This is a genomic window from Paenibacillus sp. FSL R5-0701, assembly GCF_037973995.1.
GTDB lineage: Bacteria > Bacillota > Bacilli > Paenibacillales > Paenibacillaceae > Paenibacillus.
Genome location: NZ_CP150230.1, coordinates 6,687,662 through 6,745,332 on the forward strand (window position 1 = coordinate 6,687,662; position 57,671 = coordinate 6,745,332).

A 57,671-nucleotide genomic window follows, 5' to 3' on the forward strand; every position below is an offset into this window, starting at 1 on the left:
TCGTACTAGTAACTTTAATAAGGTGATGGCTTAATGAAGTTACCTTGATCTTTCCTGGCATCGCGTATTGTTCAAGAATTGTCTCAGATCCAAATATCCCCCCAGAGTCATATACAATAATTCTCCCCTTATTTGTGATACACAAAATTTGGGTTCCTACAATGGAAGAACCATTGAAATTAAATCCACCAGACCGGGTATAAACCGCTTTCTCGCCAAACACGAACGTGCTCAATATTGAATATGGTGTTTCCATGACATCCCCACTTTCCAATTATAAACGTAGAGTTTGATTTCTTGCCTAATTTTCTAATGCTGCGGAAGATTTATGCTGGATGGACTTATGTACTAATAGTTCATTCACACATACTGATTGGTTCTTTTATTTGTTAGGATAAAGGTCGATTCAGTCGTGTTTTCGAAGATACAAAGTATTAAATTAATATGAACAGTTAGAAGAGTCGCAGCGACTGTCATCACATGTTTAGGCCATCATAAAATTGCATCCCGGAATTATGCATTTTTGGTGGATTTTAAGCATTTAAAAAGTGATTGCAATTCAATTGAAATCACTTTTTTAAATAATTTAGTTAACTTTTTGATTTCATATCTATATTAGAAACAAAACCTTTTGCAAAGGCGTCGTCACCCCTTCTTCGCTCCAGCGTCCAAGTACACTAGATGAAAAGCTTATGCCTTCCATGGATTCATTGAGGATACACGAGAGAGCAAGACAGCGAATGCTTCTTTAGTAACAGGTGCATTGGGTTTGGAATTCCGTCACATGGCCCTTTAAAATAAACTTTAGACACTGCAGATTGAACAGCATTATTTGCCCAGTGGGTCGATGATACATCTTTAAAGGCTGCATCTGCACTAGCGGTATGTATTCCTAAAGCTAAACACATTAACAAAAAGGCTATAATTATCTTGTTAATGGTTTCAAGAAATCTCCTTCTTCTATGTATCGGTATACACAGAGTAATTTTCAAGCCAAATAAAGCATAGAGCATTGCTAAGATCGACGATTTTTTCAAGCATACTTTTAAAGAGTATATAATTCTTATGATATTTTTGTTGGGTATATTATTGTTTGTGATTATGACGAAACATTAACTTCATTTGTAAATAATGTTATTTTTGTGTAATTTATCAGTTCATTTGCTCTGATATAATTTCTGCTAGGTAGTAGATGAAAGGGGAAAGTTTTGTTGGAAAAAGAGCTAGTATAGTGCTGTTGTTGAGTGTCATTTTGCTTTCAGGCTGTGGATCAGATAAGCCTGAAACGGTTACACAAGGTACGGGTGCGTCACCCAGTTAACAAGCAACAACAATGTCAGTACAAGATACAGATGAGAAATTGCTTGGGTCTTCCGAAGATGAAAAGGTGAAATTTTATTCGATGACCGATGGGATTCCACTAGATATTAACGGTAATGAAAAGGACTTTGCTTTGGATCTCCCTAGTGATACCGGAAATGACCCGCAGATATTCTATACTGATCTTACAGGTGACGGTAAAGAAGAAGCTGTAGTTATTATCCAAACTGGAAAAGGGACAGGTTTAGATAGTTTTGATATTCATGTCGTTAATGCCGAGGACTTATCCGAAATTAAAGTCCAAAAGTATGAGGATATTGTCAATGATCAGATTGAATCGCATGTTGCTAAAAAGATGATAGGACATTAGCAATTACAATGAATGTGCAAGGAAAAAAATCTAAATTTAATTATAGTACTGATCCATCGCCAGATTACAAGCAAGATGAGCTCGCCTTCGGTGATGTAGTGATTTATTCTTTGGAGAATCAAAAAATAAAATTGGGCCTTTCGGGATCTGTTGGCGAATCTCCGACATATGTTTGTGATTTCAATATCACATATAAATTCGATAGTTTAAGGAATGAATTGGTTGCTGATCAAATTAAAGTTAAACCTATTGGAAAATAGAAAATGGCTGACCAATTTTAAACTGTACCCTATGAAAAGGACATTTCTAAAAAAGACCTACATGGCTTGAAGAAGGTGATCTCTATATTCTACAGGGATCATCCTTTTTGAGTTCCACTGGTATCTGTAGTGATTATAGTAGGTCATGTATACTTTAATTTCTCGTTTAACCTCATCTAAGTCGTGGAAGTTCCTCAGCGAAACTTCTGGTCATAACTCTGTCAAGTAGACAGTACAAAAAAGACAAAATTTAAGCTGCGGTCGTTTCCCGGTGTTCTACCGGAGAACGGTCGTTTAGTTTTTTCTGAAATCGGTTTTGGTTGTAAAACAATATGTATTCGCTCACTTGTTGTTCAACCTCTGCTTTATTTGCCGCTTTATTCAAGTATATTTTCTCCGTCTTTAAGCGAGAGAAAAAGACTCGATACAGGCATTGTCTAGGCAATTTCCACGCCTAGAGTAACTGCCTAGCATGCCGAGCTGTTTCAGTTTACGGTTAAAAGGCTTCGAGGTATATTGAAATCCTTGATCCGAGTGCAGGATTACGCCACTCAGATCCGCGTGCTGACGGAGTCTATCCAGCGTTTCATGAACCAAAGCCAGTCATTTCGTACAGATAGATGCCAAGCTACGATCTCATTATTGTATAAATCCTGAATGACAAACAGGTACACAAAGTGTTCTCCAGCACGAATATAGGTGATGTCTGTGACCAGTTTAGTACATGGCGTATCCGTCTGGAACTGGCGCTGAAGTCGATTCGGATTCACCACAGAAGCTTGTTTTCCAAAGAATCGACGCTTCTTTCGAATGACAGAAGAGATTCCTACTTGTTTCATTAATCGATATACCTTTTTGTGGTTGACTCTAAGGCCTTCTTTTCGTAATGCTACCGTCATTCGAAGATAACCATAATAGGGATGTGCGCGATGGATCGCAAGCATATGCGACTCCAATTCATGTTGTTTGTGTCTACGTTCTTTTGCCGCTGGTATGCTTTTTCTCCACTTGTAATAGCCCGAGCGAGACACCGCAGCTAACTTTAAGAGCCAAGAAAGGCCGTGGCGTACTCGTAAATCCTCTATGATCTGAAATCGAGCAGCTTTACTCGTCACTCCTTGTGTAGATTTGGATACTGCTTTTTTAAGTATTCAATCTCCGCCCGCAAGTATGACACTCTTCTTCGGTACTGGAAAACTTTGTCCTAAGGCGTCCCCGTTTGGATGTAACAGGTTTAAACTCATTCCCTGTTTCGTTTTTGCTGCCCATACTTGTACCTGAGATTTATTTTGAATGCCCAAACATTTCGCGACTTCACGTATACTCATGTGTTCCCCGTTGACCAGCCGGGCCGCCTCCAATTTCAATTCTAAGGAGTACCGCCGGAAAGTTTGTCCTTTTTTAGCCATGAAAAAATCCCCTTCGTTTGACAAGATTAAGTCCATCTTAACAGATGTCTTTTTTCTCTTGTCTACTAAAAGGGGATAATACCATACGTTTGACTTTCTTCTGAATATCCCGGTGAGTAATTTCTCTCGCAACAACATTCTAACCGAGGGTATTCCGCATGGCTCCCTTCATTTTCTGGAAACTCTTTTTACACAATTATATGGACACAACTATTGATATATAGTATAAATTTCGAATGGTTAATAAGAGAATTAAACATCAATAGTTAACGATTTACTTAAGGAACCGTAGTATCTCAACGGATAAAAGTAACGGACAGCTGAAATAAACGTGCTGTCCGTTACTTGAGTACATCTCACTACGCTAATCCAGTTGGGTTCTTATCTCAAATTGATGAATGTTAGGCTGATCTGCGGATCATTCCCTGATTCAGGCGTATTTATATTACCTTCAACCTTTTAATGAGAGAGATGTTTTGAAGGCTGAAGCTGTACAGGCAGACCGGAATCTGCTGATGCCAGCGCCGCCGTCGTAATCTCCTGTGTACGGCAGGCATCCGCATAATCGGACAGAATTCGTGAACGGTCTCCCGTACGCAGGGCGTGAATGAACGCTTCATTCTCACGCTCGTATGGGTTATGTCCTGCCGGAATCTCCAGACCTGCCATCGCATGTTTTGCCGCACTTGGCAGAAGCAAACGTTCCGGCGTCCAATCCCACACACCTGCATCCGTGTAGAACTGGAGCCCAGCACCGCCCTCTCCATCTGGCAACAGACATGTATTGGCGATACTTGCAATTGCTCCACTTTCCAGCTTGAGCGTCACATTTGCCACATCGGCAACGGTGACATGCTCATGCTTCTCATGCATGCTTCGCTGAGCTGCTACAGCATATACCTCCGTAACTTCTCCTGCACAATACCGAAGCAAATCTACAATATGTGTAGTCTGCTCTACGAATTGTCCTCCTGAACCTTCCTGACGCCGCCACCAGGAAACTCCGGGCATTCCGCCCATCCAGCGGCCAAGTGCCATGCCAACCGTCTGTTCTTTCATCGCTTGCTGCAGGACCTGCGCAGCCTCCTGATAACGGAAATGGTAACCTACAGAGGTTAACAAACCGCTCTTCTGTACCTGATCCAATACCTGACGCGGAACATCCATTCCAGTGCTCAAAGGTTTCTCCACCAGGAATGGAATACCGCGGCGGATTAATTCGGACTCAATCAATCCGTGAGACATCGGAGGCACACAGATATACACCGCATCCAGCTTCTCACCATCCAGCATATGTTCAAGTTCCCCGTAACCAACAGCATCATATACGGAGGCCATAGCCTCTGCCTTTTCGAGCGATGTTCCACAGACACTCGCAACACGAACACCTTCCATCCGTGCGAGAATATCCGCGTGTACCTTACTGAACCAGCCTGTTCCAATGATTCCGATCTGTAATGTCATGGATGTAATCCCCTCTCTATGTTACACGCTTACATGTTCCATTCGACTCTCGGCCTTGAAATCCTGCCTCAGATTTTGCCGGATGCTTCCAGCAACAGCTGATCCAGATCCTGTGTATGTTTAATCGCTTGCTCTTCAGACCAGTCCAGACGACCAGCCATATACGAGATAACTGCTGCTTTATAGCGACGAACTTCATCAATACGGAAGAATAAATCACCTGTTCTTCGTACCAAAAAGTCAGATGGGGTTACAGCCATCTCTTCATCAATCGCGTAATGTAGCATAAGCAATAGCTCCTGTGGCATGCCATGAAGTTCTGACTTGGTTCGTGGATCGGGCATTCGCTCATATAATGCTTCCACGTTGGAACCATACGTACGGACCAGCCGCTCCGCAGCAGGTCGAGCAAGCCCCAGGGCAACACCATCCTTGATCTTGCGCTCCGCATACGATACAAATCCAGCCGATCCCCCTACATCACCGCCGGAGATGGGCATCTTCTTCGTTACACAAGGGCCTATGGAATGCCCACTCTCCTGCTCCATCTGGCGTGCGACCAGATCAACAACCATCTCGGCCATTTTACGGTATCCGGTTAATTTGCCCCCGGCAATCGTAATCAGGTTGGAATCGGATACCCAGACTTCGTCCTTACGTGAAATTTCGGAAGGATTCTTGCCTTCCTCATGAATTAGTGGTCGTACACCCGCCCATCCAGATTCCACGTCCTCGGTACCAATGTGTACATCTGGAAACATGCCATTAACTGCATCAATCACATAATCGCGGTCCGAGTCGGAGATTAGCGGGTGTGCAGGATCGTCCTGATATACGGTGTCGGTTGTGCCTACATAGGTTTTGCCATCACGTGGGACAGCAAACACCATTCGACCATCTGGTGTATCAAAATAGACGGCCTGTCTTAATGGGAATCGTTCACCATCAAAGACCAAATGAATGCCTTTGGTCATCTGCAGTGTTTTCCCCTGGCGCGAACCGTCCAATTCCCGCAGACCGTCCACCCATGGACCGGAAGCGTTGATCACCTTACTTGCTTTTAGCGTATACATCTGCCCATCGATCTGATCCGTAGCTTCAATACCTGTAATCTTGCCATTCTCCTTCAGGAAACCTTTCGCCTTGACGTAGTTCACTGCCTGTGCCCCACGTTTGACAGCTTCTTTCATAACTTCAATGGTGAGCCTGGCATCATCAGTCCGGTACTCCACATAGAGTCCACCACCCAACAACCCCTGTTTGCGCAGCAAAGGTTCACTATCCGACACCGCTCCAGCATTCAACATTTGGCGCCGTTCACTGCGCTTCACCCCGGCGAGCCGGTCATACACCATCAATCCAATGGATGTGCTGAAGCGGCCGAACGTACCTGCCGTATAGATCGGTAACAACATCGGTTCCGGTGTTGTCACATGTGGCCCATTCTCATAAACGACAGCCCGCTCCCGTCCTACCTCAGCAACCATCTTCACTTCATATTGCTTCAAATAACGCAATCCGCCATGGACAAGTTTGGTCGAACGACTGGATGTACCTGCTGCAAAATCCTGCATTTCGACAAGCGCCGTCTTCAATCCACGGGAAGCCGCGTCCAATGCAATCCCTGCGCCTGTAATCCCGCCGCCAATAATTAATACGTCAAAATGTGCATTCGCCATGCTTTGCAAATATTCGGTCCGGTGTGCTGACGAGAACGTTTCTGTCATTCTTGAACCTCCCACTGATTTCCTTAATCTTTCCGTAAAAAAACAAAAAAAGGACCACGTCATTCGCTCAGCAATTGCTGAGCGGCACGTGGTCCCTCCCGATCTCCAGACATCATTTTTTAACTTGTGCCTTTATCCTATCACAGATTTTTGACGGCGTGAAGTCCTGAAATGACACATTATTCAAAAAAAATTCAAAAAGTTGTTCTGCCAAAGGATGGAATTTCAAATGAATCCACTAACCTTGTTTTTTTCCTTATAGTGGGTATATATTTTGCTCTCTCCAGGAAGAATAACCCTGTAAATCATGCATCATTTTCCACCAGTAAATATCATTTATAACATATGTTTAGTTAAAAAGTACAAATACCCACACCAAGAGATATTCATTTCATTCCTTTTATTTAAAAGCCATTGCTGCATTCACTGCACGCTTCCAGCCTGTATACAGTTCTGTCCGTTGTTCCTCAGCCATAACAGGATGGAAGACACGCTCCGTATTCTCATGATCGGCCAATTCATCCGCGTTCGTCCAATACCCAACCGCCAAACCTGCCAGATAAGCCGCACCCAATGCAGTCGTTTCGTTCACCGTTGGGCGTTCGACAGGAATGCCCAGAATATCACTCTGGAACTGCATCAGGAAATCATTAGCCGCCGCCCCGCCATCGACACGCAGAGCATGCACAGGAATACCCGAGTCGGATTCCATAGCCTCCAGTACATCTTTGGTCTGATACGCCAATGCTTCCAGTGTAGCGCGGATAAAGTGTTCCTTCGTCGTGCCGCGGGTCAGGCCAAACACTGCACCCTTGACCTCACTATCCCAATACGGACTGCCCAGTCCCACAAATGCAGGTACCATATACACGCCATCTGTCGAAGGCACGCGTGAGGCGTAGTCCTCACTATCTTTTGAAGAGCGTAGCATTCTTAATCCGTCACGCAGCCATTGAACCGCTGAGCCTGCAACAAAAATGCTGCCTTCAAGCGCATATTCCACCTTGCCATTCATCCCCCAGGCAATGGTCGTAATCAGTCCGTGATCCGATTGTACCGGGTTCTCTCCCGTATTCATGAGCATGAAGCAACCGGTACCATATGTATTTTTCATACTGCCCTTGGTATAACAGCCCTGACCAAACATCGCTGCCTGTTGATCTCCTGCTGCCCCCGCAATCGGAATCCGATGACCGAAGAAATGATAGTCTGTTGTGTGAGCATACACCTCGGATGAACCTCGCACTTCTGGCAGCATGGCCTTAGGAATGTCGAGGACATCCAACAATTCGTCATCCCATTGCAGATCATAGATGTTATAGATCAGGGTACGTGAGGCATTGGATATATCCGTGACATGTGTGCCCCCGCTTAGTTTCCAGATCAGCCAGCTATCAATCGTGCCAAACAACAGTTCACCCTTCTCTGCCCGCTCTCGGGCACCAGGGACATGATCCAGAATCCATTTCACCTTTGTCCCCGAGAAGTAGGGATCGATCAATAATCCTGTTTTGCGGCGAAAAAGATCCCCGAGACCCTGCGTCTTCAATTCTTCACAGATATCTGCGGTCTGTCTGGATTGCCATACCACTGCATTATAGATGGGTCTGCCTGTTTCTTTGTCCCATACCACAACGGTCTCACGTTGATTCGTAATTCCAATTCCGGCAATCTGGACAGGCTTAATTCCGCTCTCTGCCAGACATGAAGCCATCACGGCAAGAATGGAACTCCAGATTTCGTTGGCATTCTGCTCTACCCAACCCGGCTTGGGGAAATATTGGGGGAATTCCTGCTGAGCAATGTGCACAATCTCCCCGCCGTGGTTAAATAGAATGGCCCGGGAGCTCGTCGTTCCTTGGTCCAGAGCCAAAATATATTTTTCCATACAGACAACCTCCAGTTGTGGGTTCTTTTTTATGTAAGCGATTTCTCAAAGTGTCGGATCAGATCTGCGTTGGATGTGGTCACTGCCGTAGCCCCGACGCCAAGCGCAAGTTCAACCTCTTCCGGTGAACGGATCAATCCCCCTGCAATAATGGGTATCCCTGTACGCACAGATACTTCCGCAATAATATGCGGAATGACGCCAGGTAGTACTTCAATATAATCCGGTTGGGTTTTAGCCAGCAGCAGATAACTTTTCTCCAGTGCATGGGTATCGAGCAGAAAAATACGTTGTATGGCTGTAATGCCTTTCTGCTTCGCCTTTTGAATTACACTTGCCCTTGTAGAGATCAGTCCTGCCGGGCGAATATGCTGACACAGATACTCTGCCGCATACTCATCGTTCTTCAATCCCTGTACCAGATCTGCATGCAAAAGTATCTTTTTGTCATATCGCCGCGCCTCGTCCATTACACTCTGAAGCTGTGCAATATGGGTTTCCAGCATCACCCCATAGGTATAAGGGCCTTCAATCATCGCTTCAAACTGCTTCATGCTCTTTGCAGCCGGCAATATACGTTGTCCCTCAAATGGCACCTTGGTTCCTCCCGCATTCATCAGATGCCTATATTGTATAATCCGCACTGTGGGAACGGCAAGCCATTCCATGAATCAGGAAACCCTGATCGCTATCCTATCCTCCATACAAAAAAGCCGCTGCTGTACTTCTCCATAACGAAGAGTACTACAACGACTAATCAACTACGTCTATTAATAATGATTAAGCCTGCGCATGCGGAAGCAGCGTCTCTGCCCCAGCCCAACCATCATTTTCTGACAAGTGACCGGAACGATTCACTTTTGTTTGCAGATACTTCTCGTTGAAAGCAGAACGATCCCCCCATAGTGGCACACGTCCACCCACATTTAATCCCGCTTCCTGCAAGGCAGCCAGCTTCCGTGGATTGTTGGTGATCAATGTAACCGGAGCAGAGCGAAGCGCACGTAATACGGCAATCGCATCGTCATAATTGCGGGCATCGTCCGTGAATCCGAGCTGCAAGTTTGCATCTACCGTATCCAGTCCTTCTTCTTGCAAAATGTACGCCATCGCTTTGCTGAACAGACCAATGCCACGTCCTTCATGGTTGGCAAGGTAGAACAGGGCACCTGCTCCGTGAGCGGCAATCATCTTCATAGATTGCTCCAATTGGAAGCCGCAATCACAGCGTTTGCTGCCAAAGATGTCGCCTGTATGACAGATGCTATGCATCCGGATCAGCGCTTCTTGTGCGTTGGCAAAGTCACCATACACCAGAACACTGGATTGTTGACGCTCTGCCAGTTCAGCTTCAGCAAGAGATTCAATTAACTCGCCGCTCTCCATCGCTTTTTCCGATTTCATCCAGCTGTACCACTGGAATGTCTTGGTCTCTCCATCGAGGTTTACGGGGAGCTTAATCGGCCCCACGAGGTATATAAACTCTTTTCCACTCGGAAAAGTCTGAATTTTGGGGGCAAGTAGTTGAATAATATGTGCATTGATCATTGTCGTTCCTCCTGTTTAGGCCAACTTGTATGTTGATTGATTCGCATCCAGCGTGAAATTGGATCACTTGGATGTTATATAGTACGTATCTATATTATTCTCATCATCATTAGTTACTTTATGTAAGTTAGTTTAGAATAAAAATTATAAAGTGTCAAGTAACTTTTATTTTTAAAGTAACTACTAAAATTATGTTACGCAACGGACACAAATATGTGTTTCATTTCGGGAATATTGGGTATGAGTTTATAAACTGCTCATACACTAATGTTGTAGTCCAAAGCACTTCATGCCTCGAACTTAACAATGAGGGGGTTATGCACATGATCCGCCGGAAAAGAACATGCTGGACAGCCATACTGATGGTCTGCGTCCTGCTCATAAGCGGATGCTCCATCTGGCCCGGACAGGACGATTCAGCGAACAACAAAAAGGTAGCGCTTACACTATGGTACTGGAATCGTTCCATCGATGATAAGTTGATTGCCAGGGCTAAGGAAAAGTTCCCCAATATTGAACTGACAGCTCAGAAAATCGGCGGTGATTTCAAAGCAAAGCTCAAAACAACACTCGCTGCACGCTCAGGTGAACCAGACATTGTGGCATTGAACGACTGGATCATGGAGCTATTCCCCAGTGAGGACCGTTTCTATAATCTGTATGATCTCGGTGCAGGAGATATTGAAGACCAATATCTGCCGTGGAAATGGAAGCAAGGCGTTACACCAAGTGGACAGATGATCGGGTTTCCGATGGATACCGGACCGACTGCCCTCTTCTACCGGGAAGATCTGTTTAAGGAAGCCGGATTGCCATCTGAACCCGAAGACGTTACACGCCAGATTAACAGCTGGGATGCATATGCCGCTGCTGGAGAACAGCTCAAGGAGAAATTCGGAGGCAAGGTATATCTGACCGATAACATTGGAAGCGTTTACAACCAAGTGCTGTCCCAAGGAGCTGAACGTTATTTCCGTCCGGATGGTTCATTCATCGGCATGGATTCTGCTCTGGTACGAACAAGCTGGGATACCTCCATAGCTTTCAAAGAGAAGGGACTACTTGCCAATGCAGACGGCTGGACTCCGGGCTGGAACGCCGCAATGAATAATGGCGAAATCGCCTCGTTCGTAGGTGCTGTCTGGATGAAACAAGTTCTTCAGGAAGCCGCTCCCGATACATCCGGGAAGTGGCGGGTCGCTCGGGCACCAGGGGGAGATGGCAATAACGGGGGATCCTTCCTGTCCATCCTGAAGTCGAGTGAACATCCTCAGGAAGCCTTTGAACTGGTTCGCTGGCTGCAAAGTCCCGAGAATCAGCTCGAGCAATATCAGACATTGAACCTGTTCCCTTCTGCCCCAGGTGTATTTGATGACCCTGCCATGAAAGAAGAAGAACCTTTCTTCGGCGGACAGGCGACGGGGCCGGTATTTGCCGAATCGGCACAGCAAGTGCCGGATGCCTTTTTTGGAGAAAGATACCCCTCCGTACACAACATTATTACTCGAAGGCTAAATGATGTCGCGAAGCAAAATGCCGATCCTCAGCAGGTCTGGACGGATACGGTGCACCGCGTCGAGCGGGAATTACAGCGTTAACCTGAAGAACGTGTGGTTTCGTTATCCGCAAAGGAGGAATTCATATGGCTGTAACTGAACCTCGTCTTACTCCCGATCCCGGAAATGCAAGACCTGATCTGGATCGGCAGAAGTCACTGTGGTCCAGGATGTGGGAGCATCGTGCACTTTATGTTGCGATATCGCCGTTTTATATTCTGTTTGCGGTATTTGGCCTGTTCCCGATCGGGTTCTCACTCTATCTGGCTTTTCATAAATGGGATGGCATCGGTGTCATGACGTACAACGGACTCAACAATTTCAAATACATGCTGACCGATGCCGAGTTCTGGCAAGCCGTGGGCAATACGTTCATGATCTGGATCTATTCGACGATTCCGATGCTCTTCTTCGCATTGATTATTGCCTTTCTATTGCATGCACCATTTGTGAAGTTCCGTACCCTGTTTCGGGTTGGTTATTTCCTGCCAAATGTCACATCCATCGTGGCTGTAGCCATTATCTTCGGTGCCTTATTTGCCAACAATTATGGCTTTCTCAATTATCTGTTGCAGTCGGTCGGGCTACCGGTTGTGGAGTGGCTAAATGCACCATGGGGCATCAAAGTCGCAATCTCCTCCATGGTAGTCTGGCGCTGGACCGGATATAACGCCGTCATCTATCTGGCGGGATTACAGAGTATCCCGCAGACATTATACGAAGCTGCCAAAATTGACGGCGCATCAGCGATACAGTCCTTTTTCCGAATTACGATTCCGATGTTGCGTCCTGTGATCCTGTTTACGGTCATTACATCAACGATTGGCGGTATGCAGCTGTTCACCGAGCCACAAGTATTGGTAGGTAACGATGGTGGCGCGGGTGCAGCAGGTATGACGATTGTACTGTACCTCTACCGTGAATCCTTCATTAACAATTACTTCGGATATGGGGCTGCTGTTGGCTGGGGTATGTTCCTCATTATCGCCCTGTTCTCGATTGTGAACTGGAAGCTTGTTCAAGGCAAATCATCCTGATGTGATAAGGGGGAGCGCACATGGCGACCAAACACCTCAAATCGCTGGTGTTGTATACCGGTCTTATCGGGGGCATGCTCATATCCATGTTCCCGTTCTATTGGCTGATTGTAATGTCCACCCGGACAACGTCCGATATCTATAAGTTCCCGCCCCAGCTCTGGTTCGGGGGTGAACTGTGGAATAACATCACGCGGGTGTTGCAGCAGATTGATTTCTGGGGAGCTTTTCTGAATACGTTGTTTGTGTCAGGCCTCGTAACGATCCTGGTGCTGTTTTTTGACTCACTGGCGGGGTTTGCGTTTGCGAAGTTTGAATTTCCCGGCAAAAAGTGGCTCTTCATCCTGCTACTCGCCACCATGATGGTACCTTCGCAGCTGTCGCTGGTGCCTTCCTTCGTGCTGATGGCTACGTTCGGCTGGGTCGGTTCCTTCAAGGCCCTGATTATTCCGGGCATGGTGAACGCCTTCGGCATCTTCTGGATTCGCCAATATGCTACGGAGTCCATTCCGAACGATCTGCTGGATGCAGGCCGCATCGACGGCTGTAATTTCTTCCGACTCTATTGGAACGTGGCACTGCCAATCTTGCGACCTGCCTTTGCTTTCCTCGGCGCATTCACCTTTATCGGGGTATGGAATGACTACCTGTGGCCTTTGATCGTCCTGACAGATGAACGCAAGTATACGTTGCAGATTGCGTTGTCTCAATTGAACGGACTGTATAATACAGACTATGCCATGGTTATCGCAGGTACATTGCTTGCCGTCATTCCACTTATCGTCATGTTCCTGTTCATCAGCCGCCAGTTTATCTCGGATATCGCGGCAGGAGCAGTGAAGGACTAAGATTGTGGCATTTTGATCCATCCCTCAAGTCTGATATTCTTATCTATAGTTGAAATAACAGATGCCACATAAGTTGGATGAATAGCGCCACGTGCACGAAGGGGACAAAAAGGCCTGAAGAAATGGAATGTTCGCAGTTATAACCAAATTTCTCCCTTTGAAGAGGGAATCAAGAAATTTGGGGATAACGGCGATCGGAAGGCTTTCTGTACCCGAAGTGTTAACGTGTAACAGCATTCATTCACTTATATATTTAAGAAAGAGGGATGACAAAATGGCTTCTTCACCCTATATGATCGGCGTAGATATCGGCACGACCTCCACCAAGGCCGTCTTGTTCGAACAGAACGGAACCATTGTGGCTCAAGGCAGTGCCGATTATCCGCTACACACCCCCACACCTGCGATTGCGGAGCAGGATGCGGAAGATATTTTCAAAGCAGTCATCGAATCCGTTAAACAGGCCACGTCCAAAGCGGGAGTGAAGCCAGAGGACATCCTGTTTGTATCCTTCAGTTCGGCCATGCACAGCATTCTGCCTGTCAATCAACACGGCAAACCGCTAATGCGGGCCATGACTTGGGCAGATAATCGCAGTGCCGAGTGGACCGAAGCACTCAAATCGGAGATGAATGGTCACGAAATCTATCTGAGAACAGGTACGCCGATTCACCCGATGTCCCCTCTCACCAAGATTATGTGGCTCACCCGGGATCAACCGGAACTGTTCAGACAGACGTACAAATTCATATCCATGAAAGAATATGTTTTCTATAAACTATTCTCTGAATACGTCATTGACCACTCGATGGCCTCCGCCACCGGGCTCATGAATCTGGAGAAACTCGACTGGGATGCAGAAGCGCTACATGTGGCGGGCATTACGCCGGAACACCTATCCCGATTGGTCCCAACCACACATGTGTTGAAACATGGACTGCACCCGGAATACGCCAAGGAGATGGGCATTGCGGTCACCACACCATTTGTCATCGGTGCAAGTGATGGTGTGCTCTCCAATCTGGGCGTGAACGCCATTGATCCGGGCGTCGTGGCCGTGACCATTGGTACCAGTGGAGCGATTCGTACAGTCGTAGATAAACCGGTGACCGATCCCAAAGGACGCTTCTTCTGTTATGCGCTCACGGAGGATGCCTGGGTCATTGGCGGACCGGTTAACAATGGCGGTGTTATTTTCCGCTGGATTCGGGACGAGTTTGCGGCTTCCGAGGTGGAGACCGCGAAACGACTTGGCATCGATCCGTATGAAGTGCTCACTCGTGTTGCTGAGAACGTACCTCCGGGTTCGGAAGGTCTCTTGTTCCATCCGTACATGACAGGTGAGCGGGCTCCGCTCTGGAATCCGAACGCACGCGGCTCGTTCTTCGGCCTGACGCTGCACCATAAGAAGGAACATATGATTCGCGCTGCGCTCGAAGGTGTGTTGTTTAACCTGTACACGGTCATGTTGGCGATTGAAGAAAAGATCGGTCGGCCGAAAAAAATCCAGGCCACAGGCGGCTTCGCCCGCTCTGAGTTGTGGCGTCAGATGATGGCGGATATTTTCGATCAGGATGTCATCATCCCCGAAAGTATCGAAAGCTCCTGCCTCGGCGCAGCTGTACTGGGCTTGTACGCTCTTGGCCGCATCGATTCCCTGAGCGCCGTCTCCGGCATGATCGGATCAACACATCGTCACCAGCCTGACCCGGAGAGTGTCCGCGTCTACCGAGAACTGCTACCGATCTTCATCCGCATCTCCCGTAAGTTTGAAGAGGAGTATGCGGATATCGCCGCTTTTCAGAATAAGACGATGCAAAGGTAAGGATGACGTGCATGTACGTTTATGAGGACCCTCCCGCCATGTTTTAGACATGCGGGAGGGTCTTTTTCATTTACATATCTTCATGTACGGTTTTTATGTACCAATTTTCTTGCAGAAACTGTGTTATTGGATAGATGAAGCCTTCGTCCTCAGTGTCTATCAAATTAGTTAAATATGCCACACAAAAAAAGCCCCACAGTTCGAAAGACTGTGGGGCTTCTGCACTATTACTGATTATACTTGCTGAACGCATTCTGGTCGGCCTGTACATTCTCCAGATACACAATCTGCCCTGCATCATTTACACGTGCGATATCAATGCCTGCTTTGGCATATACCGTTCCGTCTGCCGCTTGTCCGCATACCGCCCAGTTCGTTTGGTAGCTGCCGTCAGGCTGTTGCACCCACGCGTCCCACATATGTTTTACATCCTTATTGTACTCGTAGAAAGCTTTCATAAAACCGTCGAATCCCGTTCGGCTGGTGCCGTTAAGCACAATCTCTGCGTCCGGTGTAAACAGAGACAATAAGTCCTGCATGGCGCGCTCGTCTGTACGTGAAGCATCAAATAAACGGAAATAGTTGTTCAACAGTGTAGTGGTACTCATAGTACTCATTTATATTCCTCCTAGAATAAAAAGCCATTTTCCAACCTTTCAGTTCGAATATTTTCGAACTATTGAAAAGAAATGTATCACACTTCTTATACTGCCTGCAAGAAATATATAAGTTGAGACCGACTTTTACACTAACACGGAGAGTGCAGAACCAATCTGAAGAAGCGAAGCGTTCGCCTTTATCAACGGATTTTTCCCTTGGACCAAGGGAATAAAGAAAATCTGGGGATAAGAGCGATCGAAAGATGGTACTGCAATCGGAGTAAACAAGTATAATAATTACAAGTTCAACTTCTATAGTTCGAAATATTTCAAACATTGAAAGGTACAGCCGAATATGCTAACGTCATAGATATGAGAACTCCAACGATACCTATGGCTTCGGAATTCAAGCTGACCACGGTCTGCAATGCATTGGGTGATCCAATACGCATGAAAATTGCACACTGTCTGGCCAGCTCTGGCGAGAAAAACTGTTCCGCCTTCGAAGTAGACCATATTTCCAAATCCACGTTGTCCCATCACATCAAAATTTTGCGTGAAGCTGGCGTGATCCAGCCGCGTATTGTAGGTAAACAGCACTTTTATTCCCTACGAAAGGAAGAACTAAATACACGTTTTCCAGGACTAGTCGAGATGATTCTGAATACATCCGCGAAATACGCACATTAAGCAGGTCTGAGATAGAACAATCACAATGATCATGATCGCAATTCCCATATAAGGAGGCTAACCATATGGACAAAAAAGCGGCAAGGATACTGCTGAGCACATTCTGGGGAGGAGGCTGGAAAACAACTTCCGCACCCTTCTCTGGAGATGAATTTGAATATGCCAAGAGCAAAGGCGTTATGTTCGACCCACTCACGATCACGCATGATGAGATTGTCCAGCGTCTGTACGCCATGCATCAGGATGACTCCTTCAAGGAACGCGTGATTTCGGCCTTTCTACATAGTCTGTCCACCAAAAAAGTCTACCTGCGCAGCGCATTATCCAGCTGGGCTTTAACATCGAACATGCCTTTACACACCTACGCGGAACGCCCTGCCCTTCACGCTAATACCAGTGCCTGTGGAGATTGCAATTTCCTGCGTTTGCAGTCAGACAAGGAATATTCCAACGTCGACCTAAACGTCCTGAACTTTGAACGGATCAAGTGGGGCGGCGTACGGCATGGCTGGCTTATCTACTGCCTGATGGATCTGGAATTACTGCTTCAGGACAACGATGCAAGTTATGAAGTAACTCCTGAAGACCAAGCCATCCTGGTCAACCTGCTTAAAGCAGCTCAGACGGAAGACCCTAAAGACAGTGCTCGCTCACTGGAGAAAAAGTGGAAGGATCTCTTCCCTTCCAGCAAACAGGAGCGAGATGCCCTGCTGGAAATCTGGGCGGCAGCAGGCATACTGGTTCCTGGAGATAAACCAAGAAAACGCAAAGGTGGTTCCAGCGATTTTGTCTTTGCAGCAACCTGGCAAGGTGATGATGGATATCATACAGAAGCCGTAAAACATTATTTCGGCTCCTATCTTCCTCACATGCAATAAAACCTGAACTTTTGCTCACCTTTGCGTACGTCTGGTTACAATAATGACATCGACAGATTTCCTGTTTAACTCGTATAATAAGGGGAAATTGGTAGATGGGAGTGAAACAAGCGAGTTTATGGTATACATACTGGCTTTTATAGTGTCTTTTGCTGTCGTGGTTCTGCTTATTCCGCCGCTTGGTCGACTGGCTCACCGACTCGATTTTGTGGACAAGCCTCGGGAAGATGTGGAGCGTAAGCTGCACAGGCAACCTATCCCGCTCACGGCGAGTTACGCGATATTTACTGGATTTTTCCTGACATACATTGCTCTGACGAAAGAAATCACATGGGAAACAGCGGCTCTGGTCGCTGGTGGTATGCTTTTGCTAACGATTGGTACCGTCGACGACTGGTACAAAACAAAAGGCAAAGATTTTCCTGCCCTGCCCAAAATGCTCGTACAAGTCTCTGCGGCAGTACTCGTATTTGCTTCTGGCATTGCGTTCACCGGATTTGTGAATCCCTTCAACGCGGAATATGTCATGCTTCCGATCTGGCTGCAATTCATTCTAACGATCCTGTGGATCTTCGGGGTGACAACAGTCATCAACTTCTCGGACGGCATGGATGGACTGGCTGGCGGATTATCGGCCATCTCGGCGATTACCCTGTTCATCGTGGCCCTTGCCAAAGGCCAAAGTGATTCTGCACTCATGTCGATCATTCTGGTCGGTGTGACGATCGGTTATCTGAAGTACAACAAAGCTCCTGCCAAAGTGTTCATGGGCGATGCAGGTGCTACGTTCCTCGGCTTCATTCTGGCGGTTATTGCTCTGGATGGTGCATTCAAACAAGCAACCATGTTGTCCATTTTCATTCCGATTCTGGCGCTGGGTGTACCGATCTTTGATAACATCTTTGTCGTTATTAAACGCTTCATTCAAGGTAAAGCGATCTATCAGGCCGATGCAAGTCAAGCTCATTATCGACTGCTGCGTGCCGGATTGAATCATAAACAGGTTGTTGCTGTGCTCTATCTCGTCAGCACTTGTCTGTGTCTGTCCTCCATTATTTTAATGTTGGTGGAAATGTAATTATCCGCAACCAAAAGCGGTCATATCGAAATGTAAAAAGAGACGAGTCCAAGATTTCTTGGCTCGTCTCTTTGTTATGCTTATATGGTTCGGCGCTAACAGGCTCCCACTTATCTCGAAGCTACGGGTGGCAACGGTTGTGTCTGTTGCTGCCGACCTGTCCATCCGGGTCGATCAAGTTCGATAAGACGGCGGTATCGCTCTTCTCCAGACAGCAATTGTTCGTGAGAACCCTGCATGGCAATTTTTCCATTTTCCATAAAAATAAGTTCGTCCATCTGTTCCGCACCAATCAGGTGATGGGTGACCCAGATCATCGTTTTGCCTTGCAAGCTGTCCAGAATGGTCCGCATCAGTTCGCGTTCCGTCACCGGATCAAGCCCTACGGTTGGTTCATCCAATATAATAACAGGTGTCTCTCGGAGCAGTACCCGGGCCAGAGCAATCCGTTGCCTTTCCCCACCGGAGAAACGCAGCCCCGTCTCCAGCATCGGTGTATCATATCCCTGCGGCAAGGATTCGATCAGACCGGATAACCCTACTTGGGCGGCCACCTGACGAATCTCCTCATCCGTTGCATGTGGACGACCAATCCGCAAATTATTGGCTACCGTGGTGTCGAACAGGTGTGGGCTCTGATTCAGCACTGCGATGACATCAGTGACACTCTCACCCAAGGTCTGCACAGGCATATTATTGATCAGAACTTTCCCCGCAGACGGAAGTAATGCCCCCTGAATCAGCTTCAACAAGGTCGATTTGCCACCGCCGCTTCGTCCAAGAATAGCTAATCGTTTGCCTTGTGGCAGATGAAGGGATACGTCCTGTACGGCGTAGGAATCATCCGCTGCATAACGGTAACTTACGCGATTAATCTCGATGTCTGCTCTGAGTTTGGGTGGAATGCGAAGACGAATTCGTCTGTCCGGGATAACATTTGCAGCTGGCAAGGACTCCGATGGCTGTCCAGCCAATCCGTTGCCGTTTTTTACTACAGAGATCGATTCGCCCGTTCCGTCAGCATCACCGGCTCCATTTTGCAACGGAAGATAATCTTTCCCTTCGAGCTGCTTCAAGCGATCCAGCGATTCTCGGTACTGTGGAAGATGCTCCACCGCATCCCCTACAGGCAGAAGTGTTTCCGTGAGCGGGAATAACACCAGCACAAAAGCAGCAATCATCACGGCAGGCAATTGTCCGACAGAAGCGGCATTTCCGGCCCATAACGTAACCGATACCACCAGCAGGCCAATGACGCACTGAGCCATCAGATCACGCCAGCGTGTCCAACGCCGCAACTTGCGACGAACTGCGTCGACCTGTTCTTCTGCCTCTTCCTGCTGCTGAACAAATTCTGCGGCTCGTCCACTTGCAAGCCAATCTCCCAGTCCAAGTACACCGTCAGTCAGACGGGTATACAACGTGCTGTTTTCCTTTTTCAGCCGTACACGCCATTTCCACGTCACTTTCAGGGAGATCGCAGGTAACACGGCAACGAGAAATAACATATACAAGCCCATCCACACCGCAAATCCCAGATCAACACTGCCAAAGGCAATCACAGCCCCACCGTACATCACAAGTGCGGTAACGGCGGGAAAAACGGTGCGCAGATAAATATCCTGCAACCGCTCCACATCATCGGCGAGTGCTCCAAGTACATCCCCGGTCTGCATACGAGAACGCAGGAACAGGGCCTGTGGCTCCAGAATGCGATATAACTTCACCCGTTGATCGGCCAACACCCGCAGTACGGCATCATGTCCTGCCAATCGCTCGATATATCGAAACACGGCGCGGAATATCCCAAATGCACGTACACCAACAATAGGTACATACACCATCAAAATATTTTCAGGACGCAGCGCAGACTTGGAGATCAGAAATCCGGAGGTAAACAGCAACAGTACCGCACACAGCGCAGCACAAGTGCCTAGCGCAATGACTGCAATGAATCTCCAGCGGTACTGTGCCACATACGGAGCAATCCAGCTATTTTTTTCTTTTCCGTTACGGACGGTCTCCATATGCTCATATCCGGACTTCATTTTATATCGCCTCCATCTGGGCCTGAATCATCTGATAATATACACCTTGTCGTGCCAGTAATTCCTGATGTGTTCCCGTCTCTGCCACCGTGCTGCCATCCATGACAATAATCCGATCCATATGTGGCATCCAGTGCAGACGATGGGTAGCCAAAAATACAAGTTTGCCTTCAAACAGCGGCAGCATCGTCTGTTTCAGTTCATACTCTGTCTCTACATCCAGATGAGCTGTCGGTTCATCAAGCAACAGGATATTTCGTTGACTAAGCAGAGCTCTTGCCAGCGCCACCCGTTGCTCCTGCCCACCACTGAGCTGTCTGCCGCCAGCCCCAATAGGCTCATGCAGCCCACCGGATAATGAAGACAGTAGTTTGGTTAATCCAGCTGCGCTGACTGCCTTCGCCACTTCTGCATCCGAAGCCTCAGGCATGTAGAAACGAACGTTATCCGCCAGACTTCCGCTGAAAATATACGGATGCTGCGGGATAGCTGCCGTCTGTCTTCTCCAGGATTCAAGCATATTCTGTGTCACAGGCTGTCCATTGGCTAATACTTGGCCTGAAGTAGGAAGCTGAAATCCAGCCAATACATCAATCAACGTGGATTTGCCTGCTCCGCTGGCGCCAATAATACCGATTTTGCCAAGACCCGTGATCTGAAATGTGACATCCTTTAGCGAATAAGGACCTTCATCATCATGCCGTACCTGTACATCCGTTAGAGCCAATCTACTATTCTCATTCCAAGAGAACACTGAGGAAGAGGAAGAAACAAGCTCAAGAGTAGTAGAAACAGAAGCAGAGTCAGGAGCAAGATGCCCCGCAGCCGTTTTATCATTCAACACGACACGTATGGTCGAAGTAGCGGCTTTCCTTTTACCCAAAGACAATGGTGTAGATCCAGCTTCGTCCTCTGACGTAACCGGATGTGCAACAACATTTGCATAGGCTTCTTTCTGTTTCTGTTCGGCGGCTTTCCCCCGTTTAATCACCTGATTAATGGCCGCTCCGGCTTCCTTACCGTCCAATGTGGCATGATAATCAGCGCCGAGCATACGTACAGGCAGGAAATATTCAGGTGCCAAGATCAGTACCGTCAGCGCAGGGCCAAGTAGCATATGCCCTTCTGTCAGACGTAATCCCAGACCAACTGCTACGGAAGCAACGGACAACATCGTAAAGAAATCGAGTGCAAACGAAGAAAGAAAAGCCATGCGCAGCGTAGACATCGTTGCTCTCCGATACCGCTGACTGACCCGCAAAATGGACCCTTCGTGTGTTTTGCTCTGTCCCAATGTTTTTAGCGTCTCCAACCCACGCAAGGTATCAACAAAATGGTTGGCAAGTGCTTTGTAGGATCTGAATTGTCCGTCTATCTTACGCTGAGCTGCGAGGCCAATCAGAATCATGAACACGATCAGGATTGGGAGTGTCAGCATCAGAATAACCCCGGACATCAGATCCAACTTGAATACATATAACAGAATGACGATAGGTGTGAATCCTATGCCCAGCATACGAGGAATGAATAGTTCAAGATACGTCTTGTATTGAGCTGTTCCCTCACGTGCCAGCGTAACCAGATGGCCTGTGCCCTCCGTCTTCGCATATAGCGGTCCAAGTCTGAACCACTGCTCCACCATCTGTTTGCGCAGATCAGTCCCTGTCTTCTCCGCATATCGTGAAGTCACGAGTTGTAACCAAAAGGATAGGGCGTAGCGGGCGGCAAAAGCAGCCAGGAACAGCAGCAGTACAGGGTACTGCTCCGTTACGGATGAACCTTCAAACAATGCCGTGATGGCCTGTGCCAGCCATTTGGCTTGCATAATGATCGTCATCGCCTGTAGCATCACCAGCGCTGAGGCCAGCGCAAGTACCGGCCGGATGCCCGGCAGCTTCATCAGCCCCCGTCCCATATCAGTACTCCAGGTGGTGCTGCTCGTTCAGGCGTTTGCGGAAGATATAATAACTCCAGATCTGATAGCCAAGAACAAACGGCAGCAATGTGCAAGCTACAATGGTCATTACTTTCAATGAATACGCACCCGATGCGGCATTGTATACAGTCAGGTCATACGCCGCTCCAAAGGAACTCACCATCACTCTTGGGAACAATCCGATAAATACCGAGGCAAAGGCAATGGCAATCACTGCCCCTGTCATACCAAAAGCCCAGCCTTCACGCTTCTGACGAACAAAGTAGGCCGCAAGTGCAAGCGAAACTGCGCCAAGTACAACCATGATCCAAAGAGCCCAGCCGCGTACGGCGAACACATCGGTCATGAAATACGTCATTAACGCGTAAACAGCGAGTAGCGCAGCCAGCGGCAGCATCAATTTTTGCGCTGTCTTCAAGGCACGCTCTCTGAGATCACCCACTGTCCGGAGTGATGCAAACAGCAATCCATGCACCAGACACAGCAGGGTTACGCTCAAGCCGCCAATTACGGTGTACGGATTAACGATATCGAGGAATCCTGCACGCAACTGCATCTCCCCATCAATGGGCAGACCTTTCATCAATGTGGCAAAGACCACGCCGAACAGGAAAGGCAAGAGCGCGCTGGAGACAACAATGATGATGTCCCATGTTTTGCGCCAGCGCTGCTGTTTCATTTTACTGCGGAATTCGAAAGCAACTCCGCGGCCAATCAAGGCGAGTAACACCACCACAAGTGGCAGGTAAAAACCACTGAACAACGTGGCATACCAGTGCGGGAAGGCAGCAAACATCGCGCCCCCTGCCGTAATCAGCCATACTTCATTACCATCCCAGAACGGACCGATCGAGTTGATCAGGGTCCGGCGTTCACGGTCTGTTTTGGCAATAATGCCTGTAGACATCCCCACCCCAAAATCAAAACCTTCCAAAAAGAAGAAACCGACAAACAATACGGCAATCAGCAAAAACCATAACTCACTTAGTGACAACGGAATAACCTCCATCCACGCCGAACGGATCGGCCGATTCATCGTGATCTTCTGGCTTCTCGACCGCAAACGGTCCTGCTTTGATCTCACGTACGAACAGGTATACCATCACGATTCCGAGAACCGTATACGCAGCGGTAAAAGCGATGGTCGAGAACAGGATCATTCCTGCGGATACGTTCGGCGAGACCCCGGCTTCGGTAGTCATATAACCAAATACCGTCCATGGCTGTCTTCCAACCTCGGTCATGATCCAACCTGACGTATTGGCGATAAACGGCAAAGATATGGCAAATACCATCAGACGCATAAACCACTTTCCAGCGACCTCCAGCTTCTTGCGCATGGCCAGGAACGTACCGTATAGCGCCAGTGCAATCATCAGACCACCCGCAACGATCATGATGCGGAAACTCCAGAACGTTGTCCGTACTGGCGGAATGTAGTCCCCCGGTCCATACGTCTGTTCATACTCAGCTTGAAGCTCCTTCATGCCTTTGACACTGCCGGAGAACTTGCTATAAGACAGATAACTGAGCAAGCCGGGGATTTTGATCTCACCCGTGTTCTCCTGTTTATCCGGATCAATAAAAGCGACCACCGTCCATGGGGCCGGATCTTCTGTCGTTGTCCATGTGCCCTCACTGGCTGCCATCTTCATCGGCTGTGTCTCCACCAGATATTGCGCCTGGAAATGTCCGGAGAAAGCTACACCAAACGAGGAAATAAGCGCGATAATGATCGCGATATTAAACGATTTGCGGAAGATCTCCACATCCTGCTTTTTCATCAATTTGTAAGCACTGATCCCGGTTACCACGAAGGCCCCTGTCATCAATGCCCCAAAGATTGTATGCGGGAACTCGACGAGAAGCTGACCATTCGTGATAAGTGCAAAGAAATCATTCATCTCGGCTCGGCCGTTGTTGATCTCAAACCCGACAGGATGCTGCATAAATGAATTGGCTGCCAGAATCCACAGCGCGGACAGGAATGTGCCGACAAAAACCAGCCAGATGCAGGCCAGATGCACTTTTTTGGATAAACGATCCCATCCGAATATCCACAACCCAATAAATGTAGACTCCATAAAAAACGCGAGTAACGCTTCAATAGCCAGTGGCGCACCGAAGACGTCCCCCACGAACCGAGAGTACTCGGACCAGTTCATGCCAAACTGGAACTCTTGCAAAATACCTGTGACTACCCCTACGGCAAAGTTAATCAGGAACAGCTTGCCCCAGAACTTGGCCATCGTTTTGTAGATCTCTTTACCCTTAACAACGTACAACGTCTCCATGATCGCAACCAACAGTACAAGACCGATGGATAGCGGCACAAAAAAGAAATGGAAAATCGTTGTAAGTGCATATTGGATACGCGATAACATAATCGGATCCATACCGTTACCCCTTCTTTCTGTTCACTTCGCAGTATGCGTATTTGGCATTGAAGCTGCACCTTCGCTGTCTGTCCGCCAAATACGTTGATGAACGTATTGTGCCAGATTACCTATTTTATACATGTGAGAATTATCACAATCTTCGTCTCTAGCGCAAAAAAAAGTGATCCTGGTCACATAAAAGATAAAATTCAGCCTATTATCACAGCTTGCCAACTGCATCTATTCATGGAAGATACTCATGTTTGGGACGGAATGCCCATATGTTAGTCTCAGGCATATCATGCGAAGTACCGTGAGGGCTTTACATATGAAGTGAAAGCATGAAGTACATGCAGAGTGAATGACGCACCATATTACAGTCAAGGTGAGGTGAACTATTCATGGAAAAACCTGCGCCATTACCAGGTGAAGACTCCGAAGTCAGCCTGGATAAGGCCAGTACAACACAGTCCCCTGTCCGATATGTTCTCTTCCCTTGCAAAGGAGGCTGGTCATCCTTTCCCTACCCCGATATTGCTGCATTGCTGTCGATCGAAGGAGAGGTCTACTATGTCAGCAGCCTGACGCAATCAGAAGATGTACCTCCGGTCATTACCGTCATCTCCCTCCCTGAAGCCGAGCAGCTATTGCTCGAACCTCGCACCGTAGCCGTAGTCGCCCATCCCTACTGGCTAATGGCTACGGCTTCGCTGGAGCCTGAGCTATGTATTGCCCTGCTCCCTGAGCCTGCTGGAAACGAAGCAGAATCTCCGCTATGGGAGAGCAGTATTTCCAAACTGGTCGGCATCGCCGATCTGGTAGGCACATCCTCCGAAACACGGTATTTGAAGCTGTTATTCCAAGGCGTACGTGCCATCTGGCTGGGCGGCGAAGACTCTGCACCTGCGGGGACGATGCAAAAGGATGATCTCGAAGTCCCTCTCCGGGACTACGAACTGCTCTTCTTGCTTGCGCTGCGGCAGATCCTGTCAGGCACTCCGGATAGCGTCACCTTGCTTCAATGCAGTGTACGTGCCGACTTCTACCGCCAGCTTCGTGCCAAAGCAGGTGCACATGAGACGATATCCTTTTTGCTGGCAGCCTATGAGTACTTGCTTGAAGATTCTCGGGCTATCAATTCACTTCAAGAGGCATTCTCCCATGCGGTCTTGAATGGTCGCAGTGACTGTGTAGTCTCCCACTATCGATTCCTGTCTGCCGTTCATGCCCGGTCCGGCAAGTTGGAGGACGCCCTGCGGGTGTATGGAATCAGTGCAGCCGACGAACAGGAACGCCATCATTATGAACAGTTATGTCGCTGGCTTGAGGCGGGAGAAGATCAACTTGTACGAGCGGAACTACTGCGCATGAACGATGATTACGGAAATGCCCTGCGTATCCTGGACGAACTTGGCGGAGAAACAGCGAGACATTGGAAATTCCGCATCTACCAGGAGACTGGACGTGTGGAAGAGGCACTGGCTCTGGTGCATGCAGTCGATATTCAGGATGATGCCAGTCGCCGGGATTATCAGCAATTATCCGGCAGCGCGCTGGCTCTGCGAGGGGAAAGACACGGGGCAGTCCGACATTTCCTTGAGACAGCATTGGAGGATGAAGATGCGCTGGCCCGGATTGTGGAGCTGGAGCTGTTGGATCATGCTGTACAGCAATTGCTTGGGGAGGTGCCGTGATGCTGGACCCGAAGAAGCGTAGACAACAGTTGAATGGGCCAATGGTACACAGGGATATCCGAACCGAAACCACTTTCACGCCAACGGAAACAGTGGATCGAACACATATAAACGTATTGGAAAATGGCGATCACACGCCGGATCATGCACAACCATCACATGGCTCCCGAAGCCAAGTGCATCACTGGGGCGACACACAAGGTCAATTCGAACAGGACACTACTTCCATAGAGGAGGAAACAAGCGTATTCAAAGAACCCTTCTCCATTCGCCGGGTTCGCAAAAGCAAAGGCAACAAGCTCACCGCCATGCTCCAGGTTCGCAATGAACGTGGCCGATACCTTGAAGAAGTATTGCATGATCTGAGTGAGTTCGTGGATGAGATCGTGATTGTGGACGATGCCAGCACAGATGGAACCCCGGACATATGCAAAGCCTATCCAAAGGTGGTCCGTCTGGAGGTATTGGAGAAACCGCTATTCGCCGAGGAATGGCGCCTTCGCAACACCTTATGGCAAGCGGCGGCGGGAACATGTCCCGACTGGTTGCTCTCGGTTGATGCGGATGAGCTGTACAGCTCAGAGGCCAAGAAAGCCATACGCACTCTGATTAATCAGGAGTATGCAGACTGGTTTGCATTCCGTTTCTACGATATGTGGGGCGGCCGGACCCACTACCGGGAAGATGATCTCTGGTCTCTGCACAAACGGCATACCGCTTCACTTGTACGGTATATGCCTGGATATCCTTATTTTTATCCACAACAGAATCATCATGTCCCCCGTCTTCCCTTGTCCTGCACTGTATTGCCTGGAGTCAGCACGGAATTGAAGGTTCAGCACCTCGGCTGGGCAGGCAGTCTGGAGGACCGGGTTCGTAAATATTTGCGTTACAAGCGCATTGATCCTAGCGGTGAGTGGGGCAATCTTGCACATTACGAGTCTATTCTCGATCCGGAACCTCGGCTGATTCCCTGGAAGGAGGGACCGTGAGATGGGCGTGGTGAGTATTCTGACACATAGTTTCACCGACGGGTACAACCGGGAATTCGGTCGTGTATTTGGTGGTGGACTGGAACGCTACATTCTGGATCTGTGCAGTGTCATCCGGGGACTCGGGCATATTCCCGAAGTTCATCAGCTCTCTTATTTTGAAGCATTCCAGACTCGGACGGAGCAGATTGACGTATTTGGTTATTCGTACGACATGGATAATGTACCGGAAGCCTTTGACCGGATGGCAGCAGCAGCGCGCGGCCCAGTGATCTATGCCAGCTGTCTGTGGCAACCCATCACCTACAAACCTGGCAGCCTTGGCATCTGTCACGGCATTAACTGGGATCGTCCCGGACTGCCACTGGAGACCAAACAACAAGTCGCGGAACATATTCAACTGGCTCTGGATGGACTCGTGCGCATTGTATCCGTGGATTCTCATTTCCAGACCTTTTGCCGGGCTGCGTGCACCTATACCGATCCAAGGCAGGTTGTCCTGATTCCCAACGCAGTGGATACGTCCTATTTCACACCAGCCCCGCCAACACGGACCTTCGAGCAGAAACAGGAAGACGAATGGCTTGTCGCATGGAAGAATGATCTGGCGAGTCATGAAGAGAATGTTGGTGCAGTTATATCAGGGGTGCAAGCTGTAGAAGGTAAGGGTGGAATGAGTCGTGATGGAGCGAACAATGGTAAGGCTAACAGAGACGGAGGTGGGGATACAGATAGCGAGCAAGAACGAAAGGAGAAAGGAATGGTAGATCTCCATTTGCAGTTATCGAAACGGGAAGAAGTCGAGGCAGATGGCGAAACGTATAGGTTTGCTCATAACCACCGGAATTCAACGGACTGGGCTACGGAGATTCTGGTAGAAACAGATGCTGAGTATCAGGTTAATGGTCCGATTCAGGGACAGGTTGAAAGGAAAACTGTGGATGCCCGTGTGACCTCTCCCCGCCCGATTCGCATTATCTATCCGCGCCGCATCAGCATGGAACGGGGTATTATCCCAATGATGCTGGCGGCAGATAAACTTCTTGGAGCCTTTCCGGATCTGGAGATTGAATTTGCCGGGGAACTGGTCGAAGGCAGTACGGTCGGGAGAGTCTTTCGTTACTGGCATCGTACTCATCCACATGCGGAGCGAATTAACCAGCGCACGTATGATTTCCGTGATATTCGAGAGGCCTACCATCAGGCAGATATCGCCGTAATTCCAACCGTGTTCTCGGAAGGCACCTCCTATGCCTGTCTGGAAGCGATGAGCTGTGGACTTCCGGTAATTGCCTCCAATGTTGGCGGATTGAATGATCTGATTCAGGATGGTTTTAATGGGCTGCTGGTACCTCCTGGTGAGCAGGAACTAACCGCTGCACTGGTTCGTCTTGTACAGGATCGGGCCGAGCGAGAACGACTGGGAATCTATGCGCGCGAGACTGCACTGTCCTATGATCTTGCCAGGTGGCGGAGCCGTTGGAGCACGGTGTTGGAATCTTTTTTGGCAGAGACAGGATTGAAGGAGGGAATTCGGGGATGATGGATATGCCCAAGGCAACGGAATTCATGGAATCAAGATACATTCGGCAAAGTGATCCTAAAACGGACACATTGGTCTTCCCGCTGCATCCGGCATGGTGGAGCCGTCCCTACGAATATGAATGGGCCCGGCGGTTTGCACGTCCGGACGATGTGGTCCTTGATGCAGCCTGCGGTATCTCCCATCCGTTCAAATTCTGGCTTGCCGAACACTGCCGCGAGGTTCACGCCTGTGACTGGGATGAACGTATTTTGTCTGAAGAGGCGATAAGACTGGATATCGTTTCTGATTTTGGTGAGCAAGCGGCCCAGGATCTACCGGAATCAACTCTCGTCCGATTGCACCGTGCAAAGGCTAATCTGGCCCAACTTCCGTACGAGTCGGGTAAGTTTGATCGGGTGTTCTGTATCTCTGTACTGGAACATCTGGATACGGGCACGATGCTGCGGGCGTTTCGAGAATTCGCCCGGGTGCTGAAACCAAACGGACAGTTAATCGCTACCTTCGATGTGCCCGAAATGCAGCCGGATCTGCTGGAAACGATTATGGCTGTCACCGGACTAACCATTGAAGATAAGCTGAACGTGGAAGAACCGGATGATGCCATCTGGTCTGACATGTACGGCACGCCGATCCGCTGTTTTCGAGCGGTGATATGCAAAGGCTGAGACGAGTTGGCTTACGTTGAGTTAAGTGCGGATTGGAAAATTGAGGGCTTGAGAGCTCGACCCATTAGCAACGGAACAATACACGGTTCGGGCAATGCTCCGATTACCTGTAGCTCCGTTGCTTTTGCAATTCAATCGGATGGGCTAGTGCGGGGATATATGGGGATGGAGGTTGGGGACTAGAGACTAGAAATAAGAGATTAGTAATTAGTGATTAGTGATTAGTGATTAAAGATTAAAGATTAAAGATTAAAGATTAAAGATTAAAGATTAAAGATTAAAGAAAATTATAGGTGTACCAGTAACATGTTGCACTGGTTGGTGTATTCATCAGCAGAGGCTGCGCCGTGTGCTGTGAGGCACAGCAGGGTTTGCAGGCCCGGCGGGATTGTCGTCGCCGGGCGACCTGTGGCGGCAGGTTGCCGCGCAGTGAGTTGGGCCGATTCGGCCCATTCACGCGCCAGGTTCTGCCGCCCGGCGAGCAGCGCGAGCGTGCCCGCGAGGAGCGCGTGAGCGGTGCGCTCCGAGGCGGGCACCTCGTCCGCGCGGGGCTGCTGCGCGCCGTCAGGCGTGCCGCATAGCGCAAGCAGCCCTTCGCGGACGCTCGCGGGTGCGCGCAGCAGCCCGCAGCGTGCCGCAGGCGGAAGCGCTGCAAGCAAAGCCAGCGCGCCGCGGGGCGGCAGGGCTTGCAGCAGGCGCAGCCATGCGGCCCAGGCGCCTACGCCGGCGAGCGCTTGCGCAGCGGCGAGCACGTCGCCTGGCGCAGGCGTGGCCGGGCCGCCGGGCGTTGCGCCGCGGGGCGGGCTGCCGCTGCTGCTGCGGTTGCCAGCCGTGGCCCCACGCTGCAGCAGCGCCTCGGCGGCATGGGCCGCGGCGTTCAGCGCTGCCTGCTGGCGAGCCGCCGCTCGGGCGTTGCGCCCGCCGGGCTGCTTGTGGCCCAGCGCCCACAGCGCCAGGGCCGCCTCTGGCCCGTGCTGCGCATGCGCCGCCCAGGGCTGCAAAGCCGCCCGAGCCGCGGCGTCCTCGCCCAGCTGGGCCAGCGCAAGCCCTGCGGCCAGCGGCTGTGCCCGCAGCGGGCCAGCAAGCGCCGCCGCATGGCGCAGCAGCCACTCCGGCCGATGCGCGGCAAGCGCGGCCGGGATCAACGCTTGCCATGCCGCAGGCGGCAAGCTTACCCGAGCGGCAACGCTGGCAATGGCATGCGGCCGCCCTGTGGCAGCGGCCAGCAACAACAGCCGCTGCCATGCAGGCATGCGGCCGGGTTGCATGCCCAGCGCCTCTATGTACGCGGCTTCTGCCTCTGCCCAGCGGCCTGCCCGCTCATATGCCATGCCTTCCAGCGTCAGGCTGCGATAGGTTCCAGCACCAGAGACTGATGTATACCTGCTGGCTGTAGAAGCAGCTGATTTAGCCTGTTTTAACCAGTTCAAGGCCACATCCTCTCTCCCTTGATCCAATTCAAGTACAGCACCAAGCTCCAACAAATCCGGAAAATCCTCATACACGGGCGCCCATGCTTCCACTACAGCAAGTGCCCGTTCTGGACTGCCAATCTCTCGCCAGGCGTAAGCCGTTTTCAGCACCAGATCCGAGTGATATCCACACTCCGGCATAAGCTGTGCCAATAATGGCTGCAACAAACGGAGTGCTTCATCATACTTCGCTTGCTGAAACCACTCGGCAGCCAGAGCATATAACAACTCCGGTTGATCTCCCTCCTGATTCAACGCGAAACGAATCAATTGCATGTTCCGTGCGCCTTTATTTTTGGCGGCAATCACCTGCTCCAGATATCCATAATGAATGACCTCGAGTCCAGAATGAAGCACACCTTGCGGAGCCAGTGCCATGATGGAAGAAGCAATCTCTTCATGAATTCTGCCCTGAAAGGCAATTCGGGGATCATTTCGGAACAAACGACATACCGCATCCGTCACACGCTCTTCACCGGACACCCCCAGCAGACTTGTGACCTGTATCCAGTATCCCCATACGTCGTCCCTGCTTGTCGCTAACAACTGCACGAGTTCTGCCTTCATCTGCGGAGTCTGTGCCCATACTTCATCTGCATCAAGCACCAGAATCCACGGTTTCGTAGCAGCGGTCAGCGACAGATTACGGGCTTCACTGAAATCTCCGTTCCATTCCGTACGAATTACAACGGCACCATGGAGACACGCAATTTCAGTTGTATCATCTACCGAGCCTGTGTCTACAACGATGATCTCATCCACAACATCCCTGACTGCATTCAAGCACCGCTGGAGTGAACCGGCTTCATCCTTCACGATCATACACAAACTAATCCCTATGCCCATATTCGTCACCACCCCTCTCCAACGGAGTTCAGTCCCATCCATTAGCCCGCTGAATTAAGTTGCACCCCCGGACCTGCCTGATCCCCTCTCAGCTCTCAAACCCGTCCGCTCCCGGTAACTCCAGCCGAATATGCTGAACGACAGGCCAACAACGGTGCCGCTGTCCATCTGCATGCTGAGCGAACACCTCCAGATGATGATCCGCAGCACTAATTAATCCTTTCACCAGCCAACTGGTTCCTGCGAGGGAATCCGAAACCCCAGGAAACGACTCAATGTCACTCACCTTCCCGTTTTCCTTTTTCCCTTCCATCTCTTTCTCCTTCTCTCCCATTCGAACGCTCTGTTCCACCGATAATCCTGCTCCAGCCAATTGCTGTCGACACATCTGAATCAGGCTATGCAGCTCTTTCCATCTCCCTGACTGTACACATCCTTCCATCATCAGTCCAAGCGCCTGCCAGCCATCATACTCTCTTCCTGCAACCGTTCCGTCTATGCTGGAGTCCATGTCCTTCTTCTTTATCGCTCTCAGACCAACCGTTCTCCCTGTCTGCACAGCAGATTCCTCATTCGTTCCTTCACCCACCTGCGAACTACGCTTTAACCACAAGGTCAATGGATCATCTCCGTTGACTTTCTTCCCCTCGATCCACTCCAAACGTTCGAGCCATCGGGCAGACGAGATCGCGAGCAGCCCTTTTTTCCGCTGCACAGGTTCCAGTTTCAGACGCGCCTTATTCCATCTTCCCTGTTGGATTTGGAGCATCGCCTCCGCTACAGATAAACGCTCTCTCATCTCACCGGTGGGTTGTGAGGATATACCTGATAACAATTGCAAAGCCGCATCATAACAACGAGATTGCTCCAGAATGCCCAATACTTTGTGTGTAGCCTCTTCCGAACTGAGTGCAAAGCGCTCCCTCACCAACTCTGGAATCTGATGTTCCTGCCCGGAGACTCGCATAATTCGGAATATCCGATAGAGCGGCGGTAACAGACTCGATTTGGTACGCACCGCCTCGACGTAAGCATCTACCGCACCCTCCAGATCTGCCCTTCCTTCCAGCAATCGCCCTAACGTATACCACGTCTGATAGGTGCCGATGCCTTCTTCCGTATGATATATGGGTGGAGGTGTTCCCATGCGAACAGCTTCACGGAGCGAATACTCTGCCTGATCTGCATCACCCAATGCTTCTGCACACACCCCGCGATGGTGCATCAAATCCGTGTACTCTGGAAAGAGTTCAAGCGCAGCGTCGATTCGATCCAATGCCTCCTGCCAGCGATTCAGATGCTGGAGACAACGAACTTCATATTTGAACAGCAAATGCGCGTAACTGGTCACCGCAGGATCAATCCCCATCCGAGCCATACCAAACGTCTCCAAGGCCCGCTTCGCTTTCCCCACACGCAGATACTCGACACCCAGATTATAGTGATGGAACGGCTGATCTGGTTCTTCCTCCACTGCCTGTTGCAGCAGGCGGACATTGCGGTTCACCTTATCTTTGCGCTCCACAATTGCTGTCTGATACCCATAATGATGGATGACCATGTCCGTCACATGAAAAGCAGCCTCTGAATTCCTACGGCAAATCGCCGCCGCAATCTGCTCATGAATTCGACCTTCGAACCGATGCTCCGGGGCATTACGGAAGAGACGCAAAACCGGATTCACGGTGCCCCCCTGCTGACCCGTACCTGTATAGTTATGAATGTTTAAAAACAATCCGTCGCATCCGCTGACCGTCGTCCAGCTCCTGATCTGCTCCCGCGCAGCCCTATCGAGCGCCTCGTCCGCATCAAGAAAGAGAATCCAGTCGCCGGAAGCGCGCTCCAGGCCAGCATTCCGTGCTGCGGCAAAATCTTCGCACCACTCAAATCGCACAACCACCGCTCCATATTGCTGCGCAATCTCCGCGCTGCGGTCCGATGAACCGGTGTCCACTACAATAATTTCGTCCACCGCTCCCTGGACACTGGCAAGACAATGAGGCAGCAACTCTTCCTCATCCTTCACGATCATGCATAGGGAAATTCGTTCCGCTTGCAAGCTGATTCCTCCTTTCCTTTGCATGGAAAAGCGTACGCCACGGGATGCCTCCGGTCGTTTGCAGTCTTTGTTCCAATGCGGTATATTGTGCAGCGAGTTCCCCTGAAGACAGAGAACGAACCAATTCCTGCTTAATCGCCTCCATTGCCAATTGCATGTAACATACCGCTGCTCCAACTCGAGCCTGCCACATAGCAGGTTCCTGTTCCAGAGCCTGCTCAAACAGAGAGAGCGCTTGATCATTGTGGCCTTTGGTATACAGCGTTTCACCCAGCCAGAATAACCCTTCGGCATCCAGCTCACTCTCGGTCATGCACTGAATCAGGATGTTCGCGGCTACCATGGTGTACCCGTGACAATATAGCAGGCTTGCCAACTCCCGCCGTACCGTTACGGATGTTCCCCGATGCTCACTCATCATGATTGCCCGCAGCTCATGCAGTTGCTCAGCAAGCGTAAGCTGCCCTGTCTTTATGGCCTGCTGCACAATTTTCTCTGCCACCAGCTGTGCCTGCCGACCCCATTGTAGAAGCTTCTGTTCTCCTGACTCAGGTTCCATGTAGCGTGGCTCTTTGGGCAACTGATGCAGCAAACGGTCAATGACCTTCCATACATCCTTTTCCTCTGGATACGCAGTTGCGAAGAATGTCTCGGTTAATCGTAATCCATTGGCCCAACAAGCCAGTGCCCAATTCATTCTGTGTTCTGCCTGTATGCTAACCCCATTCATACCCTCAGCTTCCCAGTGTTCTTCCACCAGTTGCAAGGCATCCGAAACCCTGTTCGCACATAACAACCAATGTATTCGATCTGCTACATGGATACGAGCACTACGCGTAATGGAATCCAGCATATTCAATGACTGCCCATATGCCCCGCAGCCTGCGAGAACATGAATCACATGCACCAGATGATCCTCATTCGTCACGGCGTATGGATGGGACAATTCACCACGAACCAAGTCACCATGCCCTGACTCTCCGATCTCTCTGCATCTGGCGAGCAATGTTTCTGCTATGTTCTCATCCGTTTCTCCGGACTGTTGCAGCACATCTGCCAACCCCATCCATGCCGGAGCATACACAGACATACTATCCAGAGCCAGCCCGTACAGATGTGCGGACTCATTCAGGAAGCCCCGTTTCTGTGCAAGTCTGGCCATGGCGGTATACGCTCTGTAACGGTCAGAACCCGCTTCCGTTACATATGACGCGTCTAACGTGCTACCGCTATTCCTCTGTCCATCACTATCCAGCGCCACCCGGCAATCGGTCGCTCGCGCATAGGATTGGTATGCACGTTCCTCCAAACCTTGCTGCTCCAACGTCTCCCCATACAACAGGTGCAGATCAGCATAAGATGGGTAACGATGCCTTTCCACAGCCAGAAGTGAATGCGCCTCTTCATATCGTTCCAATCCCACAAGGACTTTCCCATAATCTCTAACCAATGTAGGACGATATGGCGCGTGCAACTCTGTCAGGCGTAATGATTCACTGAACGCTTCAATTGCCTGTTCATTCTGACCAAGCTGGCAATAGGTCACGCCCAGATTATACAGTTGAAAGGGCTGTTTCGGATCATCCTGTAATTCACGCTTAATCAGCTTCAAATTACGTCTTGGCTTATGCTCCTGAGCAATCGCGGAAGCCAGATACCCATCATGAATGAGACATAGTGGAGCAAGCGGTTCATTCTCAACCAACAAATGTTCTTCATCTATACAGTTCTCGCTCTTATCCATATCGCCAGCCTCATACCGGACAGGCTCGCATGGGCCATTACGAACCAATTGCTCATGAATACGCCCCTTGTATCGATATCCCTGATGAGCACGGAACAGTCTCACTGGCTGAGAGATAACGCTCTCTTCTACCCCTTCTCCGTATCGGTTCTCTATAGTTATACGCAATCTTGTAATGCTTTTATGGACTTTAGGCAAATAATTCAGTAGTTCTTCCAACCCCTGCGTAACATACTCATCGGCATCTAGACACAGGACCCATTCGGTGCTCGCCAGAGGTAAACTGATATTCCGCGCATGTGCAAAGTCATCCTCCCAACGGGCGTGCAGCACCGTTGCTCCGTATGATCTGGCGATCTCGGCTGTACGGTCGGACGAGCCTGTATCGGTGATATAGCATTCCGTGCCGATATGCTTCAAGCTGTCGAGACAGCGGGGCAGGTGATGTTCTCCATTTTGCACAATCATATGGATTCCAAGTAAACGGTTCTGCAAATGTAACCACCTCCAATACAAAAAAAGCACATGAAGTCCACCAAAGGAACTCCATGTACCTATATGACAAACGAATGGGTTATGTGCCTTGTCCATTGAAGAACACATCAATCGTACTTGGTGCACCAACTAGGCTGGAGCGGTAGGATAGACGTGTATATTTGAGAAAACGCTGCGGAACCAATACATCCACTGACCCGGACAAAATGCCCGTCACCGTCGTCACATCCGTGTACCAGTTCGAACCGTTCGCACTGATCTCAACGCGAGCATCTACCCGGTTTACACCCGGTCCCCTATTGTATACAAAGAAAGAATACGTACCAAATACACTAGTGGTCACTGCTGGAAGCGGTGTAAAGGTGTTAGCCGTCGGGGTGCTAATGAGCTGCGACTCCTGAAAACTCTTCTGTGAAATGGACGTCACACTGCTGAGTGTCCCTGCCGTAATCGTAGCGCCGAGCACGCTGGTGATCGTTCCGTTTAACAAGTTCGTCAGTGTTCCTGCTGTAATCGTTGCTCCAAGTACGCTTGTAATCGTTCCGTTCAGCAGATTGGTCAGCGTACCTGCAGTGATTGTTGCTCCAAGCACACTCGTAATCGTACCATTCAGCAAGTTCGTTAAAGTTCCCGCTGTTACTGTTGCTCCGAGCACACTGGTGATGGTTCCGTTTAATAAGTTCGTCAGTGTCCCTGCGGTCACTGTGGCCCCAAGCACACTGGTGATGGTTCCGGCTGTGATCGTCGCTCCCAATACACTGGTGATCGTACCATTCAGCAAGTTCGTCAGTGTCCCTGCAGTCACCGTGGCTCCGAGCACGCTGGTAAGTGTACCATCAAGCAAGTTCGTGAGTGTTCCTGCTGTTACGGTTGCCCCGAGTACACTTGTAATGGTTCCGGCTGTGATCGTTGCTCCCAATACACTGGTAATCGTACCATTCAACAAGTTCGTCAACGTACCTGCGGTCACTGTAGCTCCAAGCACACTGTTGATCGTACCTGCCGTGATCGTCGCTCCAAGTACACTCGTAATCGTTCCGTTCAGAATGTTGGTAATGGTTCCGGCGTTAATTGTAACCGTGGTCAGACCTGAGATGTTACTGATGGTTCCGTCCAAAATAATACCAACCACGTTCCCGCTCGTATCCGTTCTGACAGGCTGGGCTGTGCCTGTACTATCCTGACCAAAAATCAACGTTCTCAGATTATCCGGATTCGTATTAAACGTTGTAAAGTTAGGCATGTGTCTCGTCCTCCTCCCTGGTCAAATCTGTGAGATCATACTCCCTTACGGCATACGCTGTGCCTGAAAGTAAACATCGAGCCGGGTCGGCTGATTCGGTTCAACGGATCGAATGGCAAGCCGGGTATAATGCAAAAAACGCAAGGGTACCAGCGCTTTGGTCTGTCCTCCCGCGACCACCTCCTGGCTGTCCACAGCATAATCCACGGCATTGGGGCTGATCTGGATCTGTACAAGAGCCGGATGTTTCCCCCGATTCACAACGCCATAGGTATACATGCTGAGTGATGAGGTGTCTTGTGCCGGGAGTGAATCCATGCTGTTACTGGTTTCGGCTCCGACATACGTATGCTCTGTAAAACATTGAAAAGCACCAGGGAGTTTCGTACGTGAGGAAGCACCCTGCTTGAACCGGGGACGAGTGATCCGGGAACAAGGAGGTTTCAGCAATTTAGCGCGGCAGGAAAGACGGGAGCGGCGGCGACTGACATATTTAGTTGGTTGCTTCTTTCTCTTCTTGCTTCGCTTCGCTGTTCGACTCATCTCGATTTCCCCTTAAAAAATGTGCTTACGCATCGTATGCCCGGATTGGAAATACGGGCACGGCAACCGCCGTTATTTCCAGATATACGGTTCAGTCCCCAATCCCTTCTTCTTCATTACACATACACTGCAAGTACAATGAAATGCGATTCAAACGGATTATTTCTCAAAATGAACTGGTTTATGGGAGGTGGATGAGATAACCAACTATAATGTATTCAACCAATCCAATGGTCCTCTGTTTACTCAACTGACCAATACCTTCTCGGCACCTGGAATTGAAGCTTCACCAGACAGCGGTGCAGCTGCTGCAGGCAGCTTTTTTGCCCTAACGACCAACAATTCCTCGATTCCTTCCAACCAGAACCTTCTACTACAAGTCGTGAATGCAGCAGGTAGCGGAAGAACTTTGCGAATCTCCGGCCTCACCGGGGGAACTACAGCAGCAGCTACCCTGGTCATCTACTCTGGTGGAACGGTGACTGGTGGGAGTACACCTGTACCCGTCAATACACTACTTGGAAACACGAACACCAGTGTAGTTTCCACAAGGCAGAATACAGGTACATTGGGTGGTGCCTTCACGAGCCTAACCAGTATCCCGCTGACAGCAGGTATGTATTTACTCAATCTGAACGGCTCAATTATTGTTCCACCAGGACAAACATTATCCATAAGCGTAGGTACGGGGAATCAGACTGCAGCCATTAACCTGTTCTGGTGGGAATTCTGAGTGTGATTATATGTAGAAGGTGGTGTAACCAGTGCCAAACAATAATGTATTTAACCCGTTAAGCCAGCCCGTCTATACGTCGAATACCAACACATATACCTCTCCCGGCATTGTTGCCCCACCGGAGAACGATGCCGGCAATACAGGCAATCTGTACAATGCAGGTTCCACCAATTCCACAACACTGGGGTTGCTGGGAGGAACGGTGATCGCCACCGTACAATTGGCCAATCCCGCAGGGAGTGGGAAAACCCTATACGTATCACGGCTCTCCGGCGGAATCACGGTATCACTCAATCTATTATCTTCCTTCAGTGGTTCCATGAGTCTGAGCGCGAATGGAACACTGACATCGCCCACCACACTAACATCAGTAAACAGCAATCTTTCCAGCAGCAATACCAGCGTAGCCACGGTACGGTTCTCTGCTGCTACACCTTCAGGAGCGACCCCATTGATGGCTATGCCCCTTCAAGCAGGGCCGTTTCTGTCCAATGAATATGGCCGTTACGTGGTTCCTCCGGGTCAAGCCATTAATCTCTCTGTCAGCGGATCACTTTCGGTTGGAGGACTGATGGCCTCCACTGCTTATTTTGCTTGGTGGGAAGTATGATTCGTTCAATATATAACATTCTAGGATAGCAAACGGCCGACACACATTAAAAAGAACCGGCATATGCCAGTTCTCGCCATGTTTTAATCTCTTTAGTGTCTATCTTTCTTATTTCCCTAAAAGCATATGGATTTGTACTTCGAAGATCGAACCATCAAAAAAGCACTCTATCATAATCCGTTACCTCTACCGATTGTTCAGCACAGAGCATAATGAATTGCTCCCACTCCGGTTTTAATAAGTTATCTACACTTATACCTTCTAAGTAGTTACGAGAATGTAATGGCCACCTAATGTGGCGGCGACACGTAAAAATTCATGCTTGCAGTGTGTTATATTCTCACGGACATAAAATCGATTCATTTAAGATCAAAAAGAGCACCCGTATGGATGCTCTCTAAGAATGAGTAAAACGATGATTTATTATTCAATGCACTTCTTTCTTTTTGTCCATTTCAGCCCATACTAGATAAATAATTCCTAGACATAGTGCAATTATTTCTGGGACAAAAGAAAAGGATCTAGTAACTGACAAAGCGTACTCAAACATACCCTCACCTAAAACATTATCTTTGCGGCCCATAATTGCCGCAACAATAAAATGTGTACTATTTCTCGAAATAAACAATATGGCAGAGATGACAAGGAGGGTAATACCAGCTGCCCGTTTATTCATATAATCATTCCTCCTTGGTATCAATAGATTGGTTTTAATTCGGAACTGTATCAGTTTCCATTATTACATAGAGCCCATCAGGCAATCCTGCATTTCCTTTTTTCGCGATATAAACGTCTAGAAAATATGTCTCATCAGTTATTTTCACATTGGTCTTACCATCGAAGTTCCATAGTTCTTCATACATTGTACCAAAAGAATTACTCATGTTGGGAGTATATTGCATCCATGAGTATTTTTTTGGAGGTATTGGTTGAGCAATTGAATCAGTGTTAGAGTATGAGTTGCTCCACGATGCCCCATGCTTGTCGTATCTTATTTACATGTAAGTTGGCTTCCCTCGGCTTTGGTAAAACCATGATTATCTCCTCACTCTTTTATGGTAGGAACAGCTAGCTATTAAGAGAGTCCCAAGTTTCAATATGGCTAGTTGTCTGACTGTGGATACAATGATGTTAGGAATCGGATCAAAGCTGTCAGTCCAATTCCTGCGGAATAGTCTTTTTTGCATCAGACACCAGAGGCTGCTTCCCTTCCCACAAGATGTGCTGTAGTAGTATGCCGGTAAGACCAATTACCAGCGTAGCGAGACCGATATATTGAAAGGTGGGGCTCGGCCCAGCAACTCGAATGAGCGCTCCACCTGCAAGTGGAGCTACAACCAGTACAACACTGGACAGTGAATTTTGAATGCCGAAGACGCGCCCTACATAAGCAGGAGGGGTCTCTTTTTGCAGCAAATAATTCAGTGTTACCATAAAGAGTCCATTACCCAGCCCGATGCAGAGGCCCCAGATAATGACCCAAATTTCGGGTGTTTGTGGGCCGATCCACCCCAGCGCAGCAATTCCGGCACCCACGAACAGATATCCTCCACCCAGCCCCCACCCATACCCAATTCTCGGCAAGCGATTTAACAACAAAATGATAACAACTGCCCCGGCTCCTGCCGAAGACCCCAACCAGCCGAGCAGTGATTCATTACCCGGCTTGATCTCCCGAAACAGGGTCGTAAACTGATAATCAATCATGAGAATGGCCATGAGTCCAAAACAGCCGAACAGAATCGTGCTCAGCACGGTGCGACTGCTCTGAATAAAAAGCCAACCTTGCTTCCACTGGGAGAACAAGGATTCAGTTCCATCCTTTTCACTAGCAGCACTTCCGTCTGATTCAACGGACTCCGACTTCTCCACCAAACGCCGCAAGGGCCATAATACTGCGCCTGACAACAGGCGGGTACAGGCATTAATGACAATACAGATTTGTGGTGAAAAGAAGGCCAAAATGACTGCACCCAGAAGTGGTCCCGCCACTTTCGAACACTGGCTCACAAAGCCGTTAAGAGACGATGCCTGAAACAGATGCTCCTCTGCCACCACCTGGCGGGTTAACGCCTGCTGAGCTGGAACGTGAAAAACTCCCATCATGGCCCGCAGGACAAGCAGTGGAAGCAACCATATCGGGCTTGGTGCGAATAAAATAGCAACGGTTAATCCCACGGTGATCACATCACACAAGATCATGATCTTTACTTTGTGCAGTCGATCAGCCAGGGCGCCTGCAAAGGAGCCCAGCAGTATGCCTGGGACAGCCATACATACAGGAATCAGCGCAATGATCAGTGGATCGGCGCCCCAGCGGTAGGCCACCATCACCTGGATGGCGAGTGCATCGAACCAATCTCCAAACGTAGCCAACGAGTATGCGATAAACATGCGGACAAACCAGAGATTAGTCCATAAGCTTTTGGAAGATTCCGCAGATAAGGCGGTTAATTCGGTGGACTCATTGGATGTGGATTCATTAGAAATGACGGTCATACATGTACTTCCTCCCTTGATTACAGCCAATTGTGGTCTGTATGTTCCTTGGCTGTAATCATAAAGGAGTTATATCAGAGGAAGATCAGAGGATGGGGAGGTAGGAGATAAAAAGTTACGTATTTCATCTACAATTTGTGGTCCATATGCGGGTACACCGTAACTTTTGCCGATCTCTGCATACACTTGACGATACTTACTGCGAAGTCTGCCTTCAATTCGATGATGACCCAGGAATAGGAGAATCTGATATGCAGCATTCAGATATAGCGGTGCGTTCAGCGACATCTTCAATACGTCTAGGCCATCATCCATTCTAAGTTCCGCTTCACGAACTCGTCCTTGCCGAAGCAACCATAACCCCTCCATCACCTGAAAACGTCCGATCTCTCGCAGATAGGGTGCATCCTTCAATCCTGACCGCAGGACTGCCATCTGGGCCTCAACAGCTTCACCGCTGCCACCCCACAGTTCCACATATAACGCTGCAAGTGCTACAGGCAGTCTGAAATTCTTGAGTTCGTCTGTCTCTATTACACGATATGTTTCTTCCAGTTGCTCTTTGGCACGTTGATATTGGCCCACCTCTACATAGACTTCGATGATGTTCAGAATGCGGAGTTCGCGAAGCTGATCGACAGATAATGCCGATGAATTCAGCGCTTGTTCATACAACTGAATACTATCCGCTGGCTCGATCAGGGGGTGCACGAAAATCAGTAGCCAATATAGTCGCTCCTCAAAGGGAATTTCCTTTGTTGTAATCAACCATTCCAGATCTCCCTGTATAAAACGGATATACAACTGATAATAAGGGGCAATCTGAATGCCGAGTGCTTCCTGCTGTTGAACCAGGGTCTGTATGGCGTTTCCCTGCCCAAACACGTGATATTTACGAAGTAAATTATGAATGGCATCCTGCATTTCTGGGTCCTGAACAGAAGGGCTAGGAGGTAGAACGGACTTGTTCTCTTGCACAGCAAGCCGATAACCGTATCCCCTTACCGTATCCAGACTGATCTCGTTCCAGTGCTTCAGTTTCTTGCGCAGGCGATAGATATGATCGTCCACGGTGCGTTCAACCGGATATTCAAGCGGCCATACCCGATCCAGCAATTGGCTGCGAGTGAAGGCTTTTTCCTTGTTTTCATACAGAAAATGCAGTAGTGCAAATTCCTTGGCGAGCAGGCGAATGGACTCTGTACGCCGCGTGACCGTATATGTTCCTTCATCCAATTGCAAAGACATGCCTGGTTCCTCCTATTATGTATAATTCGCTAATCCGAAATCGTATAGATTCATTCCACTTTCTTCAACGTGTTCAACATACCATAAAAACCCTTTGCGAGAACGCAAAAGGTTTTTATGGTCTAATTTATAGATGGCTTAGATTGTGGATTACGGTAAGTATATCTGTTCTTCCAACAAGTGTTCCCTTGCCTTACCCCAGCACGACACGATCATCTGCCATTTTTTTGCCGCTAATCCGTTCGAATTCACCAAGCAATTCAGGTACAGTCAACGTACGCTTCCGCTCTTCGCTGACATCCAGAATAATTCGGCCTTTGTCCATCATGATCAGACGGTTACCCAGACGAATGGCCTGCTCCATATTGTGCGTTACCATCAAAGTAGTCAATCTCATCTCTCGCACAAGTGTCTCCGTTAGTTCCGTGATCAGTTCAGCACGTGAAGGGTCAAGGGCCGCCGTATGTTCATCCAATAGCAGAATTTGTGGCTGGGTAAACGTAGCCATTAACAGGCTGAGTGCCTGCCGCTCCCCGCCAGACAAGAGACCCACTTTTGCATTCGGACGCTTCTCCAGTCCAATTCCCAGCTTCTCCAGTTGGGTGTTGAAAATCTCCCGTCTGGCACGGGTAACTCCGAAGCCCAGTCCGCGTCCTTTGCCACGTTTATATGCCATCGCCATATTTTCTTCAATGGACATATGTGGTGCTGTTCCTGCCATTGGGTCCTGAAACACCCGACCAATCCAGCTACTGCGTTTATGCTCCGGCAGGTTTTTAATGGAGCGGTCATTGATCAGCACATCACCCATATCCGGCTTCATCACACCCGAAATGATGTTCATCAGCGTGGATTTACCCGCTCCGTTACTGCCAATCACCGTCACAAAGTCTCCCGGATTCATCGTCAGATTCACACCAACCAGCGCGGTCTTCTCGTCCGTTGTGCCTGGATTGAACAGCTTGGTTACTTGCGTAATCTCCAGCATGATCACATACCTCCCTTCGCCTGTTGACCACCGGATCGCATCAACTCTTCCGTTCGTTTGCGAGCTAGACTACGCTGCTTCATGGAGCGCTGCATAGTAGGGAATACCAATGCAATAATGACAATTACAGCGGTGATCAACTTCAGATCAGATGTATCAAACCATTCCACTTGAAGGGCAAGCGCGACCACAATCCGATAAATGATTGAACCAACGATCGCTGCAAGTGTAGCCCAGAATACCGTTCTTGCTCCAAGAATAGCTTCACCGATAATCACGGAAGCCAGTCCGATAACGATCATGCCAATGCCCATCGTAATGTCCGCAAAGCCTGATTGCTGTGCAATGAATGCACCAGACAGGGCAACCAACCCATTGGATAAGCTGACTCCTACAATCGTAGTCACATCCGTGTTTGCACCAAAGCTGCGAATCATGCGTTTGTTATCACCTGTCGCACGAAGGGCCAGTCCAACATCTGTTTTCATGAACAGATCGAGCATGATTTTAAACACCAGCACAACGATGATAATTAGCACCATGACATGCTCACCTGAGAATGGATTATCCATACCCATAATGGATTTATTCGGTGCACCAAGGATACGCATATTAATGGAGTAGAGCGCGATCATCATCAAAATCCCGGATAATAATCCGTTGATTTTTCCTTTGGTATGAAGCAGACCTGTACAAGCCCCAGCCACCATGCCGCCAGCCATTGCCGCCAAACAGGCGAGCCAAGGAGAGAAGTCATTGGAGATCATAACCGCCGCGATTGCGCCTCCTGTTGTAAAACTTCCGTCTACGGTAAGGTCAGGAAAATCGAGTACGCGGAACGTAATATATACACCAAGTGCCATCAGTGCATATAAAAGCCCCAGCTCGATCGCCCCTTCAATTGAATTCCAGCTTATACTCACACTACTTCCTCCCTGTCTATCGAAAAGAATGAGGCGAACCCGTTGCACGTCCGCCTCGCATCCATACTGCCGGATTACACTCCAGTCAGATTATTGAATAATGTTGTTTTCCTGGTCTTTAACTTCCGCTTTCATCTCATCCGTAACCGTGATACCTTGGGCTTCAGCCGCTTTCAGGTTCAGGATCAGATCCAGTTTGTCCGGAACGGTGACTTTCATATCACCAGGTTTTGTACCATTTTTCAGAATGTCCGCAGCCATCTCACCCACCTGATATCCATGGTCATAATATTTGAAGCCAACGGTTGCGAAAGCTCCTTTTTCAACGGTATCCCGATCACTGGAGAAGAACGGAATTTTATTACTGTTTGCCGTTTGGATGATCGTATCAACCGCACTCACGACAGAATTATCAAGTGTAATGTAGAAGGCATCTACTTTGCCAACCAGAGAGTCCGTTGCCTGTTTTACTTCAGATGTATTCGTAACTGGTGCTTTCACCAGCTTGATATTATGTGTTGCCAGCGCTTTTTCAGCGTTATCTGCCATAACCACCGCATTTGGTTCGCCTTCGTTAATGACCAAGCCTACCGTTTTCACATCCGGCAGATTTTTGGCGATAAAGTCAGCCAATTGTACGATAGCCTCCGGATTCGTATCCGATGCACCTGTAACATTACCGCCCGGCTTGTCCATATCGGTCACCAGTTTGGCACCCAGTGGGTCTGTTACTGCTGCGAACAACAATGGCTTGTCCTTCACTTGTTGAGCCAGAGCCAGCGCAGATGGTGTTGCTATTCCGAGTACGAGATCATTTTTGGAATCACCCGAGATTTTCTGTGCAATGGACAGGTTGTTCGTCGAATCACCTTGCGCATTATTGTAATCGATTTTGAGGTTCTTGTTCTCTTCAATACCCGCATCCTTCAGGGCCGCGATGAAACCTTCACGTGTAGCATCCAGGGATGGATGTTCAACAATCTGCGAGATGGCAATCTGGTATGATTTTTCCTCGCTGCCTCCACCTGTTGTAGTCCCTGATCCTTCGGATTCCGAGCCTGTACCGCTGTTATTTCCGCAACCTGCTGCAACGATCATTGAAGCAACCATCATCAGTGACATCCAAAATTTCTTTTTCATGTGTGAGAACCCCTCTCCATCTTATAAAATATAGTCACCCTTATCGAGACTTCATTGGCACGATAGGGCGGGACAAGACAAACGCTTCAACGCATTGTTGCTTTGATCGACAAAAGCAGACAAATATAGACTTTTCTCATGCGACTGAAGTCCATGACCCGTGTTGGTGTTTTATTGTTCCTCTAATATTAAGGGGCGTCCCGATATCCGTCAATGGTTGAACCGCTTCCAATTTACTTTCATCGTATGGTTGTGATAGAAAACATTACATAAAACATAAAAACCACCCACATTGTTCTGTAGATGGTCGCCATGGGTAAAACAAAATAAGGTCCTACTCATGAAAGTGGAGTATGAAGTCTTCTTCTAATCTCGTCCACAAGTATTGTTTTCTCCGCTTCCGATATGGCATCCGCGATCAATTTTCGTGCTACAACAGGCGCAATCCAAGGTTCGATATCTGCATAGCCAATACCGGACAACTTCTCATACTCCTCCATAAAGATGCGAATGCTGGAATAAAGGTATCATGCTCTCGAAGGAGTATGTTACCCGGGTTGGGATTACCGTGACATAGTTGCTGCTTCATGGGTAATTGATAACTGGGCAATCACGGCAGCTTTCTCCGCTCCAGACAAGTATTGTGCTTCATCATGAGATTTTTCATATTTAAAATTTTCAAAAAAAAGAGGCATCCCTCCCAATGTACTTTGGGTATGGTCGCCTTATATCAATCAAAGGATAGCTCCAGAGTGCTTATTCCTTTTCTTTTTGCAGTTCCTCTAATTCAGATGAAGTTAGTCCGGTAGCCTTAATAATTGTAGCCTGATCAAGACCTAAAGTGAGCATATTCATTGCGATTTTTCGCTTGCTCTCAGCTTCACCTTCTTTGATCCCTTCTTTGATTCCTTCTTTGATCCCTTCTTCGATTCCTTTTTGAATTCCTTCCTCCATGCCTTTCTTGAGACCCTCTTCTCGTGCGCCCTCAATCATGGAAGCTTCGTCCCATAGAAATTTCTGACGGTCGATATATCGTTGACGTGCTTGCTCATCCTGGCTCAGAAACTCCAATACACTCATGGCTTTTTTCAAAGCCGGTTCGGGTTCGTGCATCATTAACGCCTCCCAGCTTGATTTAGTCATTCCTTTCAGAAATAACAGCCAACGTACCAATCCATCCTTTATTTGAATATTTTCATCATTGAGCTTTGGTATTTCCATAAAATGAATCTCTATAACATCCGTCAACGGAATATCAGTTTGGTCTTCTCTTAAATGAAATACGTTGTGGTACTGATCATTAGCGAGCATTTTGAAATTAACAATGTTGATCGCTACGCATTTTTTGAGTTGACTATATCTCTGTCCTTCAAGTAATTGTCCGGAATATTGTTTACCCCAATAGAACAAAGTCCTCTTCTCTAAATCATACTGATTAAACAACTGCATTTCAACATTAATTAGCTCACCTTGATCTGTTTTGGCCCGTATGTCCAGTATGGACTGTTTATCTCTCGGTGTATCCTTGTCCAGATAAGGGTTGATTAACACAATCTCGGTCAGTAAAGATTCACCTGCATTTTTGAAGGTATGATTCAGAAAAGCCAAAAGAACATCCTTATTCTCTTCACTTCCAAAGATTCGTTTGAACACATAATCGTTCTTGGGATCAAGCAACTCTGTCATTATTATTCACTCCTACGCGCAAAATGGACAGGATATATCTGCTGAAGTATCAGCAGATATAAGGATGCGAACATGCACTGGATGTTAGCTCCATTATAACACGCATCGCCATACGTAAATAGCGTTTATACGTAATTCATTACCAGAAAAAGAGACTATTTCGACGAATCGAAACAATCTCTTTGTATAAACCAGTTAATTCCCCGACGCTTCGCGAATCTCATACTTGCACCTTTTGCCGCCATCGGCGTAACATTCGGTACGCTCTACCTCAGCTTGAAGTAGCGAGCGAAACAGTTCCAACTCACAGCGGCAAGCCTGCTTGTAGACACTCGCGACTTGCACAATCGGGCAGTTCATTTCCGTAATGACGTAGGTTCCATCGTCTTCTCTGGACGCATCCGCCATATATCCGTTGGCATTCTGGATTCGCGCCAGTTCCTCCACCCGTCCGGCCAGATCCTGGCCCTCCATCTGTGGCAATCCGCTGCGAAGCAGCTTGTCCCGGCGACTCTCGAACAACGCATCTACCACACCGCTCCCGGCTGAGTCAGACAATTCTTCAAGAAGTTCCAGCGTAAGGGACGAATATGATTTTGGAAAAAAGCTGTCCCCGCGTACCGTCAATTGGTACACCGAGGACGGACGTCCGGCCGTAGCCCGGGCCTCCCGAACCTCGATCCAGCCGTCCTGCTCCAGTGCCGTCAGATGACGGCGAATGGCCATGCCGGTCAGACCCAGATCAGCTGTCATTTCCCTCGCGGTCAATGTGCCTTGCTGCTTCAGCATGAACAAAATCCGTTCACGCGTCGTTCGTTCCTCTTCGCGCTTCACGATCAGCACCTGCTCTCCTGCTTATGCGTGTACCGGTGCTGCCTCCCGGCAGGCATCCGAGCAAAAGCGGTTATGCGTCTCTTCGCAATCCTCACAGCTTACATGCTGCAGGTTGCAGGTTGGACAATTAATATATCGGTCATGTGTCGTTCCACAGTGATAACAGCTGGCAATGACGATATCTTCTTCTGTCCGGTTAATCGGTACAGAGATGCGCTCGTCAAATACGTAACACTTGCCATCGAACAGATGGCCTTGTACTTCCGGATCTTTACCGTACGTGACAATACCGCCGTCCAATTGAGCCACGTCCTGGAATCCTTCATTGATCATGAACCCAGTCAGCTTCTCGCAGCGAATGCCGCCAGTGCAATAGGTAATAATCGTTTTGTCCTTCATGTCACCCAGGTTCTCGCGGATCCACTCCGGAAACTCACGGAATGACTCCACATCTGGACGAATGGCCCCGCGGAAGTGACCAATTTCGTATTCATAATCATTGCGACCATCGATAACGATGACATCATCACGTTGCAGATGTTCATGGAACTCTTTCGGTGAGAGGCGTTTGCCGCTAATCACATTTGGATCAAGGTCATCGTCCACGCGGAACGTAACCAGCTCTGCTTTGTGACGAACAAAGATTTTTTTGAACGCATGCTCTTCCACATCATCAATCTTGAACACCATGTCGCTGAAGAGCGGATTAGCCAGCATATCTTTCATGTACTGTTCCGTCTGTTCTGGCGTTCCGGATACCGTACCGTTAATGCCTTCGGATGCGATCAGAATACGGCCTTTCACACCAAGGTCCTTACAGTATTGCAGATGCTCTTGTGTAAATGTCTCAGGGTCTTCAATCTTCACGAACTTATAATATAAAAGCACGCGGTACGCGCTGTTACACATGTATATCACCTGTTCCTATTCCATGTTGTTATTAGCCGGATCATCCGGCAAGACGACTACGTTGCACCCTTACTGTTAAAAAGAAAATAAACAGCCGCCCGAAACATCGTCTCGAACTGCTGCCTTACATTCGACTTTTATTCCTGCATTCTAGTTTATCGGAAGCGGAATAGCTTAGTCAATATAAATGTATAGAAAGGGATGAAAGATATGGAACATATCTGTCTGCAACAATCATCCTATTCTGAGATCGTAATGACCGAGGTTACAAAGTGATACGATTCATTCTCCAATACCGCCTGCGATAACAGGATTTTATTGCCTTTCGGACTCCAGGCGAGCGGGTCAGAAGCGTTGTCCATATCCGCCGAGATCTGGTACTGTTCTGCCGACTCCGTGTTGGAGACAAACAGCCCTTTCTCATTATCATTCTCGGAATTGATGGTGTATGCAATCTTGGAATCATCACCCGACCAGCTTGTGCCAAAGATTTGCGTGCCTCTGGCGAGCGTAGCCTTCTCATTGCCTTCCAGATCGGTGAGCACCAGCGCCCGTTTGGTATCCGCTGTTCTTTTCACAATCGCAAGCCTTGTTCCATCATTAGAAGGGATGACCCACTCCACACTTTTCAGCACCTGTTTCACGTCACCCGTCTTCGCATCGTATGCATTCAACTGGCCATCTTCGCCCGTAATATAATAGAGCATATTGCCTGACACCTCGATACTCCGCACATTGAAATTACCCGTCTCCACCAGTACCTTTGTTGTACCGTCCACACTTGCCGAGATCAGATCACCCTTCATATTGGGGAAAACGACATGTTCATTATCCAGCCATGCGCCCTCTTGGATAAATCCATCCTCCTTGCCAGCAGAGGTTGTCTCCCCATTATGCAGGTTCAGGAAGTAGCCTTTGCCCGTATTTTCCTCCGGCTCCCGGTAGAACAGGTACTGACCATCCGGTGACACTAGCGGTGCACCCATAGTGGCTTCACTTTCCTTGAGTGGCGTGTCTGTGCCTTTTGTCAGATCATACATATATAAGTTATGCGGGTATCTTTCCTGACCTTCAACCGTGACGGGTTTCAAGGACTTGTTCTCCTTGTCGGATACAATCCAATCATCACTAAGCCATGTAATCCCGCGCATATTCGGCAGCTTATCAATTTTCTCCAGCTTGAAGCTCTGGTACACAGACGTGTTGGTATTATCTTTCACTATAATATCGGTGCTCGTTTTCCCACCTTGTGCATTGCCCCCCGGCTCTGTCGTTCCCCCGCATGCTGCTGTCGTTAGCAGGGCAATGGCCCCGAACGTCCCCAAAGCTGCTTGTTTCCAATTCATGATGGTCCCCCCTGGTTTCTCTTGCTATAGACCAAGCATACACATCGCATACTTCCAAAGTTATTCAGACTTGTTTCGAACTTGTAAACTTGAATCAACCAAAGGGAACATGAGCTGGAATGTCACACCTTCCCCATCTTCTGGATCACCCGGCAGCAGGGTGATTGTACCGCCCTGTTTTTCAACAAACTGCTTCACGAGAGATAGTCCCAGTCCGGTTCCGCCGGTTTTTCTGGCTCTGTCTTTGTTCACGGTGTAAAAGGGTTCAAAAATCTTCTCCTGCGCCTCTGTCGGAATCGGCGTACCCGAGTTATAGATGCGAATGACCGCTTGACGCTCCTGCATCCGCAGTTCACTCTTCACCCGGATCACACCATCCGGAACGTTATATTTGATGGCATTATCCAGCATGTTGATGAAAATATGCATAAGACTCTCCCGGTCGCTACGGATCACCGCCGGTTCAAGATCCAGTTCCATGTTCAGCGCAAACTTCTCCGCTTTCCCACGCATCCGGCCACAGGCATCCTCCAGCAGAGCGCTGACCTCTACATCTTCGGCCTGGTTCTCGAAGTCATACTTCTCCAGGGCAGATAAATGTAAGACTTTCTCGACCATCTCGTACAACCGCTCCGTTTCTTTGCCAATGTTACTCGTGGCATCATCAAGCAGTTGCGGATCATCCTTATACATGTCGAGCAGCTCCACATAAGCTTTGATCGATGTCAGCGGTGTCTTGAACTCATGGCTGATGTTACCGATGTATTGTTTCTGCTGCTGTTCCAGCGCCTGAAGTTTCTCAATCGCCAGTTGCAGCTTCTGCTGCTCCGCATGCATGGCTGTGATATTTTGCTGAATGGATGTACTCATATAATAGATGCCCTGCCCCAGCTCGCCCAACTCATCCTTGCGCTTTAAAGGAGACTCCGTAATGTAGTTCCCTTCGCGAATGGAATCTGCAGACTTTTTCAGCCGGGTAATCGCGACAGCAAACCGATTGTAGAATAGATACCCCAGAATGAAGCTCAGCGCCACAACCGCAATCCCTGCCCACATAAATAGTTGAAGGATACGGGCATAAAAATCTTGGTAACTCTGGACCGGATACTGTATCCACACGGCACCCATCTGCCCATCCGGACCGTCCAATGGTGCAGCGTAGAGCAGGGTGTCCCCTTGTTCATGATAGGCAATTTTATTTTGCAGCGCATAGTCTAACGTTTCCTGAATGAGTTCATTCTCGCCGGAGGCGAAGGATGCTCCCATCTGCTGACCTGTCATGTTATAAAGTGCTATTGGCAATCCGGTAGAGTTGGCCAGTTCCTGTGCCAGCCTGCGACCGTTTTGCTGTAAAAAAACGTCCTGATCGAGATGGACGGACTCGGTGTAGTAGGACTGTCGCACATTCAGATTCACCAGCCGTGTCTGCTGTGATAGAATATCTTCAATCTGTGACTGCTGATTGCGTTCAATACCGCGCAGGACCAGTGAACTAAGCACCACCACGGTCAGGATAAGCAAAGCTGCCAGAAAAACACTGAACTTCAGCTTGATGCTGACTCTCATATGGCCCCGCCTGTATCAGGTGCAGATGCTTTGTAGCCAATCCCGTATACGGTCTGTAATTTTTGCTGATCCGTATCTCCAATTTTTTTACGCAAACGCTGGATGTGAATGTCTACGGTTCGTGTACCACCCGCATACTCCATGCCCCACACTCGATCTAGCAGATCGTCTCGTGTGTACACACGCTCGGGATTGGACATGAGAATGGTCAGCAGGTCGAACTCTTTTGGTGTCAGATCCAGCTTCTCCTCATTAACGGTCACCGTGCGGTGAGCAACATGAATACGCAGTGTACCATTCACAATGGCCTGATTCTTCGAATCGTCAGGTGGTGGACTGCTTTTCTCGACACGGCGCATGAGCGCTTTCACCCTTGCGAGCAGTTCACGGATCTCGAATGGTTTGGTCATGTAATCATCGGCGCCCATTTCCAGGCCAACGATTTTGTCCACGATATCATTTTTGACAGTCAGCAAAATAATGCCGATATCCTCGCGGTCCTCCAGCCTCCGGCATACCCCGTATCCATCAAGCCTTGGCATCATCACGTCCAGAATCATGACCTGTGGGTGAAACGATGCGACCTTGACCAAGGCCTCTTCGCCGTCACTCGCAGTATCTACTTCATATCCTTCGCGCCGCAGCGCGTAAGCAATGGCACTGACGATACTTGATTCGTCATCTACCACGAGCACCTTTTTATTCATGGGATTCATCCTTTGCTGCAATGTCATCAAACGCTTTCTGCATCTATGTTAACAAGGAGTCGCGGATTCGCCAACACTATCAATCGTTCCTGCTAAAAAACTCACTATTGACTAGATTTCCAGAATTAAATTATGTAAAATATTTGATTATAAGAATATATATTTATTATAATTTCAATATTGTATTAAATGTATAATAAGTGCATGAATCCCCTATTTAGTTTTATGATAATCATCTTTAATTTGATATAAATTCAATATTTGGAATTATATTCTTTACTTTATTATTTCCTCATGTTACATTGTTTTATGCTAATACTTTTTTATGGAATATATAGAAAGGTGAAGATCTTTTTATATTTTTTCATACAGCACCTAGATTCTTACATAATTTGATTTTCCAAAAAAATTAGAGGAGTGTAACGAAAATGGAAAAAGGAATCTTTGATCTTGATGTACAAATTAAAAAATCAGAAGGTACAGTTCAGCCACAAGCTTTAAGTATTTGGAACTGCACTGGTGGTTGCGGAGAGCAAACAAGAACTGCCAATACTTGCGCGCCTACTGCAGGAGTAAAATGTTTCTCTAATATTGGAGCACTTTGTTAATTTTTTCACAATCATATTTTTTTGTTTTCACTACAAGAAGAGACTTAATAAGTCTCTTCTTGTTATTTTGAATAACATTTCTACTAGAGAGTGTCTTCAAACTCAAGGAAGCTAAACCATAATGGATACCAAGACCAAATAAGAATTGAACGTACACGCTAATTTATCTTAACGAATCGCCAAACGACGATAATTCTTATATCTAGCCACAATTGTCTCTCGTGAATTTCGTATCTTGTACGCATTTAACATAATATCTCATGTATTACCATTTAATCTATTCGAAGAAATGCTCTAGAAGGAGGGTTATAATGCCTGATATTGTTATGGAAGTGAACAACCTAACTAAAGTGATAGGCAAACGTGAGATCATTCAAGAAACTTCGTTCAACTTGGAAGAGGGAAAAATTTATGGTTTCATTGGTCCGAATGGTGCAGGCAAAACTACGATGATGCGCATGATGACAGGATTGATGCATCCAAGTAATGGCCATGTCAAGATAGATTCATACGAAATAAACAAAAACCGAAAAAATGCATTGGCACAGGTGGGAGCAATTATAGAATCGCCCATTTTTTTTGAATATATGACAGGTAGGCAAGTATTACGCAATTTGGCACGACTGCATCCTGACCTGCCTAAATCTGATAGGGAAAATCATATTCAAGAGTTGCTTGAAAGGGTTGGGTTGGGAGATAGAGGGAATGATCGAGTTAAGGGGTACTCGCTTGGAATGAAGCAACGTTTGGGTATTGCTCAGGCACTGCTAGGAAACCCGAAACTTCTGCTTTTAGATGAGCCATCCAACGGTCTTGATCCCATGGGGATGAGAGCATTAAGAGATATCATCCTTAGTTTGAGAAACGAATTTAACTACGCTTTTTTTATCTCAAGCCATTTACTGGATGAGCTCCAGCAGATGTGTGATGAATTAATAATCATAAAAAGTGGAAAGGTTATTTGGAAGGGTCCTACGGCCGAGTTAATCCGTGATGGCGAAAGGTTAGAAGATGCTTTCGTGGAGTTAATGAGAGCATGATTACGTTATTCAATAGTGAGTGGGAACGACTTTGGTCCAAACGTTGGACATGGCTATTGGTTTTGGCTATCCCTGGTCTTGCTTATATGACAGCCAGTTTTTTTGAAACGCTTCAAGTTGATCATGACACGCTATCTCAGCTATTTATTCTTACAGGCTTACGAAATAACTTGTATTTTCCCGTTAATATCATTATGGCTGTATTTGCAGCTTCTATATTCACCGAGGAATATAGAGGCGGTCAGTTGAGATATGTTTTTCTTCGTCAATTTACCCGCAAGCAAATCTTTTTTAGCAAACTATTGTTGATTTGTGTTTGTATTTTTCTGATGCTCATCTTGTTTGCAGTTTGTTTGATAGTTACTGGTTATTTTTTTCAATTCAATGAAAATGGTTTGCTGAATTATTCTCTTGAAGCTCTTAGCTACACTTTTGTATATTACGGGTTTGCATTTGTTTCACTCTTAGGGATATCCAGTTTGTTTATTTGTATTTCGATGTACAGCAAAAATGTCACATATGCAATCGGGGGCTGTATGCTTTACATTTTAGCATCATTGTTACTGGACGGCGCAGTTATTAAACTTGCGGCAGTATTCAGTGACATTCCTCTATTAGAACTCAGCATTACCTATTCCTTGATACCTTTTCTGCAACATACTGGTTTGAACGAAGTTATAGACGGAAATACGAATGTAATTGTGGCTATATTATCCGTTGTCGTTGTACATCTTATTGTTTTCCTATGGGGAGCCTACTATCGCTTTGTGAAAAGTGACTACTTATATTAGGGGGTAAACATGTTAGGCATATGGATTAGTGAATTGGAACGAGATTGGAAAAAAAAGTCTAAAATTGTACTGTTCTCTGCTTTTTTAATTGTGATTATTTTCAACATTTGGGGGTTAAGTTCGTCACAAAAAGGAGTATTTCGTTTTGGAGAAGGCAGTATTTTGCTAAATAATCTTAACGCTCCCTGGTTTATGATGGATGGAATGTCATTATTAATGATGGCGGCACTGCTGCCTATTTTTTATATTGATCAGTTAAGTGGCGAATTGAATTCTGGCGCATACAGATTGTATGCACTTCGTCCATACCGAAGGTTCGAACTTTGGCTGGGAAAACTGTTGGCGTTGGCTGCAACGACTGTTGTTGGGATCGGAATTGTTTACATTATTTCTATGATTGGATCAAAAACCTTTTTTTCTAGCAGCGATACAGCGGCACTTTACGGTTTTAAGGATGAAGTAGGAAGGTTACCAGCAGAATGGTATACGATCAAATTCTATGGTATTTTTCTACTTACCTGTCTTGTTAAGTTGCTATTCTGCAGTGCTATTTGTGTGTTTATCTCAAGGCCAATCATAGCCTTTCTCGTGATTTTCGGATTATCTATTGTACTTTATCATTATATAGCAACAGAATTAGTTTTTTTATTTGACCCTTTTCGTCCAATTTTGCTTTCTCTTCAGTCAGGAGGTTCAATCAGTTTTTGGCTATATTTAATTGGATCCAGCATTCTTTTTGGGGCAATCAGTTTTTGGGGTTGGCAAAGAAAAGTAATATGACAAGGGTCTCATGTCTGGCATCTAGTGGGAGGAGAATATGATGAAACGTTATTCGTATAAAACACTGGATTTTTTCATGTTGAGAACTCCAGTTTTACCCTTAAATAAATTTTTTTCTTGTTTCCCCGAGCAACATTCTCTTATTGAGAATGTTGCTAGTTATTCTTTGGAAAGTTTGATGCAATTATCTCGTAAACCTGAGATCAGGGAAGCGATCCTTGTTGCAAGCCCTAGCCTATACAGGTCGCTTTCTAAAATTGATGAATTCAAAAATAAGTCTAATGTGATTGAAGCGCAAGTTGTATCAAGCGTAATGAAGTATGTAATCCGGATGATGAGTAGACCTACTCCTTTTGGATTATTCTCAGGCATTACTGTTGGCAGGTTCTCAGCCAAATCTCAACTTGATATTAAGGAGATATCTCATTATCGTAAACGAGCACGACCTGATATGGGATGGATTCTCAAACTAATAGAACAACTTGAAAACGATCCACAGATATTGGAACAACTAACTATTTACCCGAATGCATTAATTTATAAACAAGGTAATAGAGCTAAGCTCCCCTTCTTAACGAGATATGGGAAAATGAAAAGTGGAGCAAATGATAGCATCTCTGTTAAAGCAACCATTGTATTTGACTGGATTATGAATTATTTATCTTTCCCCCGAAAGTTTTCCAAGGTATTGAACCAAATGGAACTGGAGTTTCCGGGAACAGACCGCGAAATTATCAATAATTACTTGCAACAACTCATAAAAGAAGAGTTCCTCATTACTGAACTGCGACCGTCCACTATAGATAAAGATCCGTTCTATCATGTTTTTAGTCTTGTGAATGGGCTCCAGGGAGTAAATGATATAGGGAAAAAATTGCATGAGATTCACGAAACGATAATGTTATATAACGAGACTCCTGTTGGAGAAGGAATAGAGACTTTCAAACAACTTAGTAGAATGACGAATGATTTTATTCCGATGGAGACACCCACTATACAAGTGGATTTGTCACTTGCAGATCAGTCTATCAGACTCAATGAGCATATTCGCAAAGACGTGGAAGAGGCAGCATACATCCTTAATATGCTTTCACACTATTCA

The 57,671-nt window shown here is 47.9% G+C and carries 50 protein-coding genes and 2 pseudogenes (2 of these 52 running past the window's edge); 20 read left to right on the forward strand and 32 right to left on the reverse strand.

What is annotated here, in order from left to right; all coding sequences use genetic code 11:
- A protein-coding gene (locus MKZ13_RS29360; protein WP_339180329.1) for a hypothetical protein crosses the window boundary here: on the reverse strand, positions 1-256 show its beginning. 2,219 nt of this gene lie to the left of the window's left edge; only the first 256 of its 2,475 coding nucleotides appear in the window; its start codon is at positions 254-256; its stop codon lies off the left edge, out of view.
- Between the two features lie 1,077 nt (positions 257-1,333).
- Between MKZ13_RS29360 and MKZ13_RS29365 the strand changes: the two genes are divergently transcribed.
- Both MKZ13_RS29365 and MKZ13_RS29370 read left to right on the forward strand, forming a co-directional pair.
- Entirely contained in the window at positions 1,334-1,690 is a 357-nt protein-coding gene (locus MKZ13_RS29365) for a hypothetical protein (RefSeq protein WP_339180332.1), read from the forward strand.
- A gap of 8 nt (positions 1,691-1,698) precedes the next feature.
- Positions 1,699-1,950, forward strand: a complete 252-nt coding sequence (locus tag MKZ13_RS29370) for a hypothetical protein (protein WP_339180334.1) — start codon at positions 1,699-1,701, stop codon at positions 1,948-1,950.
- A gap of 57 nt (positions 1,951-2,007) precedes the next feature.
- Here the strand turns inward: MKZ13_RS29370 and MKZ13_RS29375 are convergent.
- The 8 genes and pseudogenes from MKZ13_RS29375 to MKZ13_RS29410 all read right to left on the reverse strand — a co-directional run.
- A pseudogene (locus MKZ13_RS29375) lies at positions 2,008-2,130 on the reverse strand (IS3 family transposase); the annotation flags it as partial.
- Positions 2,131-2,200: 70 nt separating this feature from the next.
- On the reverse strand, positions 2,201-2,335 hold the full coding sequence (locus MKZ13_RS29380; protein ID WP_339180337.1) for an IS3 family transposase: 135 nt from the start codon (positions 2,333-2,335) through the stop codon (positions 2,201-2,203).
- Between the two features lie 17 nt (positions 2,336-2,352).
- A pseudogene (locus MKZ13_RS29385) lies at positions 2,353-3,359 on the reverse strand (IS3 family transposase).
- A 459-nt stretch (positions 3,360-3,818) separates the two neighbouring features.
- The gene (locus MKZ13_RS29390) at positions 3,819-4,823 is read right to left on the reverse strand and encodes a Gfo/Idh/MocA family oxidoreductase (RefSeq protein ID WP_221819730.1); all 1,005 of its coding nucleotides are present in this window, start codon (positions 4,821-4,823) and stop codon (positions 3,819-3,821) included.
- Between the two features lie 68 nt (positions 4,824-4,891).
- Positions 4,892-6,550, reverse strand: a complete 1,659-nt coding sequence (locus MKZ13_RS29395; protein ID WP_339180340.1) for an FAD-dependent oxidoreductase — start codon at positions 6,548-6,550, stop codon at positions 4,892-4,894.
- A 400-nt stretch (positions 6,551-6,950) separates the two neighbouring features.
- The gene (gene glpK, locus MKZ13_RS29400; RefSeq protein ID WP_339180343.1) at positions 6,951-8,438 is read right to left on the reverse strand and encodes a glycerol kinase GlpK; all 1,488 of its coding nucleotides are present in this window, start codon (positions 8,436-8,438) and stop codon (positions 6,951-6,953) included.
- Positions 8,439-8,467: 29 nt separating this feature from the next.
- Complete coding sequence (locus MKZ13_RS29405; RefSeq protein WP_339180346.1) at positions 8,468-9,034, reverse strand: glycerol-3-phosphate responsive antiterminator; 567 nt, start codon at positions 9,032-9,034, stop codon at positions 8,468-8,470.
- Between the two features lie 184 nt (positions 9,035-9,218).
- Positions 9,219-9,986, reverse strand: coding sequence for a GTP cyclohydrolase II (locus MKZ13_RS29410; RefSeq protein ID WP_339180347.1), 768 nt, complete (start codon positions 9,984-9,986; stop codon positions 9,219-9,221).
- A gap of 362 nt (positions 9,987-10,348) precedes the next feature.
- Between MKZ13_RS29410 and MKZ13_RS29415 the strand changes: the two genes are divergently transcribed.
- The 4 genes from MKZ13_RS29415 (at position 10,349) to gntK (ending at position 15,252) form a co-directional block, all read left to right on the forward strand.
- Positions 10,349-11,584 (forward strand): extracellular solute-binding protein, encoded by a 1,236-nt coding sequence (locus MKZ13_RS29415; RefSeq protein WP_339185471.1) that lies wholly within the window; start codon positions 10,349-10,351, stop codon positions 11,582-11,584.
- Between the two features lie 116 nt (positions 11,585-11,700).
- Positions 11,701-12,579, forward strand: coding sequence for a sugar ABC transporter permease (locus MKZ13_RS29420; protein WP_215078816.1), 879 nt, complete (start codon positions 11,701-11,703; stop codon positions 12,577-12,579).
- 20 nt (positions 12,580-12,599) lie between these two features.
- A complete protein-coding gene (locus MKZ13_RS29425) occupies positions 12,600-13,427 on the forward strand; it encodes a carbohydrate ABC transporter permease (RefSeq protein WP_036612996.1) in 828 nt (275 codons plus the stop codon).
- A 274-nt stretch (positions 13,428-13,701) separates the two neighbouring features.
- Positions 13,702-15,252 carry a gluconokinase gene (gene gntK / locus MKZ13_RS29430; RefSeq protein ID WP_339180348.1) on the forward strand — a complete coding sequence of 517 codons (1,551 nt, stop codon included), beginning with the start codon at positions 13,702-13,704 and terminating at the stop codon, positions 15,250-15,252.
- 227 nt (positions 15,253-15,479) lie between these two features.
- Here the strand turns inward: gntK and MKZ13_RS29435 are convergent, their stop codons facing one another.
- Positions 15,480-15,869: a nuclear transport factor 2 family protein gene (locus tag MKZ13_RS29435; protein WP_047840828.1), complete on the reverse strand. Its 390-nt coding sequence runs from the start codon at positions 15,867-15,869 to the stop codon at positions 15,480-15,482.
- A gap of 354 nt (positions 15,870-16,223) precedes the next feature.
- Here MKZ13_RS29435 and MKZ13_RS29440 point away from each other — a divergent pair, with 354 nt between their 5' ends.
- The 3 genes from MKZ13_RS29440 (at position 16,224) to MKZ13_RS29450 (ending at position 18,497) form a co-directional block, all read left to right on the forward strand.
- A complete protein-coding gene (locus MKZ13_RS29440) occupies positions 16,224-16,541 on the forward strand; it encodes a metalloregulator ArsR/SmtB family transcription factor (RefSeq protein ID WP_339180351.1) in 318 nt (105 codons plus the stop codon).
- 65 nt (positions 16,542-16,606) lie between these two features.
- A complete protein-coding gene (locus tag MKZ13_RS29445) occupies positions 16,607-17,419 on the forward strand; it encodes a hypothetical protein (RefSeq protein WP_339180353.1) in 813 nt (270 codons plus the stop codon).
- 118 nt (positions 17,420-17,537) lie between these two features.
- A complete protein-coding gene (locus tag MKZ13_RS29450; RefSeq protein WP_145325010.1) occupies positions 17,538-18,497 on the forward strand; it encodes an MraY family glycosyltransferase in 960 nt (319 codons plus the stop codon).
- A 110-nt stretch (positions 18,498-18,607) separates the two neighbouring features.
- On the opposite strand, the gene cydC is transcribed toward MKZ13_RS29450, so the two are convergent.
- The 4 genes from cydC to MKZ13_RS29470 are packed head-to-tail and all read right to left on the reverse strand — an operon-like array spanning position 18,608 to position 24,877.
- Positions 18,608-20,545: a thiol reductant ABC exporter subunit CydC gene (gene cydC / locus MKZ13_RS29455; protein WP_339180355.1), complete on the reverse strand. Its 1,938-nt coding sequence runs from the start codon at positions 20,543-20,545 to the stop codon at positions 18,608-18,610.
- A gap of 1 nt (position 20,546) precedes the next feature.
- Positions 20,547-22,460 (reverse strand): thiol reductant ABC exporter subunit CydD, encoded by a 1,914-nt coding sequence (gene cydD, locus MKZ13_RS29460; protein WP_339180358.1) that lies wholly within the window; start codon positions 22,458-22,460, stop codon positions 20,547-20,549.
- A gap of 1 nt (position 22,461) precedes the next feature.
- On the reverse strand, positions 22,462-23,517 hold the full coding sequence (gene cydB, locus MKZ13_RS29465; RefSeq protein WP_244898245.1) for a cytochrome d ubiquinol oxidase subunit II: 1,056 nt from the start codon (positions 23,515-23,517) through the stop codon (positions 22,462-22,464).
- Complete coding sequence (locus MKZ13_RS29470; protein ID WP_339180361.1) at positions 23,462-24,877, reverse strand: cytochrome ubiquinol oxidase subunit I; 1,416 nt, start codon at positions 24,875-24,877, stop codon at positions 23,462-23,464. Before MKZ13_RS29470 ends, cydB begins: the two co-directional genes overlap by 56 nt.
- Before the next feature lie 383 nt (positions 24,878-25,260).
- On the opposite strand from MKZ13_RS29470, the gene MKZ13_RS29475 reads away from it, so the two are divergent.
- The 4 genes from MKZ13_RS29475 to MKZ13_RS29490 are packed head-to-tail and all read left to right on the forward strand — an operon-like array spanning position 25,261 to position 29,756.
- Entirely contained in the window at positions 25,261-26,553 is a 1,293-nt protein-coding gene (locus MKZ13_RS29475; protein ID WP_339180363.1) for a hypothetical protein, read from the forward strand.
- On the forward strand, positions 26,553-27,545 hold the full coding sequence (locus tag MKZ13_RS29480) for a glycosyltransferase (RefSeq protein WP_339180365.1): 993 nt from the start codon (positions 26,553-26,555) through the stop codon (positions 27,543-27,545). The genes MKZ13_RS29475 and MKZ13_RS29480 overlap by 1 nt, the downstream gene beginning before the upstream one ends.
- A 1-nt stretch (position 27,546) precedes the next feature.
- The gene (locus MKZ13_RS29485; RefSeq protein WP_339180368.1) at positions 27,547-29,088 is read left to right on the forward strand and encodes a glycosyltransferase; all 1,542 of its coding nucleotides are present in this window, start codon (positions 27,547-27,549) and stop codon (positions 29,086-29,088) included.
- On the forward strand, positions 29,085-29,756 hold the full coding sequence (locus MKZ13_RS29490) for a class I SAM-dependent methyltransferase (RefSeq protein WP_339180371.1): 672 nt from the start codon (positions 29,085-29,087) through the stop codon (positions 29,754-29,756). The genes MKZ13_RS29485 and MKZ13_RS29490 overlap by 4 nt, the downstream gene beginning before the upstream one ends.
- A gap of 287 nt (positions 29,757-30,043) precedes the next feature.
- Here MKZ13_RS29490 and MKZ13_RS29495 read toward each other — a convergent pair whose 3' ends face one another.
- From MKZ13_RS29495 to MKZ13_RS29515, 5 genes are all read right to left on the reverse strand, one after another.
- On the reverse strand, positions 30,044-32,050 hold the full coding sequence (locus tag MKZ13_RS29495; protein WP_339180373.1) for a glycosyltransferase family 2 protein: 2,007 nt from the start codon (positions 32,048-32,050) through the stop codon (positions 30,044-30,046).
- A 112-nt stretch (positions 32,051-32,162) separates the two neighbouring features.
- Positions 32,163-34,133, reverse strand: a complete 1,971-nt coding sequence (locus MKZ13_RS29500) for a glycosyltransferase (RefSeq protein ID WP_339180376.1) — start codon at positions 34,131-34,133, stop codon at positions 32,163-32,165.
- Positions 34,090-36,372, reverse strand: a complete 2,283-nt coding sequence (locus MKZ13_RS29505; RefSeq protein WP_221819758.1) for a glycosyltransferase — start codon at positions 36,370-36,372, stop codon at positions 34,090-34,092. Before MKZ13_RS29505 ends, MKZ13_RS29500 begins: the two co-directional genes overlap by 44 nt.
- A gap of 79 nt (positions 36,373-36,451) precedes the next feature.
- Positions 36,452-37,615: a DUF6385 domain-containing protein gene (locus MKZ13_RS29510; protein WP_260632658.1), complete on the reverse strand. Its 1,164-nt coding sequence runs from the start codon at positions 37,613-37,615 to the stop codon at positions 36,452-36,454.
- 45 nt (positions 37,616-37,660) lie between these two features.
- Entirely contained in the window at positions 37,661-38,158 is a 498-nt protein-coding gene (locus tag MKZ13_RS29515; protein ID WP_221819759.1) for a DUF6385 domain-containing protein, read from the reverse strand.
- Between the two features lie 190 nt (positions 38,159-38,348).
- On the opposite strand from MKZ13_RS29515, the gene MKZ13_RS29520 reads away from it, so the two are divergent.
- Positions 38,349-38,891: a hypothetical protein gene (locus MKZ13_RS29520; protein ID WP_221819760.1), complete on the forward strand. Its 543-nt coding sequence runs from the start codon at positions 38,349-38,351 to the stop codon at positions 38,889-38,891.
- A 31-nt stretch (positions 38,892-38,922) separates the two neighbouring features.
- Positions 38,923-39,504 (forward strand): hypothetical protein, encoded by a 582-nt coding sequence (locus MKZ13_RS29525; RefSeq protein WP_221819763.1) that lies wholly within the window; start codon positions 38,923-38,925, stop codon positions 39,502-39,504.
- A 427-nt stretch (positions 39,505-39,931) separates the two neighbouring features.
- Here the strand turns inward: MKZ13_RS29525 and MKZ13_RS29530 are convergent, their stop codons facing one another.
- From MKZ13_RS29530 to MKZ13_RS29590, 13 genes are all read right to left on the reverse strand, one after another.
- Positions 39,932-40,180, reverse strand: a complete 249-nt coding sequence (locus MKZ13_RS29530) for a hypothetical protein (protein ID WP_221819765.1) — start codon at positions 40,178-40,180, stop codon at positions 39,932-39,934.
- Between the two features lie 476 nt (positions 40,181-40,656).
- A complete protein-coding gene (locus MKZ13_RS29535) occupies positions 40,657-42,003 on the reverse strand; it encodes an MFS transporter (protein ID WP_221819767.1) in 1,347 nt (448 codons plus the stop codon).
- A gap of 69 nt (positions 42,004-42,072) precedes the next feature.
- Positions 42,073-43,251 carry a winged helix-turn-helix domain-containing protein gene (locus MKZ13_RS29540; RefSeq protein ID WP_221819770.1) on the reverse strand — a complete coding sequence of 393 codons (1,179 nt, stop codon included), beginning with the start codon at positions 43,249-43,251 and terminating at the stop codon, positions 42,073-42,075.
- A 193-nt stretch (positions 43,252-43,444) separates the two neighbouring features.
- On the reverse strand, positions 43,445-44,239 hold the full coding sequence (locus MKZ13_RS29545; RefSeq protein WP_036606660.1) for an ATP-binding cassette domain-containing protein: 795 nt from the start codon (positions 44,237-44,239) through the stop codon (positions 43,445-43,447).
- Between the two features lie 2 nt (positions 44,240-44,241).
- Positions 44,242-45,162 (reverse strand): ABC transporter permease, encoded by a 921-nt coding sequence (locus tag MKZ13_RS29550; RefSeq protein ID WP_221819777.1) that lies wholly within the window; start codon positions 45,160-45,162, stop codon positions 44,242-44,244.
- Between the two features lie 90 nt (positions 45,163-45,252).
- Positions 45,253-46,302, reverse strand: a complete 1,050-nt coding sequence (locus MKZ13_RS29555; protein ID WP_221819778.1) for an ABC transporter substrate-binding protein — start codon at positions 46,300-46,302, stop codon at positions 45,253-45,255.
- Positions 46,303-46,640: 338 nt separating this feature from the next.
- Positions 46,641-46,802 (reverse strand): hypothetical protein, encoded by a 162-nt coding sequence (locus tag MKZ13_RS29560; protein WP_221819780.1) that lies wholly within the window; start codon positions 46,800-46,802, stop codon positions 46,641-46,643.
- 256 nt (positions 46,803-47,058) lie between these two features.
- Positions 47,059-47,988, reverse strand: coding sequence for an Rpn family recombination-promoting nuclease/putative transposase (locus MKZ13_RS29565; protein ID WP_221819783.1), 930 nt, complete (start codon positions 47,986-47,988; stop codon positions 47,059-47,061).
- Positions 47,989-48,183: 195 nt separating this feature from the next.
- Positions 48,184-48,831 (reverse strand): winged helix-turn-helix transcriptional regulator, encoded by a 648-nt coding sequence (locus MKZ13_RS29570; protein WP_081745846.1) that lies wholly within the window; start codon positions 48,829-48,831, stop codon positions 48,184-48,186.
- A gap of 12 nt (positions 48,832-48,843) precedes the next feature.
- Positions 48,844-49,731 carry a rhodanese-related sulfurtransferase gene (locus tag MKZ13_RS29575; protein WP_237177890.1) on the reverse strand — a complete coding sequence of 296 codons (888 nt, stop codon included), beginning with the start codon at positions 49,729-49,731 and terminating at the stop codon, positions 48,844-48,846.
- A gap of 239 nt (positions 49,732-49,970) precedes the next feature.
- Positions 49,971-51,077: a hypothetical protein gene (locus tag MKZ13_RS29580; protein ID WP_339180385.1), complete on the reverse strand. Its 1,107-nt coding sequence runs from the start codon at positions 51,075-51,077 to the stop codon at positions 49,971-49,973.
- A 60-nt stretch (positions 51,078-51,137) separates the two neighbouring features.
- Positions 51,138-52,643, reverse strand: a complete 1,506-nt coding sequence (locus tag MKZ13_RS29585; RefSeq protein WP_339180388.1) for a HAMP domain-containing sensor histidine kinase — start codon at positions 52,641-52,643, stop codon at positions 51,138-51,140.
- Positions 52,640-53,350: a response regulator transcription factor gene (locus MKZ13_RS29590; protein ID WP_339180390.1), complete on the reverse strand. Its 711-nt coding sequence runs from the start codon at positions 53,348-53,350 to the stop codon at positions 52,640-52,642. The genes MKZ13_RS29585 and MKZ13_RS29590 overlap by 4 nt, the downstream gene beginning before the upstream one ends.
- A gap of 428 nt (positions 53,351-53,778) precedes the next feature.
- Between MKZ13_RS29590 and MKZ13_RS29595 the strand changes: the two genes are divergently transcribed.
- From MKZ13_RS29595 to MKZ13_RS29615, 5 genes are all read left to right on the forward strand, one after another.
- Positions 53,779-53,958: an FDLD family class I lanthipeptide gene (locus tag MKZ13_RS29595; RefSeq protein WP_064641713.1), complete on the forward strand. Its 180-nt coding sequence runs from the start codon at positions 53,779-53,781 to the stop codon at positions 53,956-53,958.
- A 311-nt stretch (positions 53,959-54,269) separates the two neighbouring features.
- Positions 54,270-54,998, forward strand: a complete 729-nt coding sequence (locus MKZ13_RS29600) for an ATP-binding cassette domain-containing protein (RefSeq protein ID WP_339180393.1) — start codon at positions 54,270-54,272, stop codon at positions 54,996-54,998.
- On the forward strand, positions 54,995-55,789 hold the full coding sequence (locus MKZ13_RS29605) for an ABC transporter permease (protein WP_339180395.1): 795 nt from the start codon (positions 54,995-54,997) through the stop codon (positions 55,787-55,789). The genes MKZ13_RS29600 and MKZ13_RS29605 overlap by 4 nt, the downstream gene beginning before the upstream one ends.
- 9 nt (positions 55,790-55,798) lie before the next feature.
- Positions 55,799-56,569 carry an ABC transporter permease gene (locus tag MKZ13_RS29610; RefSeq protein WP_124116697.1) on the forward strand — a complete coding sequence of 257 codons (771 nt, stop codon included), beginning with the start codon at positions 55,799-55,801 and terminating at the stop codon, positions 56,567-56,569.
- A 37-nt stretch (positions 56,570-56,606) separates the two neighbouring features.
- Positions 56,607-57,671, forward strand: partial view of a lantibiotic dehydratase gene (locus MKZ13_RS29615; protein ID WP_339180398.1) — the 5' end (the start) only. Its footprint extends 2,148 nt past the window's final position; the window shows 1,065 of its 3,213 coding nt (coding positions 1-1,065); its start codon is at positions 56,607-56,609; its stop codon lies beyond the right edge, outside the window.

Bases quoted from the DNA above. Each gene is read 5' to 3' on its own strand.
- MKZ13_RS29445 (WP_339180353.1), top strand. From the start codon at position 16,607: ATGGACAAAAAAGCGGCAAGGATACTGCTGAGCACATTCTGGGGAGGA.
- glpK (WP_339180343.1), bottom strand. From the start codon at position 8,438: ATGGAAAAATATATTTTGGCTCTGGACCAAGGAACGACGAGCTCCCGG.
- MKZ13_RS29610 (WP_124116697.1), top strand. From the start codon at position 55,799: ATGTTAGGCATATGGATTAGTGAATTGGAACGAGATTGGAAAAAAAAG.
- cydB (WP_244898245.1), bottom strand. From the start codon at position 23,517: ATGAATCGGCCGATCCGTTCGGCGTGGATGGAGGTTATTCCGTTGTCA.
- MKZ13_RS29480 (WP_339180365.1), top strand. From the start codon at position 26,553: ATGCTGGACCCGAAGAAGCGTAGACAACAGTTGAATGGGCCAATGGTA.
- cydD (WP_339180358.1), bottom strand. From the start codon at position 22,460: ATGGGACGGGGGCTGATGAAGCTGCCGGGCATCCGGCCGGTACTTGCG.
- MKZ13_RS29510 (WP_260632658.1), bottom strand. From the start codon at position 37,615: ATGCCTAACTTTACAACGTTTAATACGAATCCGGATAATCTGAGAACG.
- MKZ13_RS29415 (WP_339185471.1), top strand. From the start codon at position 10,349: ATGGTCTGCGTCCTGCTCATAAGCGGATGCTCCATCTGGCCCGGACAG.
- MKZ13_RS29560 (WP_221819780.1), bottom strand. From the start codon at position 46,802: ATGGAGGAGTATGAGAAGTTGTCCGGTATTGGCTATGCAGATATCGAA.
- cydC (WP_339180355.1), bottom strand. From the start codon at position 20,545: ATGAAGTCCGGATATGAGCATATGGAGACCGTCCGTAACGGAAAAGAA.
- MKZ13_RS29435 (WP_047840828.1), bottom strand. From the start codon at position 15,869: ATGAGTACTATGAGTACCACTACACTGTTGAACAACTATTTCCGTTTA.
- gntK (WP_339180348.1), top strand. From the start codon at position 13,702: ATGGCTTCTTCACCCTATATGATCGGCGTAGATATCGGCACGACCTCC.
- MKZ13_RS29535 (WP_221819767.1), bottom strand. From the start codon at position 42,003: ATGACCGTCATTTCTAATGAATCCACATCCAATGAGTCCACCGAATTA.
- MKZ13_RS29370 (WP_339180334.1), top strand. From the start codon at position 1,699: ATGAATGTGCAAGGAAAAAAATCTAAATTTAATTATAGTACTGATCCA.
- MKZ13_RS29490 (WP_339180371.1), top strand. From the start codon at position 29,085: ATGATGGATATGCCCAAGGCAACGGAATTCATGGAATCAAGATACATT.
- MKZ13_RS29545 (WP_036606660.1), bottom strand. From the start codon at position 44,239: ATGCTGGAGATTACGCAAGTAACCAAGCTGTTCAATCCAGGCACAACG.
- MKZ13_RS29365 (WP_339180332.1), top strand. From the start codon at position 1,334: ATGTCAGTACAAGATACAGATGAGAAATTGCTTGGGTCTTCCGAAGAT.
- MKZ13_RS29450 (WP_145325010.1), top strand. From the start codon at position 17,538: ATGGTATACATACTGGCTTTTATAGTGTCTTTTGCTGTCGTGGTTCTG.
- MKZ13_RS29395 (WP_339180340.1), bottom strand. From the start codon at position 6,550: ATGACAGAAACGTTCTCGTCAGCACACCGGACCGAATATTTGCAAAGC.
- MKZ13_RS29580 (WP_339180385.1), bottom strand. From the start codon at position 51,077: ATGAATTGGAAACAAGCAGCTTTGGGGACGTTCGGGGCCATTGCCCTG.
- MKZ13_RS29470 (WP_339180361.1), bottom strand. From the start codon at position 24,877: ATGGATCCGATTATGTTATCGCGTATCCAATATGCACTTACAACGATT.
- MKZ13_RS29390 (WP_221819730.1), bottom strand. From the start codon at position 4,823: ATGACATTACAGATCGGAATCATTGGAACAGGCTGGTTCAGTAAGGTA.
- MKZ13_RS29555 (WP_221819778.1), bottom strand. From the start codon at position 46,302: ATGAAAAAGAAATTTTGGATGTCACTGATGATGGTTGCTTCAATGATC.
- MKZ13_RS29530 (WP_221819765.1), bottom strand. From the start codon at position 40,180: ATGAATAAACGGGCAGCTGGTATTACCCTCCTTGTCATCTCTGCCATA.
- MKZ13_RS29600 (WP_339180393.1), top strand. From the start codon at position 54,270: ATGCCTGATATTGTTATGGAAGTGAACAACCTAACTAAAGTGATAGGC.
- MKZ13_RS29540 (WP_221819770.1), bottom strand. From the start codon at position 43,251: ATGTCTTTGCAATTGGATGAAGGAACATATACGGTCACGCGGCGTACA.
- MKZ13_RS29495 (WP_339180373.1), bottom strand. From the start codon at position 32,050: ATGATCGTGAAGGATGAAGCCGGTTCACTCCAGCGGTGCTTGAATGCA.
- MKZ13_RS29590 (WP_339180390.1), bottom strand. From the start codon at position 53,350: ATGAATAAAAAGGTGCTCGTGGTAGATGACGAATCAAGTATCGTCAGT.
- MKZ13_RS29565 (WP_221819783.1), bottom strand. From the start codon at position 47,988: ATGACAGAGTTGCTTGATCCCAAGAACGATTATGTGTTCAAACGAATC.
- MKZ13_RS29585 (WP_339180388.1), bottom strand. From the start codon at position 52,643: ATGAGAGTCAGCATCAAGCTGAAGTTCAGTGTTTTTCTGGCAGCTTTG.
- MKZ13_RS29475 (WP_339180363.1), top strand. From the start codon at position 25,261: ATGGAAAAACCTGCGCCATTACCAGGTGAAGACTCCGAAGTCAGCCTG.
- MKZ13_RS29575 (WP_237177890.1), bottom strand. From the start codon at position 49,731: ATGTGTAACAGCGCGTACCGCGTGCTTTTATATTATAAGTTCGTGAAG.
- MKZ13_RS29440 (WP_339180351.1), top strand. From the start codon at position 16,224: ATGAGAACTCCAACGATACCTATGGCTTCGGAATTCAAGCTGACCACG.
- MKZ13_RS29515 (WP_221819759.1), bottom strand. From the start codon at position 38,158: ATGAGTCGAACAGCGAAGCGAAGCAAGAAGAGAAAGAAGCAACCAACT.
- MKZ13_RS29595 (WP_064641713.1), top strand. From the start codon at position 53,779: ATGGAAAAAGGAATCTTTGATCTTGATGTACAAATTAAAAAATCAGAA.
- MKZ13_RS29410 (WP_339180347.1), bottom strand. From the start codon at position 9,986: ATGATCAATGCACATATTATTCAACTACTTGCCCCCAAAATTCAGACT.
- MKZ13_RS29485 (WP_339180368.1), top strand. From the start codon at position 27,547: ATGGGCGTGGTGAGTATTCTGACACATAGTTTCACCGACGGGTACAAC.
- MKZ13_RS29425 (WP_036612996.1), top strand. From the start codon at position 12,600: ATGGCGACCAAACACCTCAAATCGCTGGTGTTGTATACCGGTCTTATC.
- MKZ13_RS29605 (WP_339180395.1), top strand. From the start codon at position 54,995: ATGATTACGTTATTCAATAGTGAGTGGGAACGACTTTGGTCCAAACGT.